The following is a 42,284-nucleotide window of genomic DNA, read 5'->3' as shown; positions in this document are numbered from 1 at the left end:
GGGGGCGGCCTTGCGGCCGCCGGCCGCTTCAGGCACGTTGTTCGACGAAGAAGCGGCGTTCATTGAATTCGCCTTGTTTGCCGGTGTTGAAGGAAGACACGGGGCGGTGATAGCCCATGACGCGGGTCCAGACTTCGCAGCGCACGCGCTGGCTGTCGTCCAGATGCGCGGCCTGCGGGGCGATGGCTTGCGGGGTGATCACGGTTTGCATGATGGCTCCTGGGGGAAAGGCCGGGCGGGGATCGCCCGGGGAAAAAACGCGGTGACCGGCGATGTCAGGCCGGCGCGCAGCAAGACGCCTGCTTGGCCAGCAGTTCGGCGTCGCACTTGGGGCAGAACTCGTGGTGCCCGGCCAGATAGCCGTGGTTCGGGCAGATCGAGAACGTCGGCGTGACGGTGATGTAGGGCAGGCGGAAGTTCGACAGCGCGCGCCGCACCAGCGCCTTGCAGGCGCTGGCCGACGACACGGCCTCGTTCATGTACAGGTGCAGCACGGTGCCGCCGGTGTACTTGCCCTGCAGCGCTTCCTGCAAGGCCAGCGCCTCGAACGGATCGTCGGTGTGGCCCACCGGCAACTGGCTGGAGTTGGTGTAGTAGGGCTGCGCCTCGGTGCCCGCCTGCAGGATGCCGGGATAGCGCTTGCGGTCCTCGCGAGCGAAGCGGTAAGTGGTGCCTTCGGCCGGCGTGGCCTCCAGGTTGTATAGATGGCCGGTCTCTTCCTGGAACTCGGTCATGCGCGCCCGCACCCGGTCCAGCAGCCGCACCGCCAGCGCGTGGCCGGCCGGCGTGGTGACGTCGTCGGCGTCGTCGCTGAAGTTGCGGATCATCTCGTTGATGCCGTTCACGCCCAGCGTGCTGAAGTGGTTGCGCAGCGTGCCGAGGTAGCGCCGCGTGTACGGGTACAGCCCCTGGTCGATGTAGCGCTGCACCACCTTGCGCTTGGTTTCCAGCACGTCGCGCCCGAGGCCCAGCAGGTGGTCCAGGCGCGCCATCAGCGCCGCCTCGTCGCCGCGGCAGGTATGGCCCAGGCGGGCGCAATTGATCGTCACCACGCCCACCGACCCGGTCTGCTCGGCCGAGCCGAACAGGCCGTTGCCGCGCTTGAGCAGCTCGCGCAGGTCCAGTTGCAGGCGGCAGCACATGGAGCGCACCATGTGCGGCTCCAGATCGGAATTGAGGAAGTTCTGGAAGTACGGCAGGCCGTAGCGCGCGGTCATCTCGAACAGGCGCTCGGTGTTGGGATGGTCCCAGTCGAAGTCGGGCGTGATGTTGTAGGTGGGAATCGGGAACGTGAACACGCGCCCCTTGGCGTCGCCGGCCATCATCACCTCGATGTAGGCGCGGTTGATCATGTCCATTTCGGCCTGCAGGTCGCCATAGGCGAACGGCATTTCCTCGCCGCCGACGTAGGGGATCTGCTCCTTCAGGTCGGCCGGGCAGGTCCAGTCGAAGGTCAGGTTGGTGAACGGCGTCTGCGTGCCCCAGCGGCTCGGCACGTTCAGGTTGTAGATCAGCTCCTGCATGCTTTGCTTGACCTCGGCGTAGGTCATCGCGTCGCGGCGGATGAAGGGCGCCATGTAGGTGTCGAACGAGCTGAAGGCCTGCGCGCCGGCCCATTCGTTCTGCAGCGTGCCCAGGAAGTTGACGATCTGGCCGATGGCCGCCGACATGTGGCGCGGCGGCGTGGCCTCGATCTTGCCGGGGATGCCGTTGAAGCCCTCGGTCAGCAGCTGGCGCAGCGACCAGCCGGCGCAATAGCCGCTGAGCATGTCCAGGTCGTGGATGTGGATGTCGCCGTCGCGGTGGGCCTGGCCGGCCTCGGGCGTGAAGACGTTGGACAGCCAGTAGTTGGCGGTGACCTTGCCGGCGACGTTCAGGATCAGCCCGCCCAGGCTGTAGCCCTGGTTGGCGTTGGCGTTGACGCGCCAGTCGCGCTGTTCCAGGTATTCCTCCATGGCGCTTTCCACGTCCACCAGGGTGTGGCGCAGCGCGCGCAGGCGGGCGTGCTGTTCGCGGTAGACGATGTAGGCGCGGGCGGTGCGCCAGTAGCCGGCCTTGACCAGCGTTTCCTCGACCTGGTTCTGGATGGTCTCCACGCCGGGGCAGACGTTGCCCTCGGCGGCCAGCGCCTCGATCACCGCGCCGGTCAGCGCCTGGGCCACGTCGGCGTCCAGTTCTCCGGTGCCGCGGCCGGCGGCGGCGATGGCCGCCGCGATCTTGGCGCGGTCGAATGCGACGACCCGGCCGTCGCGCTTGAGGATGTGTTGGAGTTGCATCGCTGACACCATATGTTGTGGGGTGGAAAAACTCTACCACCACCTATGGTGTCAAAGACCGGGTCGCCGAGGCGTTTGTCAGGCCGGCTTGATGCCGGTCAAACGGCCCCGGACGGGCCGGGGCGGGCGCAATGCGGCCCTAGAAGCCGAAGCCGACCCCGGCGATCGAGATGACCACCGCCAGCGCGGCGGTGCGCATCGCCGGGCGCGGCGACCACGACAGCATGCCGACCCACAGCAGGGCGCCGGCCGACAGCCAGCCGAGCCAGGCCACCACGCCCACGGTGTTGCCCCACAGGCCGACGCACGGCAGCAGCGCCAGCAGCAACAGCAGGATGCCGGCGGCGCGCAGCACGCGCGAATGGCCGGCGGACGGATCGCGGCCCCAGACCTGGTCATAGTGGCGCGGCATCGCCAGGCTCAGGCAGGCCATGCCGGAATAGGTCAGCAGCAGCGCCATGGCGATGCCGTATGCGTCGTTCAGATTCATGCCGTGGCTTCCTGGGGCGGGCGGGCGTTGCGCGGCGGCGGCGCCGACAACGGTTTCTTGCGCAATCGTAGCGCGGCCCAGCCGGCCGCCAGGCCGGTGGCGACGGCCGTCAGTTCGACGCCGGCGCTTTCCCAGTCGCCGCGCGCGATCTGCGCCAGCGGATGGTCGCCGATCGTCGCCAGCGACAGCAGCGGCAGCAGCAGGCACAGCGCCGACAGCGCGGCCAATTGCCCGATCCACGCGCGCCGGGGCGCGCACAGCCAGGCGTGGGCCAGCGTCAGCGCCCAGACGATGAAGAAAGCGCGCAGCTCCCAGCCGGCGCGCTGCGGCAGCGCCACCGGCAGCAGGCGGTTGGCCCACAGGTAGGCGACGCAGGCGATCGCCAGGCCGGCCAGCGCGACCACGTTCAGGCCTTCGATCAGGCGGTAGACGCGCGCGGTGGCGGCGCCGAACTCGTTGCCCATCTTGTTGCGGCGCTTGACCATGAACAGCACCGCGCCCGTGCCCATCATCGCGGCGCCGGCCAGGCCGCACAGGAAATACAGCCATTTCATGGCCAGGCCGCCGAACTTGACCATGTGCAGGTCGGCCATCACCTGGCGCGTGAGCGGCGCGGCGCCGCCTTCAACGCCGCCGGGCGCGCGCAGGCGCAGCAGTTCGCCGCTGGCGGCGGAGAATTCGGCCATGCCGGTGGTGGTGCTGATGAGGACCTGCTGGTCGGCGGCTTCGTTCCAGCCATAGACCGCGATCCGCATCGAGCCGTCTTCGGGGTTGTTGATGACGACGGCGCGGGCGGTCTGCCCGATCAGTTGTTCGGCGCGGGCCACCAGCGGTTCCAGCGGCGGCACCGCCAGCGCGGCGCCGGTCGGCGTCGGCCGGTCTTCGCGGGAGAGTTCGGCCAGGTACTGGCGCGCGGCCTCGGCGCCGCCGCCATAGGCCGCCGTGATCGGCGCGGGCATCAGCGTCAGCGCCGAGATCACGATGCCGGTGTAGGCGATCATGAACTGGAACGGCAGCGTCAGCACCGCCGTGGCGTTGTGCGCGTCCAGCCACGAGCGCTGGCCTTTTTTCGCGCGGAAGGTGAAGAAGTCCTTGAAGATGCGCTTGTGCGTCACCACGCCCGAGACCATCGCCACCAGCATCGCCATGGCCGCGAAGGCCACGATCCAGACGCCCAGCGGCTGGGCATGCAGGTTGTAGTGGAAGTCGACGAAGTGACTGCCGCCAAGCGTGGCGCGGCCGGCCGCGTGGGGCGCTTGCCCTGGCAGTTCCTGGCCGGTCTCGGGATCGAGTTCGGCGTCGGCGTATTCGCCGTTATGGTCCAACCAGTACGCCACCAGGCCGTTGTCGTGAAAGCGGTCCACCGGCCAGATCTCCCACATGCCGGCGCCGGGGTGATGCTGTGCCATGTACCGCACGGCCAGGTCGAGCCGGCGCGCGCGGTCCACCTTGACGGGCTCGCGCGCCGCCGCTTCGGCCTCGGCCGCGTGGTGCTCGGGCGTCATCCAATGGGTGATGGGTTCGGCGAATACCGCCAGGGTGCCGGTCAGGAAGACGGCGAACAGCAGCCAGGAAAACCACAGGCCGACCCAGGTGTGGAGCCAGGCCATGGACAGACGGAAAGTGGGTTTCAGAACGCGCCTCGTTATTTTTCGACGCGGCCGCGGACCGGCGTCCTTTATTGAGAATGGTTCTGATTCTAATCGAAATGGGGCCAGAGTAGGACGGAATCCCTACGCGCTGGCCCCGCGGCGCAACGCAGGGCGCCCGCCGGCCTCAATCCAGTTTGATGTTGGCGCGCCGGCCCACTTCGCCGAAGGTCTGCAACTCTTGCCGCATGCGCGCCGTGAAGGCCGCGCCGTCCAGATAGACCGGTTCCAGCGCCAGATCGGTGACGGCGCGCTGCACCTGCGGATCGGCCATGATCTCGGCCACCGCGCGGTTCAGCGTGTCCAGCACGGGCTGCGGCGTGCGGGCCGGCGCCACCAGGCCGTACCAGCCCACCATCGACACGCCGGGCAGGCCGCTTTCGATGAAGGTCGGCACGTCCGGCAGTTGCGGCACGCGGTGTTCGCCGGTGACGGCCAGCGCGCGCACCTTGCCGGCCTTGACCTGCGGCGCGGCCGACGACACCGTGTCCACGCCCAGCGCGATCTCGCCGCCGATCAGGGCAGTGATGAACTGCGCGCTGCCCTTGTAGGGCACCGGCGCCATTTTGGCGCCGGCGGCCTCGGCGAACATTTCGCCCACCAGGTGCGGCGCCGATCCCGGGCCGAAGGTGCCATACATCAGGCCGCCGCTGGCGGTCTTGTCGCGCGCCAGCTCGGCGGCCTGTTGCGCGGTCTTTGCCGGCACGCTGTTCTGCGCCAGCAGCACCACCGGCGCCAGCGCCACGATGGCGATGTGCTCGAAGCTGCGGCGCGGATCGTAGGGCAGGTCGCGCTTGAGCGCCGGCAGCACGGTGTAGGTGGTGCTGCCCGACAGCATCAGCGTGTAACCGTCGGGCTGCGCCTGCGCCACGGCGTTGGCGCCGATGACGGTCGAGGCGCCGGGCCGGTTCTCGACGATCACGGCCTGGCCCAGCTTGCCCGACAGCCGGTTGGCCAGCAGGCGGGCCACGGCGTCGGTGGCGCCGCCGGGCGTGAACGGCACCACCAGCTTGATGGCCTGTTCGGGATAGGCGGCGTGGGCGGCGGGCGCGCCCACGGCGGCTTGGAGGGCAAGGGCCGAAAGGCAGGCCAGCGCGGCGGCGCGGATTCTGGCGATCATGGTCGGGTCCGGTCAGGGTTGGGCAATGGTAACGGGGTTGCGGGCGGCCTGGCGCAGCGCGGCGCCCTGGTCGCCCAGGTCCCAGAACAGGCCGGCCATGATGGCCAGGCCTTCACGCGCCACGCTGCCCAGCAGATGTTCGTTGGGGGCGTGCTGGGCGCAGGCGGGGTAGGAATGCGGCACCCACAGCGTGGGCAGGCCGAGCAGGTCGGCGAAGATGTCGTTGGGCAGCGAGCCGCCCAGGTTGGGCAGCAGCGCCGGCCGCAGGCCCGTGCTGCGCTCGATCGAGGCGGCGGCCCAGCGCGCCCACGGGTTGTCGGGCGACAGCCGGGTGGCGCCGGCCTGCATGCCGACGCGCACCTGCACGTCGCCGAAGCCGGCCTCATCGAGGTGGGCGCGCACGTGGCGTTCCAGCGCCTTCCAGTCGGTGCCGACCACGAAGCGCAACTGGCACCAGGCCGAGGCGGCCGGCGGAATGGCGTTGACCGGCTTGGCCGGATCGCCGGCGCCGAAGGTCAGCACGTCCAGGCTGTTCCAGCCGAACACCTGCTCCGCGGGCGACAGCCCCGGTTCGCCCCAGTCGCTGTCGATCGCGGGATCGTCGGGACCGCCGCCGACCTCCAGGTCGGCCAGCGCCGCGGCCACCGCGGCCGGGATGGGGGGCGGGCGCAGGCCCGGCACCTGGATGCGGCCGCGCGCGTCCACCAGCGTGGCGATGGCGTGCGACAGGATGATGGCGGGGTTGGCCAGCAGGCCGCCCCAGTTGCCCGAGTGATAGCCGCGCTCGCGGGCGCGCAGCGACAGTTCGAAGTTGACCGCGCCGCGCGAGCCCATGAACAGGGTGGGGCGGGCGGCCGCCAGGCGCGGGCCGTCGCTGGCGATGAAGACGTCGGCGGCGAGAGTCTCGCGCTGCGCCTCGCAGAACGCCGCCAGGCCCGGCGAGCCGGCTTCCTCGCCGGTCTCGATCAGCCAGGTGGCGTTGAATCCCAGCCTGCCGTCGCGCGCCCGCAGGACTTCGCGCAGCGCCGCCAGGTTGATGGTGTGCTGGCCCTTGTTGTCGGCGGTGCCGCGGCCGTACCAGCGGTCGCCCTCGATCCGCAGGCGCCAGGGATCGCGGCCGGCGTCCCATTTGGCCGCGTTGCCGCGCACCACGTCGCCGTGGCCGTACAGCAGCACCGTCGGCAGCGCGGCGTCCTCGATGCGCCGCGCCACCAGGATCGGCAGGTCCACGCCCGCCGGGTTCGGATGCACCTGACAGGTGAAACCCAGCGCCCGCAGCTGCGGCGCCAGTTCGTCGTTCAGATAGGCGTGCTGGCTGGGCGCCTGGCCCGGCTCCTCGCTCTCGGTCGGGTAGGCCACGCGGCGGGCCAGCTCGGCCTGCAGGGTGCCGTCGTCGTAGGCGTTGGTGGCGTGAAGAATGGCTTGTTCGCGGATCACAGCGGTCTCGGAGGCGAAGAAGGCACAAAGTTATTACGCTTGTTCACATGCCACAATTAGATAATTCGCATTTGATCATTGCCATTTTGGCAATGGTTGGCGTGACCATTGCGAGACGGTCGGAATGACCTGGGGAGCGTGTCGTGATTTCGCTGGGTTTGAGGTATTTCCTGGAGGTGGCGCGCTGCGGCTCGATCGCCGGCGCGGCCGCCGCGCAGCACGTGGCGGCCTCGGCCGTCAGCCGCCAGATCGCCAAGCTGGAGGACGAGCTGGGCGTCGCGCTGTTCGAGCGCCAGGCGCGCGGCATGGCGCTGAGCGAGGCCGGGCGCCAGCTGGCGGCCTACGCCAGCGCCGCCGCGCTGGAGGCCGAGCGCATCGCCACCGGCATCCGCCAGCGCAGCGCGCTGGGCGACGTGACCGTGCGGCTGGCCTGTACCGAGGGCTTCGCGCACCGCTTCCTGCCGCAGTGCATGGCCGATTTCAAGCGCCAGCATCCCGAGGCGCGCTTCCATCTGCTGGTGGAGCGGCCGGAGGAGGTCAACCGGCTGATCCTGGAGGGCCTGTCGCAGCTGGCGCTGCGCTACACGGTGGCGCCCGACGAGCGTCTCAAGACCGAGCTGCTGTGCCGCGCGCCGGTCTACGCCATCATGTGCCGGCATCATCCGCTGGCCGCGCGCCGCAGCGTCGGCGTGCGCGATCTGGCGCAGGCGCCGCTGTCGCTGGGCGATCCGGGCACCACGGTGCGCGACCTGTTCGACACGGCCTGCGCCAATGCCGGCGTGCACATCGAGCCGGCCTATGTGTCCAACCATTCGGCGGCCTTCCTGCCGATGCTGCCGGGCAGCCAGATCGTGGCGTTGACCGGCTACCTGACGGTGATCGGCCTGCTCGACAGCGCCGGCCTGGTGGCGGTGCCGTTCAGCAATCCCGAAATGCGCCAGCGCAGCATCCAGGTCGTGACCTTGCGCGGCGCCCACCTGCCGCCGCTGGCGCGGGCCTTCCTGGCGCTGCTGGCCGAACGCCTGAGCGTGGCGCCGCGGGCCCCGGAAGTGGAACGGGGCGCGGGCTGAGGCGTCGGGCGCGGTGTGGACGGGCGGATCAGGCGCGGCGCGCGCGCCACCCGGCCACCTTCAGCCGCAGCCGCTCCAGCGCCAGGTCCACGATCGGCGTGGTGTACCGCGTCAGGAACTGGCTGATCATCAGCCCGCCGACGATGGTCACCCCCAGCGGCCGGCGCGGTTCCGAGCCTTCGCCCATGCCCAGCACCAGCGGCAGCGCGCGCCCAGCAGGCCGGCCGGGTGGGTCATGACGATGGGCCGCAGGCGCAGCATGGCGGCGCGATGGATGGCCTGTTCCGGCGTCAGGCCCTCGCGCCGTTCCTGGCCGAGCGCGAAGGGCGGCTAGCGCCAGCCGCGGGCGCGCCCAGGCCGGCCTCGGCCAGCCGCGTCTGGATCAATTCAAGCAGCGCCCGGGCCCGCGCGCTGACCGAGTGGCGGTGGCTGTAGACCCCGAGCAACTGCAGGGGCGCCGGTTGCAGGTCCAGCGGCACTTCGCACAGGCGGCCGGCGGCAAGGTCCTCCTGGCATGAGGCGGCCGCCAGGATCGCGAAGCCGATGCCCTGGCGCGCGCCCATCAGCGCCAGTTCGCCGCTGTTGACGCGGTAGCGGCTGCGCACCGGCACCTTGACGATGTCTCCGGCCGCGTCCACGAATTGCCAGGGCATGCCCTTGAGCGCGCTCAGGGTGGTGATGCAGGGCAGCGCCTTGAGCTGGCGCGCCTGGCGCGGCACGCCGACGCGGCTCAGCAGCGCGGGCGAGGCAACCACGATGCTGGGCAATATCGCCAGTTCGCGCGTGATGAGGCTGCTGTCGTCCTGGCGGCCGCGATGGAACACGATCGACAGATCGACATCCTCGCGCAACGCGTCGACGCCATCGAGGCGGGTGTCGCAGGCCAGGTCGATGCCGGGGTGACGATCGCAGAACTCCGCCAGGATCGGCGCCAGCAGCCGTGGCGCTTCGCCCGGCATGCACAGGTGCAGCGGCCCGCGCAGTTCCTGCCTGGCCGCGCCCAGTTCCTCTTCCGTGGCGGCCAGGCTGTCCAGCAACGGCTTGGCCCGCTGGTACAGCAGTTGGCCGGCTTCGGTCATGCGCAGATGGCGGGTGCTGCGTTCCAGCAGCCGCACGCCCAGCCGCCGCTCTAGTCCCGCGACATGGCGGCTGACGTTCGATGAGGGCATGGCCAGGCGCCGCGCCGCGCCCGCGAAACTCTGTTCATCCACCACCGCCGCGTAGACGCGAACGCTGTTCAGATCCAGGGCCTGACCCATGATTATCCCGTTTGCGATATGAAAGGAACCCATTTTTCCATACTAGTTCTCGCATCCGGCGGAATCTACGATGCGGATCCTGTGTGCGGCGTCGGGCCGGCACGCGGAATTTGAAGCAAGGATTCAGCATGGATATCGGAATACTGGGCGGCGGGATCGCCGGCCTGAGCGTGGCGCTCGCCCTGCACCGGTCGGGGCACAGGCCGCGGGTCTACGAACGCGGCGCCGCGCCGGCCACGATGGGGGCCGGCGTGACGCTTTGGCCCAATGCGGGGTTCGTGCTCGACCGGCTCGGCCTGCTGCCGGACATCGCGGCGTTGGGGGGAAAGCCGGTGGCGATGCGCCGTTACGACCCCGCGGGCAATGCCCTGGGGGGACTCGACATCACCGCGCTGGATCGCCTGATGGGTTATCCGACCCATGCGATCCTGCGCCGCGACCTGCTGGCCGTGCTGCTGGCGCACACGGCGCGCGCCGGCATCACGGTCGAGTACGGCCATCGCGCGGTGGCGATCGAGCCGGGCGACGATGGCCGCGCCACGGCGTGGTTTGGCAATGGCGCCGCCATCCGGCCGGACCTGCTCATCGGCGCGGATGGCCGCATGGAATCGGTGGCGCGCCGCTTCGTCACGGGTGACAACAAACCGGTCTACCAAGGGTTCGTGAACTGGATCGGCGTCGCGTCGGCGCCAGGCCTGGCCGATGACATCGCCATCCAGGACTATTGGGGCGTCGGCGAGCGTTTCGGCTGCGTCGCGGTGCGGCGGGATCTGGTCTATTGGGCGGGCGCCCAGGTCCGGCCGCTGTCCGCCGCCGGGGAGGGGGCGGATCCGCGCGCGGAGGTTGCCGACCTTTTCGCCGATTGGGCCGAACCGGTCGCGCGCCTCATCCAGGCGACGCCCGCCGACGCCGTGCGCCTGATCGCCGTGCATGACCTGGACACGCCGGCGGTCTGGCACCGGGACAATGTGCTGCTGGTGGGCGATGCCGCGCACGCGCCGTTGCCGACCTCGGGCCAGGGCGCGTGCCAGGCGCTGGAGGATGCCTGGCACCTGGGCCAATGCCTGGCGGCCGGGCCGCGCGACCTGGAGGCGGCGCTGGCCGCCTTCACCGCGATCCGCCAGCCCAAGACCGCCGGCTTGACCGAGCTGGCCCGCGTCCATGCGCGCGGCCTGTTCGAGCGCGATCCGGAGATCTGCCGCCTGCGCGACCAGCAGGCCAGGGCGGCCGACCCGGCGGCGGCGCTGCGGGGCTTGGCCAGCGCCTGGGGCGAAGGGCTGTGAACGGGGATAATACGGTTTTCCAGCCAGTTTCCGCCCCGGCGTGCGCCGGGCCGCTCATAGGGTTTCATTCATGCAAGAAAATACCTCCGCCGCCGCGCTGATCGACGCGCTGCGCACCGACCGCGCCGCGTTGCAGCTGTGGCAATCCGTGGCGCGCGAGTACCAGGGCAAGCATGCCGAGGTGCTGGCGCCGCTGGAGGTCACCGAGATCGAGCTCAAGGCCAGGCTGGTGTTCTGCTTCGACCATGCCGCCAGGCAGAAGGAGCTGACAAAGGCGGAACGCCAGCTGGTGTCCGAGATCGCCGCGCAATTGGGGCAGGAAACGCTGTTCTCGATCCTGCTGGATGGTACGCCGGCCGAATGCGACGTCGAGCGCCTGAAGGCGGTCTACCGCAAGCACAGCGATTCCGACATCGACGCCGAAGTGGCCGAGGAACGCGAGGCCGAAGCGGCCGAGAGGGCCGAGATGGCCGCCTCCGCGCAGGCCCAGGCAGAGGCGCCAGCCACCGCCGCGACGTTCGCGCCCGAGGCGCTGGCGCAGGCCGAGGCCTTGCTGGCGCTGGGGCCGGACGGGCTGGACGGCGTGGCCGAAGACAAGCTGGCGCTGGCCATTCCCGTGCTGCGGGAGCAACTGGTGGCCGTGAACCGCGAGCTGGCCGCGTTCGAACGCGACTTCAAGGCCGAATACCGCTTCGATCCGGAGCAGCCGATCGACCCGGCCGACCTGATGGAAGACCTGGACGCGGAAATCGCCGATGTGCAGGACTACATCGGCGAGCTGGAGTTCGAGCTGTCGCAGTTCGTCGACATGCAGCAGCTCAAGGCCTGGCTCAAGGCCATGAAGAAGCAGCTGGAAGCGACCCGCCGGCGCGAAGCGCGCGGCTGAGAAACGGGGCGGCCGCCCGCGCTTCAAGGCGCCCGGCGCGGCCCGGCGGGCACGATCTTCATCATCGGCGCCGCCGGCTTGGCGGCGGCGTCCGCGCGCGGACGGATCATCCACGGCCAGAAGCGCCACAGGTACAGGCCGAACCCCAGCGCCCAGGCGCTGGCCGACGCATGCAGCAAGCCCAGCGCGGCGCCGGTCGGCACCAGGGCGGCCAGGCGCAGCAGCGCCGCCAGGATCACCAGCGCATAGCTCAGCACCATGCCGCGGTCGGCGCGCAGCGGCCGGCCCAGGTGGCCCATCGCCGTGCGCGTGGCCATGCCGATGATCAGCACCGAGAAACCGGCCACGCCGATGACGTGCGCCGGCCAGGCCGGCCGCGCCACGTAGCCGGCCAGTTGCGCCGCGCCCGCCAGCAGGCCGAGGCCCAGGCCCAGATAACCCACGTACAGGACCCAAAGCAGCGGCACGCGGCGCGCGGCCCACGGCTTCCAGGCCAGCCACTGCGCCAGCGCCAGGATGCCGGTGACCGCGAGCAGCAGTGCGGCGGCACGCGGCGCCCCGGCCAGCAGGCCGGCAATCGCCAGCACGCCGGCGCCCAGCTGCCAATGGCCGCTGCGGGTGTGGGGTGGAATTTCCAGGCCGGCGACGGCCCGCTTGGCGAAGAACGGCAGCACGCGGCGCGCGATCAGCAGCGTCAGCACCGCCATCACCAAAAGGCCGGTGTTGAAGTAGCGCATCAGCGCCACGTAATCGCCGGCCAGCGCGGCGCGCAGATACAGCGCGTGGGCCGCGGCCAGCGCCAGCAGCAGCAATGGCACGCCGTAGTTGCGGCGATTGCGCGTGATCCAGACGGCGCGCGCCAGGGCAATGGCGGCCCACAGGAAGAACAGCAGGTCGGCCACGGCGGCCACGGTGAACGCCGTCATGCCGGGCGCCAGGTAGGCGCCGCGCGCTACCAGCCAGAGCGCGCACAGCGCCGCCAGCGGCGCGCCGCGCAGCGGGTTGCGGCCGGTCCAGTTGGCGCCGGCCGTCAGCAGGAAGCCGACCGCGATGGTGGCCACGAAGCCCCACAGCATCTCGTGCGCGTGCCAGGGCATGGCGGTCAGCACGCCGGCCAGCCGGGCCGGGGCGAACACCCATAGCAGCACCGACAGCAGCGCCCAGGCGCAGCCAGCCAGGTACAGCGGGCGAAAGCCCATTTCGGTGAAGGCGCGCCAATTCGGCCGCGCGGCGCCGTCGGCGGCGGGTTCTTCCAGGGTGAGCAGGGTGGACATGATGGCCTTTGACGGGTAGCCGGCGAAGTGATTTTGAATGTGTATTTGAAATACATATTAACGCCGAAGGAGGCTTTCGGCCCATCGCGCGGATTTGATCCCGCGCAAACGCGGCGGCTTTTCCGGGGTGACTAGTCACATCGGCGGCGCCGATATGGTCGGCCGGCGAATGGTGGCGGCAGGCGCGGATGCCTAGGCTTGGGGCTGTCGTATTCCGTGTGCAAAAAAGCGAGAACCACCATGGCATCAACCCACCCCTCGGCCAGCGCGCCCATGCGGGTCCTGGTATCCAGCACCTTCGCCTTCACCATCTGCTTCGCGGTATGGATGATCTTCGCGGTGCTGGGCATTCCCATCAAGACGCAGCTCGGTCTGTCCGAGACCGAATTCGGCCTGCTGGCCGCCATGCCGGTGCTGACCGGCTCCCTGGTGCGCGTGCCGCTGGGCATCTGGACCGACCGCTACGGCGGCCGGCCGGTGTTCTTCGTGCTGATGCTGCTGGCGGTGGTGCCGATCTGGCTGCTGTCCTACGCCACCGAGTATTGGCAGTTCCTGGTGCTGGCGCTGTTCGTGGGCCTGACCGGCGGCTCGTTCTCGGTCGGCACGCCCTACGTGGCGCGCTGGTTTCCGCGCAACAAGCAGGGCCTGGCCATGGGCGTGTTCGGCGCCGGCAATTCGGGCTCGGCCATCACCAAGTTCGTGGCGCCGGCGCTCATCGCCGCCGCCGGCGGCGCCTGGGTGATCGTGCCGCAGGTGTACGCGGTGGCCCTGCTGGTGACGGCGATCCTGTTCTGGCTGTTCTCGGCCTCGGATCCGTCGCACCGGGTGGCCGGCGGCGCCAGCCTGAAGGCGCAATTCGCGATGCTGAAGGACCCGCGCGTGTGGCGCTACTGCCAGTACTACTCGGTGGTGTTCGGCGGCTACGTGGCGCTGGCGCTCTGGATGACCAAGTACTACATCGGCGAATACGGTTTCGACATGAAGCTGGCGGCGCTGCTGGCCGCGTGCTTCTCGCTGCCGGGCGGCGTGCTGCGCGCCATGGGCGGCTGGATCTCGGACCGCTATGGCGCCTACAAGACCACCTGGTGGGTGATGTGGGTGTGCTGGGTGGCGTTCTTCATCCTGAGCTATCCGCAGACGCACTTCACCGTGCTGACCACCGGCGGCCCGCGCCAGTTCGACATCGCCCTGGGCCCGACCAGCTTCACCATCCTGCTGTTCATCGTCGGCATCGCCATGGCGATTGGCAAGGCCTCGGTCTTCAAGTTCATCTCGGATGAGTTCGGCCAGAACATCGGCGCGGTCTCGGGCATCGTCGGCCTGGCCGGCGGCCTGGGCGGCTTCATCCTGCCGATCCTGTTCGGCGTGCTGCTCGACCTGACCGGCGTGCGCTCCAGCGCCTTCATGCTGCTGTACGGCACGGTCTGCGTCTCGCTCATCTTCATGCATTTCAGTTTCCGGCCCGAAAGCGCCGCCACCGCGCGGCGCCAAGCCGCCTGATCCCGACCTCACCGGAGAACACCTATGTCTTCCCATGTCCTGGCGCGCTGGGAGCCGGAAAACCCCGGCTTCTGGAAACAGACCGGCGCCCGCATCGCCAACCGCAACCTGTGGATTTCCATTCCCGCGCTGATGCTGGCGTTCAGCATCTGGATGCTGTGGAGCGTGGTGGTGGTCAATCTCGACCGCGCCGGCTTCATGCTGTCCAAGAACCAGTTGTTCTGGCTGACCGCGCTGCCGGCGCTGTCGGGCGCCACGCTGCGCATCTTCTATTCGTTCCTGGTGCCGGTGTTCGGCGGCCGCAAGTGGACCGCGATCTCGACCGCCTCGCTGCTGATCCCGGCGCTGGGCATGGGCTTCGCGCTGCGCGACCCGACCACCTCGTTCCCGACGCTGCTGATCCTGGCGCTGCTGTGCGGCCTGGGGGGCGGCAACTTCAGCTCCAGCATGGCCAACATCAGCTTCTTCTTTCCCAAGGACAAGAAGGGCCTGGCCACGGGCCTGAACGCCGGCATCGGCAACCTGGGCGTGTCGCTGGTGCAGTTCGTGGTGCCGGTGGCGATCTCGATGGGCGTGTTCGGCACCCTCGGCGGCGAGCCGCAGACGATTACCGCCGGCGGTGTCCAGCGCAGCCTGTGGCTGCAGAACGCCGGCTTCATCTGGGTCATTCCCATCGCGCTGGCCTCGCTGGCGGCATGGTTCGGCATGAACGACATCGCCGACGCGCGCGCCTCGTTCGCCGACCAGGCGGTGATCTTCAAGCGCAAGCACAACTGGCTGATGTGCTGGCTGTACGTGGGCACCTTCGGCTCGTTCATCGGCTTTTCGGCGGGCTTTGCCATGCTGACCAAGACGCTGTTCCCGCAAGTCGACCCGACCACCTATGCCTTCCTGGGCCCGCTGGTCGGCTCGCTGACCCGTCCCGTGGGTGGCTGGGTCTCGGACAAGCTGGGCGGGGCGCGCGTCACGCTATTCACCTTCATCGGCATGATCGCCGCGGTGCTGGGCGTGGTGATGTTCCTGCCGCTGAACGGGCAGGGCGGCGACTTCAACGGCTTCCTGGCCATGTTCATCGTGCTGTTCGCGCTGACCGGCGTGGGCAACGGCTCGACCTTCCGCATGATCCCGGTGATCTTCCTGCGCGAACGCACCCAGGCCGCGCAAGGCAAGGGCGCGGCCGCGCAGAAGCAGGCGTTGACCGACGCGGCGCGCGAATCGGCCGCGGTGCTGGGCTTTTCCGGAGCCATCGGCGCGTATGGCGGCTTTTTCATCCCGCGCAGCTTCGGCACCTCGCTGGAGCTGACCGGCAGCGCCCAGGCGGCCCTGTATTGCTTCATCGGCTTCTACGCCACCTGCGTGCTGATCACCTGGTGGTACTACGCGCGCCGCAATGCGCCGGTGCCCTGCTGAGCGGGGCTGGCCGGGGTGACTAGTCACTCTGCCGCGCCCGCCCTGTGCCACCGGCGAATGGTCGGCGCGGCGGGCGACCACTAAAGTGATTTTGACAGCACGGATTGCAGTACGCGCCGGCGGGGCCGGCGCTCTTGGAGAAACGCAATGAGTCATTTTCTGGACCGGTTGAAGTTCATGTCGCGGGTGAAATCCACCTACGCGGACGGTCACGGGGCAGTGGTCAATGAAGACCGCAAGTGGGAAAACGCCTATCGCGCCCGCTGGCAGCACGACAAGGTGGTGCGCTCGACCCACGGGGTCAACTGCACCGGCTCGTGCTCGTGGAAGGTGTACGTCAAGAACGGCCTGATCACCTGGGAGACCCAGCAGACCGACTACCCGCGCACGCGGCCGGACCTGCCCAACCACGAGCCGCGCGGCTGTCCCCGTGGCGCGTCCTACAGCTGGTACGTCTATTCGGCGCAGCGCGTGAAGTACCCGATGATGCGCGGCCGCCTGATGGAAATGTGGCGCGAGGCGCGCAAGACCATGGACCCGATCGCGGCCTGGGAATGGATCAGCCAGGACCCGGCGCGCGCCAGGCGCTACAAGTCGGTGCGCGGGCTGGGCGGCTTCGTGCGCACGGACTGGGACACGGCCACCGAGATGATCGCCGCCGCCAACGCCTACACCATCAAGAAGTTCGGCCCCGACCGCCTGATCGGCTTTTCGCCGATTCCCGCCATGTCGATGGTCAGCTACGCCGCCGGCGCCCGCTACCTGAGCCTGCTGGGCGGCGCCTGCCTGAGCTTCTATGACTGGTATTGCGACCTGCCGCCGGCCAGCCCGCAGATCTGGGGCGAGCAGACCGACGTGCCGGAATCGGCCGACTGGTATAACTCGACCTACCTGATGGTGTGGGGCTCGAACGTGCCCCAGACCCGCACGCCGGACGCCCACTTCTACACCGAGGTCCGCTACAAGGGCACCAAGACGGTGGCGGTGTCCAGCGACTTCGGCGAAATGGTCAAGTTCGGCGACATCTGGCTGGCGCCCAAGCAGGGCACCGACGCCGCGCTGGCGATGGCCATGGGCCACGTCATCCTCAAGGAATTCCACCTGTCGGGCGCCTCGGCCTATTTCCGCGACTACGTGCGCCGCTACACCGACATGCCGATGCTGGTGCTGCTCAAGGAGCGCGACGGCTTTTATGCGCCCGACCACTTCCTGCGCGCCTCGCAGCTGGACGGCGCGCTGGGCGAGCAGAACAACCCCGACTGGAAGACGCTGGTGTTCGACGACACCAGCGGCGACCTGGTGGCGCCCAATGGCAGCATCGGCTTTCGCTGGGGCGAGGGCGCGGTCAACGGCGGCGAGAAGGTCGGCCGCTGGAACCTGGAAGCGCGCGACGGCGGCAGCGGCCGCGCCATCGAGCCGCGCCTGAGCCTGCTGGACGGCGCCGATGCCGTGGTCGGCGTGGGCTTCCCGTACTTCGGCGCCGAGCACGACGAAGTGCTGGTGCGCAACGTGCCGGTGCGCCGCATCCGCCTGGCCGACGGCAGCGAGGCCCTGGCGGCCACGGTGTACGACCTGCAGATGGCCAACTACGGCCTGGATCGCGGCCTGGGCGGCGGCAACGTGGCCGCGTCCTATGACGACGACGTGCCCTACACCCCGGCCTGGCAGGAAAAGCACACCGGCGTGCCGCGCGCGCAGGTGATCCAGGTGGCGCGCGAGTTCGCCCAGAACGCCCACGATACCGAAGGCAAGTCGATGGTCATCGTCGGCGCCGGGCTGAACCACTGGTACCACATGGACATGATCTACCGCGGCATCATCAACATGCTGATGATGTGCGGCTGCGTCGGCAAGAGCGGCGGCGGCTGGGCCCATTATGTGGGCCAGGAAAAGCTGCGCCCGCAGTTCGGCTGGGCGCCGCTGGCGTTCGCCTCCGACTGGGTGCGCCCGCCGCGCCAGATGAACGGCACCTCGTTCTTCTACGCCCATACCAGCCAGTGGCGCCATGAAAAGCTGAACGTGCAGGAAGTGCTGGGCCCGACCGCCGACCGCGGCCGCTATGGCGACCTCAGCATGATCGACCTGAACGCCCGCGCCGAGCGCATGGGCTGGCTGCCGTCGGCGCCGCAGCTGCGCACCAATCCGCTGGACCTGACCGCGCAGGCCGAAGCCGCCGGCAAGGACCCGGTGGCCCACGCCGTCGAGCAGCTCAAGTCCGGCGAACTGCGCATGTCCTGCGAAGACCCGGACGATCCCGCCAACTTCCCGCGCAACATGTTCGTGTGGCGTTCCAACATCCTGGGCTCCAGCGGCAAGGGCCACGAGTACTTCCTGAAGTACCTGCTGGGCACGCAGAACGCGGTGTTCGGCGACGAGGCCGACGCCATCAAGCCGGTCGAAGTCACCTACCAGGAAGACGCGGCCGAGGGCAAGCTCGACCTGCTGACGGTGCTGGACTTCCGCATGAGCACCACCTGCCTGTACGGCGACATCGTGCTGCCGACGGCCACCTGGTACGAGAAGGACGACCTCAACACGTCCGACATGCACCCCTTCATCCACCCGCTGAGCGAAGCCGTGCAGCCGCTCTGGGAAAGCAAGACCGACTGGGAGATCTACAAGCTGCTGGCCAGGAAGTTCAGCGAGATCGGCGGCCCCTACCTGGGCAAGCGCCGCGACCTGGTGCTGACGCCGCTGATGCACGACACCCCGGGGGAACTGGGGCAGGCCTTCGAACCCAAGGACTGGAAGCTGGGCGAATGCGACCTGGTGCCGGGCAAGACCGCGCCCAACATGACCGTGGTGGAGCGCGACTACAACGACATCTACCGCAAGTTCACCTCGGTCGGTCCGCTGCTGGACAAGCTGGGCAACGGCGGCAAGGGCATCAACTGGAACACCGAGCACGAAGTGGGCGAACTGGCCGGTATCAACGAGCGCGTGGCCGAAGCGGGCGTGAGCCAGGGCCGGCCGAGGCTGGACAGCGCCATCGACGCCGCCGAAATGATCCTGACCTTCGCGCCCGAGACCAATGGCCACGTGTCGGTCAAGGCCTGGGAAGCGCTGGGCAAGATCACCGGCCGCGACCACACCCACCTGGCGCTGGGCCGCGAGCACGACAAGATCCGCTTCCGCGACATCCAGGCGCAGCCGCGCAAGATCATCTCGGCGCCGACCTGGTCGGGCCTGGAAAGCGAAGAGGTCAGCTACAACGCCGGCTACACCAACGTGCACGAGCTGATCCCATGGCGCACCCTGACCGGCCGCCAGCAGTTCTACCAGGACCACCGCTGGATGCTGGACTTTGGCGAGGGCTCGTGCGTCTACAAGCCGGCGATCGACACCAAGACCGTGGCGCCGATGCTGGGCCGCTATCCCAATGGCGAGAAGGAGCTGGTGCTGAACTGGCTGACGCCGCACCAGAAGTGGGGCATCCACAGCACCTATTCCGACAACCTGCGCATGCTGACGCTGAGCCGCGGCGGTCCCCACGTGTGGATCTCCGAGGCCGAGGCCAGGCAGGCCGGGCTGGTCGACAACGACTGGGTCGAGGTGTTCAACGTCAACGGCACGCTGACCGCGCGGGTGGTGGTGAGCCAGCGCGTGCCGGTCGGCATGTGCCTGATGTACCACGCCCAGGAAAAGATCGTGAACGTGCCGGGCGCGGAGACCAGCGGCAAGCGCGGCGGCATCCACAACTCGGTGACGCGCACCGTGCTCAAGCCGACCCACATGATCGGCGGCTACGCCCAGCAGGCCTACGGCTTCAACTATTACGGCACCGTGGGCGCCAATCGCGACGAGTTCGTGGTGCTGCGCAAGATGAAGAAGGTGGACTGGCTGGAAGGCCCGCTGGTCGAGGATCCCACCGCCCAAACGCAACAGGAAGAGAAGCAATCATGAGGATACGCGCCCAAATCGGCATGGTGCTGAATCTGGACAAGTGCATCGGCTGCCACACTTGCTCGGTCACCTGCAAGAACGTCTGGACCAGCCGCGACGGCGTCGAGTACGCCTGGTTCAACAACGTCGAGACCAAGCCCGGCATCGGCTATCCCAAGGAATGGGAGAACCAGGAGAAATGGCAGGGCGGCTGGCGCCGCACGGCGGCGGGCAAGCTGGAACCGCGCCAGGGCGGCAAGCTGCGCATCCTGGCCAACCTGTTCGCCAACCCGAACCTGCCGCAGATCGATGACTACTACGAGCCGTTCACCTTCGACTACGAGCACCTGAAGAACGCGCCGCTGTCGCAGACGCCGCCGACGGCGCGCCCGGTGTCGGTGCTGACCGGCAAGAAGATGGACAAGATCGTCTGGGGCCCGAACTGGGAGGACGACCTGGGCGGCGAATTCGCCGCGCGCAGCCGCGACGCCCTGTTCGAGGGCGTGCAGAAGGAGATGTACTCGACCTTCGAGAACACCTTCATGATGTACCTGCCGCGCCTGTGCGAACACTGCCTGAACCCGGCCTGTGTCGCCAGCTGCCCGTCGGGCTCGATCTACAAGCGCGAGGACGATGGCATCGTGCTGGTCGACCAGGACAAGTGCCGCGGCTGGCGCATGTGCATCTCGGGCTGCCCGTACAAGAAGATCTACTACAACTGGCACAGCGGCAAGGCCGAGAAGTGCACCTTCTGCTATCCGCGCATCGAGGCCGGCCAGCCGACCGTGTGTTCGGAGACCTGCGTCGGCCGCATCCGCTACCTGGGCGTCATGCTGTACGACGCCGACCAGATCGAGCGCGCCGCCGCCGTCGGCAACGAGCAGGACCTGTACCAGTCGCAGCTGGACCTGTTCCTGGACCCGCATGCGCCCGAGGTGATCGCCGCCGCGCGCGAGCAGGGCATCCCGGAATCCTGGCTGGAAGCCGCGCGCCAGTCGCCGGTCTACAAGATGGCGGTGCAATGGCGCGTCGCCTTCCCGCTGCATCCGGAATACCGCACGCTGCCGATGGTCTGGTACATCCCGCCGCTGTCGCCGATCCAGACCGCGGCCGAGGCCGGCAAGATGCCGCAGCGCACGCTCGGCACCAGCGCCATGATCCCGGACGTGGCCAGCCTGCGCATCCCGGTGCGCTACCTGGCCAACCTGCTGACGGCGGGCAAGGAAGCCCCCGTGCTGCGGGCGCTCGAACGGATGCTGGCGATGCGCGCCTACAAGCGCGCCGAGACCGTGCATGGCGAGCGCGATACGGCCCTGCTGGAGCAGGTCGGCCTGTCGGAAGAAACCGTGCAGGACATGTACCGCATCATGGCGATTGCCGACTACGAGGACCGCTTCGTGGTGCCCGGCAGCCACAAGGAGATCGTCGAGGACAGCTTCAACGAGAAGGGCAGTTGCGGCTTCACCTTCGGCAACGGCTGCTCGGGCGGCGTCTCGGAAGGCACGCTGTTCGGCCGCAAGCCGCAGGGCAGCGAGATCTTCATCGACATGCCGAAGTCGCGCAAGAAGGCTGCGGCCTGAGACGGGAGAAAACCATGAGCCTTTATCGCCTGCTTTCCGCGCTGCTCTGCTACCCCGAACAGGAACTGCTGGACGCCCTGACCGAGGTCGAGGGCGCGCTGGCCGCCTATCCGGAAGCCGAGGAAACCCTGCAACCGCTGATCGGCCACCTCGCCAGCCAGGACCTGATTGCGCTGCAGGAGACCTACGTGGCCACCTTCGACCGCAACCGCGCCCATTCGCTGCACCTGTTCGAGCACGTGCACGGCGAAAGCCGCGACCGTGGCCAGGCCATGGTCGACCTGCTGGAGACCTACCGCCAGTACGGCTTCGAACCGATGGTATCGGAACTGCCGGACCACGTGCCGCTGTTCCTGGAGTTCCTGGGCGTGATCGACCCGGCCGTGGCGCAGGACCTGCTGGACGACGCCATCCACGTGCTGGCCGCCATCGGCGCGCGCCTGGCGCGCAACGAGAGCCCGTACGCCAGCGTCTTCGTCGTGCTGCGCGGGCTGTCGCGGGTCACGCCGCGCGAGCAGACCGCGCCGCCGGTGCGCGACATGGACGAAGCCATGGAGACCTTCGGCGCCGGCGCCGACGGCGTCGAACCGCTGCTGCGCCCGTTCGCGGGCGACGGCGCGCAGGCCGTGCGCTTCTATCCCCGGGCGCCGGTCACCCGCTAATTTCCAGGACACGCATCATGAATTCCCTGAACCAGTTCTTCTTCGGCATCTATCCCTACATCGCCCTGACGGTGTTCCTGCTGGGCAGCCTGGCGCGCTTCGAGCGCGAGCAGTACACCTGGAAGACCGACAGCTCGCAGCTGCTGCATCGCGGCCAGCTGCGGCTGGGCAACATCCTCTTTCACGTCGGCATCCTGGGGCTGTTCTTCGGCCACCTGGTCGGCCTGTTGACCCCGGTGGTGGTGTGGGACACGCTGGGCGTGTCGCACACGCTCAAGCAGACGGTGGCCATGGTGGCCGGCGGCGTCATGGGCGGGCTGTGCCTGATCGGCCTCTTGATCCTGATCCACCGCCGCCTGAGCGACCCGCGCATCCGCAAGGCCACCCGGCCCGGCGACAAGCTGTTGCTGGCGTGGATCCTGGCGACGCTGCTGCTGGGCCTGTCGACCATCGCGCTGTCGGCCGGCCACATGGACGGCGAGATGATGGTGCGGCTGATGCACTGGGCGCAGCACATCGTCACCTTCCGCAGTGGCGCCGCCGACTTCGTGGCCGAGGTGCCGCCGCTGTTCAAGGCGCACCTGTTCATGGGCCTGACGCTGTTCGTGATCTTCCCGTTCACGCGCCTGGTGCACGTCTGGAGCGGCTTCGCCTCGGTCGGCTACCTGGGCCGCGCCTGGCAACTGGTGCGTCCGCGATGACCCGAGGAGGCCGACATGCCTGTGACGATCAATGGCGTCGAACTGACCGACGCCGACATGGAACAAGAGCTGCCGCTGCACGCGGACGCGCCCAACCCGATGCGCGCCGCCACCACCGCGCTGGTGCTGCGCCGGGTGCTGCGGGACGAGGCGGCGCGGCAGGGATTGGACCTCGCTTCGGAAGACGACGCCATCGGCGTCCTGCTGGAACGCCACGCGCCGGCGCCCGAGGCCGACGAGGCGGCCTGCCGGCGCTATTACCAGGCCAATCCGCAGCGCTTCATCGTGGGCGAGCTGATCGAGGCCGACCACATCCTGTTCCAGGTCACCCCCGGGGTGAACCTGGACCTGCTGCGGGCCCACGCCGGCGCGGTGCTGGCCGACCTGCTGGCCGATCCGTCCGGTTTCGCCGAGGTCGCGCGGCGGCAGTCGAACTGCCCGTCGGCGGCGGTGGGCGGCAACCTGGGGCAGCTGGGGCGCGGCGACACCGTGCCCGAATTCGAAAAGGCCGTGTTCTCCCTGCCGGCCGGCGGCCTGCTGCCGCAGGTGCTGGAAACCCGTCACGGGCTCCACATCGTGCGGGTGACGCGGCGCATCGAAGGACGCCTGCTGCCGTTCGAGCAGGTGCGCGAATCGATCGCCTCGGCCCTGGCCGCGGCCAGCCGCGACACCGCCTGGCGCCAGTACGCCAGGCTGCTGGTGGAGCGCGCCGACGTGCGCGGCATCGACCTGGGCGGCGCCGAGGACGACCGGGTGTTCGGGAGCCCGTCATGACACCCGCGCCCGCCCTGGCGGCGGCCCCGGCGGCCTCGGTCGCCCCTGTGGCGCCGACCGCGCCGCAAGGGCTGATTGACGGCTTCGGCCGCCGTATCGACTACCTGCGAGTCTCGGTCACCGACCGCTGCGACCTGCGCTGCGGCTATTGCATGCCCAAGGGCTTCAAGGGCTTCGAGGAACCGTCCAACTGGCTGCGCCACGACGAGATGGCGCGACTGGCGGGCCTGTTCGCCGGCCTGGGCGTGCGCCGCGTGCGGCTGACGGGCGGCGAACCGCTGCTGCGCCGCGGCGTGGCCGACCTGGCGGCGGCGATTGCCGCGCTGCCGGGGGTGGACGACCTGTCGTTGTCGACCAACGGCACCCAACTGGCTCGGCATGCCGCCGCGTTGCGCGCGGCCGGCGTGGACCGTCTCAACATCAGCCTGGACACGCTGGACGCGGCCGCCTTCGGCCGCATCACCGGTCGCGATTGCCTCGACGCGGTGCTGGCCGGCCTGCGCGCCGCGCGCGACGCCGGTTTCGCGCCGATCAAGCTCAACAGCGTGGTGCACGCCGCCACGCCCGAGGCCGACGTGCGCCGGCTGCTGGACTACGCCGTGGCGCAGGGCTTCATCCTGCGCCTGATCGAACCGATGCCGGTGGGCGACTGCGGCCGCCGCTATGCCCATGCCGACCTGGGCGCGCTGGGCGCGCGGCTGGCGGCCGACGCCGGCCTGGTGCCGGCGCTGGCGGGGCAGGGCGCGGGCCCGGCGCGCTACTGGGGCACGGGCAGCGGCGCGCCGGCGCTGGGCGTCATCACCCCCATGTCGCGCCATTTCTGCGCCGCCTGCAACCGCGTGCGGCTGGGCGTGGACGGCACCCTGTACCTGTGCCTGGGCCAGGAAGACCAGGTGCCGCTGGGGCGGCTGCTGCGCGAGGGAGCCAGCGACGCCGACCTGGAACGGGCGATCCGCGCCGGCATCGCCGCCAAGCCGGAACGCCACGAATTCACCACCCGGCCCGAGCGCATCGTGCGCTTCATGTCGCAGACCGGAGGCTGACCCATGCGCGATCTAGAACGGCTGGTGGACGGTTTCCAGCGCTTCCAGCACCAATACTACGAAGCGGCGCCGTCGCTGTACCGCAACCTGCGCGACGGCCAGCACCCCAGCACGCTGCTGGTGGGCTGCTGCGATTCGCGGGTCGATCCGGCCATGCTGTTGGGCTGCGACCCGGGCGACATCTTCACCGTGCGCAACGTCGCCAACCTGGTGCCGCCGCCCGACCGCGACCAGGGCCACCACGGCGTGCTGGCCGCCATCCAGTTCGCGGTTGAGCAGTTGAAGGTCAGCCGCATCATCGTGCTGGGCCATGCCCAGTGCGGCGGCATCCGCGCGCTGATGGAGCGGCCGGCGCGCGGCGATGGCGAACCGGACTACCTGAATCGCTGGATGGATATCGCCGAACCGGCGCGCCAGCGCGTGTTGAGCGACATGCCGGCGGCATCGCTGGCGGAGCACCGGCGCGCCTGCGAGCAGGCGTCCATCCTGATCTCGCTGCGCAACCTGGAGGCGCTGCCGTGCGTGCAACGGCGCCTGCAGGCCGGCGACCTGACCCTGCACGGCTGGTACTTCGACCTGGTGGCGGGCGCTTTGCTGGCATACTCGGCCCGGGCGGACGCGTTCCTGCCCATCGTCTGTCCCTTGTTCACGGAGCCCGCATGACCCCCGTTTTCGGCATCGCCGGCCGCTCAGGCAGCGGCAAGACCACCCTGATCGAGGCCATGCTGCCGCTGCTGGGCGCGCGCGGCCTGAAGGTCAGCGTCATCAAGCACAGCCACCACGACTTCGAGGTGGAGCCGCCCGGCAAGGACAGCGCGCGCTTTCGCCAGGCCGGGGCGCAGGAGGTGATGGTGGCGTCGCCGTTCCGCTACGCCATCGTGCGCGAGCTGCGCGGCGCGCCCGAGCCGTCGCTGGCCGAGCAGGTGGCCCGCCTGGCGCCGGCCGACCTGGTGCTGGTGGAGGGCTTCAAGCAGGCCGCCATTCCCCGCATCGAGGTCTACCGCCCGGCGCTGGGCAAGCCGCCGCTGCATGCCGAGGACGGCGGTTTCCTGGCCATCGTCTCCGACGCGGCGCTGGATACCGGCTTGCCCTGCCTGCCGCTGAACGATCCGGCGGCGGTGGCCGATTTCATCGTCCGCGCGGTGGGGCGGGGCTGAACGGAACGACTACACTGGAGGCGGCTCATCGCGCCCCGTCCGTCCATGGCGGCAATGGGCCGACGCATCTGGCACCGTTCCCAGGCAAGCTTTTTTCATGACCCCGCCCGATCCTTCCTTCGACGCCCACGGCCTGCCGTCGCCGCGTCACCGGCTGTCCACCCGCATCGTCGCCAGTTCGCTGGTCGCGTTGATCGTGGTGCTGGGCATGATCGGCCTGACGCTGTGGCTGTCGTGGCAGCTGGAAGGGGCGGGCGCGGCCATCAACGACACCGGCAGCCTGCGCATGCGCGCCAACCGCGTGGCGGTCGAGCTGATGCGGCCCGAGGCCGGCCGCCAGGCGCGCACCGAGGAACAGGTGCGGCTGATGGACGACACCATCGCCCGCCTGGCGCGCGGCAACCCGGCGCGGCCGCTGTTCATTCCCAACGACCCGCTCATCCGCCGGCACTGGGCGGGCGTGGCCGACTACTGGCGCGACATCATGCGGCCGGCGGCGATGCGCGCCATCGCCCGCGACGACGCGGCCGAGTACCTGCGGACGCTGCCCGATTTCGTCGCCCGCGCCGACGAACTGGTGCGCATGATCGAACAGGACAACGCCGGCAAGACCACCTCGCTGCGCCTGTCGCAGGGCGTGCTGGCGGCCATCGCCAGCGCCGGCACCCTGGCCATGATCTACCTGCTGTACCTGTGGATCATCGCGCCGGTGCTGCGCCTGCGCGACGGCCTGCAGCGCATGGCCGCGCGTGAATTCAGCACCCGCCTGCCGGTCGAGAGCCAGGACGAATTCGGCGTGCTGGCGCGCGGCTTCAACCGCATGGCCGATGAGTTGCAGAGCCTGTATGCGGGGCTGGAGCAGCGCGTGGGCGAAAAGACCGCCCAGCTCGCGGCGCAGAACCGCGACATCGGCGCGCTGTACGACATGGCGGCATTCCTGAACCAGCCCAACGACATCGAGGCGATGTGCCAGGGGTTCCTGCGCCGCGTCATGCTGCAGTTCGACGCCGAGGGCGGCAGCATCCGCGCGCTCGACCCCGACAACGAAAAGCTCAACCTGGTGGTGTCGGTGGGGCTGTCCGAGGAGCTGGTGGAATCCGAGCACTGCATGCGGGTCGACGACTGCTACTGCGGCGTGGCCACCCGCCAGGCCGGGGTCATCGTGATCCAGGACCTGCGCCAGACGCCGTCGCAGACGGACCTGAACTGTCAGCGCGACGGGTTCGCCAGCGTGGCGGTGTTCCGCATCGTCACGCGCGACGAGGTGCTGGGCTCGTATTCCCTGCATTTCCGCCAGCCACGCAAGCTGGCCGCGTCCGAATCGCAGTTGCTGGAAACCCTGGGGCAGCACCTGGGCGTGGCGCTGGACAACCGCCGCCTGGGGGCCCAGGCGCGCCAGCTGGCGGTGGTGCAGGAGCGCGGCCTGGTGGCGCAGGGCCTGCACGATAGCCTGGCGCAAGGCCTGAACTTCCTCAACCTGCAATTGCAGCTGCTGGACGCCGCCGTCAAGCGCGGCGACCAGGCCGAGGTCGAGGAAATCCTGCCGCTGCTGCGCACCGGCGTGGACGAAAGCTACAAGGACGTGCGCGAACTGTTGACCAATTTCCGCGACAAGCTGGGCCAGGGCGACCTGAAGACGGCCATCGAGGACACGGTCGAGCGCTTCCGCCGCCAGACCGGCGTGCGCACCGAGCTGGCCTTCAGCCAGGGCGTGGGCGCGCCGCTGGCCCCGGAGCAGCAATTGCAGGTGCTGTTCATCCTGCAGGAAGCGTTGTCCAACGTGCGCAAGCATTCCGAGGCCGACCGGGTCGACGTGGTGGTGCGCAACGACCGCGACTTTAACCTGCTGATCGCCGACAACGGCCAGGGCTACGATCCGGACGAAGTGGCGCGGCGTGGCGAGGCTCACATCGGCCTGCACATCATGCGCGAACGCGCCGCCCGGATGCATGCCTTGATTACAATGAAGTCCCGGCCCGGCGGCGGCACGCGCATCGCGTTGACCCTGCCCGACGCCGAACGCCAGGCCGCCTGACCCATCAAGACCATGCCCATCCGTATCCTGCTCGTTGACGACCACACCCTGTTCCGCTCGGGGATGCGCCTGCTGTTGCAGCGCCAGCCCGATTTCGAGGTGGTGGCCGAGGCCGGCGACGGCGTCGAGGGCCTCAAGCGCGCCAAGGAGCTCAAGCCCGACGTGGTGCTGCTGGACCTGAACATGCCGGGCCTGTCGGGGCTGGAGACGCTGCAACTGCTGACGCAGGACCTGCCGTCCTGTGCGGTGATTATCCTGACGGTCTCGGAAGAGGCCGACGAACTCGGCCAGGCGCTGCGCGACGGCGCGCGCGGCTACCTGCTCAAGAACATCGACGCCGAGGCGCTCACCACCGCCATCCGCCGCGCCGCCGGCGGCGAGCCGGTCATCGCGGAAAGCATGACGGCCAAGCTGGTCGAGCAGTTCCGAGGCCAGGCCAGCCTGGCCGCGCAGGCGCCGGCGGGGCAGGCCGAGCGCCATCGCCTGACGGCGCGCGAACGCCAGATCGTGCAATGCCTGGCGCGTGGCGCCAGCAACAAGGTCATCGCGCGCGAACTCGACGTCAGCGAAAGCACGGTCAAGATCCATGTGCAGAACGTGCTGAAGAAGCTCAACCTGACCAGCCGCGTGCAGGTCGCGGTCTACGCCGTCGAACACGGGCTGCACGGCGACGACCCGGTCTGACGGCGCCGCGCCGGCTCGCGCTGGCCGCGCGGTTTGATCTGCGACAAGGCCACGGGCCGCGCCGGCCCCTAGACTGGCCGGCATGCAAATCCGAACCACTCCCCTGGAACTGGTGGCCCCGGCCGGCAGCCTGGCCGCGCTGAAGGCGGCGGTCGAGGCCGGCGCAGACACGGTCTACCTGGGCCTGAAGAACGCCACCAACGCCCGCAACTTCGCCGGGCTCAATTTCACCGAAAGCGACATCCGCGCCGGCGTCGAACTGGCGCACAGCCGCCAGCGCAAGGTGCTGTTCGCTATCAACACCTTCGTGCAGGCGGGCCGCGGCCAGGAATGGCGCGAGGCGGTCGACGCCGCGCATGGGCTGGGCGCGGACGCGGTCATCATGGCCGACGCCGGCCTGCTGGCCTACGCCCGCGACCGCTATCCCGACCTGCGCCTGCACCTGTCGGTGCAGGGTTCGGCCACGCACACCGACGCCATCGAACTGATGAAGGAACAGTTCGGCATCCAGCGGGTGGTGCTGCCGCGCGTGCTGACGCTGGCCGAGATCGCCCGCATCTGCGCCAACGTCAGCGTCGAGGTCGAGGTGTTCGGCTTCGGCAGCCTGTGCGTCATGGCCGAAGGGCGCTGCCTGCTGTCGTCGTACGCCACCGGTGCCTCGCCCAACAACAAGGGCGTCTGTTCGCCCGCCAGCGCGGTGCGCTGGGTCGAGCAGGACGGCCGCCTGGACGCGCGCCTGAACGGCATCCTGATCGACCGCTACGGCCCGGGCGAGGCCGCGGCTTATCCGACGCTGTGCAAGGGCCGCTTCGAGGTCGACGGCCACGCCGACCACGCGCTGGAGGAACCCACCAGCCTGAACGCCATCGGCCTGTTGCCCAAACTGGCCGAGATGGGCGTGGCCGCCATCAAGATCGAAGGGCGCCAGCGCAGCCCGGCCTACGTCACGCAGGTGGTGTCGACGCTGCGCGCCGCGCTCGACAGCGCCCAAGGCGATCCCAACCGTTATTCCCCCCGTCCCGAATGGAACGCCATGCTGGCGCGCCATGCCGAGGGTTCCCAAGTCACGCAAGGCGCATTCGAACGTCCATGGAAATGAATCCCAAGGCTTTCCGCATCTCGGTCGGGCCGCTGCTGTACTACTGGCCGCGCCAGCGCACGCTGGCGTTCTACGCGGAACTGGCCGACAGTCCGGCCGATATCCTCTACGTCGGCGAAACCGTCTGCAGCCGGCGCCATGAACTGCGCGCCGACGACTGGCTCGACCTGGCGCGCGACCTCGCGGCCGCCGGCAAGGAAGTGGTGCTGTCCGGCCGCACCCTGATCGAGACCGGCGCCGAGGCCTCGGCCCTGCGGCGCCTGTGCGAGCAGCAGGATTTCATGGTCGAGGCCGGCGAGACCGGCGCCATGCGCCACCTGGGCGGCCGGCCGTTCGTGGCCGGTCCGCACATGAACGCCTACCACGGCGGCACGCTGGAATGGCTGGCCGCGCGCGGCGCGACCCGCTTCGTCGCGCCGCTGGAAATGCACGCCAATGCGCTGGCGCGGCTGCTGGCCGAGCGGCCGGCCGGGTTGCAGGCCGAGATCATGGTGTGGGGCCGCATGGCGCTGGCGTTCTCGGCGCGCTGCTTCACCGCGCGCCACTTCCGGCTGAAAAAGGACGAGTGCGGCTTCCGCTGCATCGAGCATCCCGATGGCCTGGACATGCGCACGCGTGAATCGCGCGAGTTCCTGGCGATCAATGGCATCCAGGTGCAGTCGGCCGCCTGTCTCGACCTGCTGGACCAGGCCGCATACCTGGCCGACATGGGCGCCGACGTGCTGCGCGTCAGCCCGCAGTCGGCCGGCACGCTCGAAGCCATCGCGGCGCTGGACGCCGCGCGCGGCGGCCGCGCGCTGGAAGCGGTGCAGCCGCCGGCCGGCATCGGCCGTTGCAATGGCTATTTCCATGGCAAGTCGGGGATCGCCTGGCAGGAGGGGCTATGAGCGACAGCCGATTCGCCGTGCCGGGCCTGGTCGCGCGCCTGGGGCGGCGACTGCCCGCGCCGCTGGTTTCGCTGCACTTCGTCGCCGGGCTGGAGTTGGCGCGGCGTTTGAACTGGCTCAGCCCGCCGCCGGAACTGGAGGGCCGCAGCTTCGCCATCACCATCGAGGACCTGGGCCTGTGCAGCCGCTTCACCGTGCGCGGCGGCGTCTTTCGACCGATGTGGAATCGCCAGGCCTGCGAGCTGGCGCTGGGCGCGGGCGTGGCGGAACTGCTGGCGCTGATGCGCGGCGAGACTGACGCGGACACCTTGTTCTTCCAGCGGCGGCTGCGCATTTCCGGCGACACCGAACTGGGGTTGATCGTCAAGAACTGGCTGGACGCGGCGCCGCGTCCGGCCTGGCTGCGGCGGCTGGGCGCAGGCGTCCACTAGGCGTGGCCGCGAAGACCGCACGCGCGCGGGCGCGGGTCTCAGGACGCCGCCGGTCCTTCCATGCGCCGCGCCACCCGCGACAGCGCCAGGCTGGCGCCGAAGTACAGCAGCGCCACCGCCAGGTAGACCTCGACATGGTAGGGTCGCCAGTCGGTGCCCGCCACCACCGCCTTGGCCGCGCCCAGCACGTCGAATACGCCGATGATGCTGACCAGCGAGGTGTCCTTGACCGCGCCCACGAACACGCCCAGCGCGGCCGGCGCCGCGATGCGGCGGGCCTGCGGCCAGATCACCGTCCAGTAGGCCACTGCCGGGCGCATGCCGAGCGCGCGCGCCGCCATCATCTGGCCCGGCGGAATCGCCTGCAGCGCGCCGCGCAGCACTTCGGCCAGCAGGCAGGCGGTATGCAGCGTCAGCGCCGCCAGCGCCATGCCGAACTTGGACACGCCGCCGCCCAGCAGCAGCGGCAGCACGAAGGATGCGAACAGCAATTGCGTCACCAGCGGCACGCCGCGCACGGCCTCGATCAACGCCGCGGCGGCGAGCGACCCGCCCGGGCTGCCGCCGCGCCGTAGCAGCGCCAGGCCGAAGGCCAGCGGCAACGCGGCCAGCAACGCCGCGATCGCCAGGATCAACGTCACCAGCAGGCCGCCCCAGCGCAGCGGGCCGATGGCGCTGCCGCCCCACGGCCAGCCGCCCAGCGCGGCCGCCGTGACGGCGAGCCATCAGCGCGATCCACGCCAGGCGCGGGCGGGCCGCGAGCCGACCCACCCCCAGCGCGACCGCCACGCCGGCGAGCAGGGCGGCGCAGGCGACCAGCGCCTGCGCGCGGTCGGCCGGCGCCATGGCGCCGAACAGCAGCAACGGCAGGTTCTCGCCCACGGCGGCCCAGCAGGCGCCCGCGGCGGCGGCGCAGGTGGCCGGGCTGCCGCTCCAGACGGCGCGCAGCAGCGCCCAATCGAGCAACGCCCAGCCGGCGGCGGCCAGCAGCAAGATCGTCAGCGCCGCGCCCAGCCAGCCGCTGATGCCGCGTCCCTCGCGCGCCAGCAGGCGCAACGCGGGCCGCTCGCCCAGGCGGGCGCCGTGACTGTCGCCGGGGCCGTGGCGGGCGTGGCGCGCGTTCCAGGCCGACAGCGCGCCGCCCAGCGCCAGGGCCAGGCCCAGGTAGACGGCCACGGCCAGCGTGATGCCTTCCAGCGCCAGCCCGGTCTGGGTGATGGCGGTGTTGATCACGGCCATCAGCTCCTGGTAGCCGATGGCGATGGCCAGGGTGCTGTTCTTGACCAGCGCCAGGCACTGGTTGGCGTAGGGGGGCAGAGCCACGCGCGCGGCATAGGGCGCGACAACGTGGCGCAGCACGCCCCAGGGCGTCAGCGCCATGGCCTGGCCGGCTTCCACCAGGCCGACCGGCACCGCCCGCACGGCGGCGCGCACGATGTCGGCGATGTAGGCCGCATGGAACACCACCAGGCCGATCACCAGGGCGGCGAATTCGATGCTGGGCTGCCAGCCGCCTTGCAGGCCCAGGCCGCGCTTGACGGGCAGATCGATGGTGACGCCAGGCAACAACGCCCAGGCCAGCGCCGTCGCCGCCAGCGCGGCCCAGGGCGCGGCGCGGCCGAGGCGATGACGCAGGCGCCAGCCGAGCAGCACGGCGCCCGCCGCCGCCAGCGCGTACGGCAGCCAGCCATGCAGCGCCGGCAATGCCAGCCCGCGGTTCGACAGCAGCACGGACGGCAGCGGCGTCCACGCCTGGCGCGCGTCCGGCAGGCGCAGCAAGAGGCCATACCAGACGAACAATTGCAGCAGTACCGGGGTGTTGCGCAATGGCGCGATGACGAGCGCGGCAGTGCGCGATGCCAGCGGCTGCGACGACAGCCGCAGCAGGCCCAGGCCGACGCCCAGCAGGGTGGCGAGCGGAACCGCCACCAGCGCGACCGTCAGCGTGTTCGCCAGCCCGGCGGCGATCGACATCCAGTAGGGATCGTCGGGCGTCACCGGCAGCAGGCTTTCCGAAATGCGGAAGCCCGCCGGCTGGAACAGGAAGCCGAAGCCGCCGCGGATGCCGCGCGCCGCCTGCGTGGCCTCGATGTGCAGCAGCAGTACCGCCGCCAGGGCGGCAAGCCCCAGGGTCCAGGCGGCGGCTGGCCACCAGCGCCGCAGCGCGGCGTTCCAGGGCGAGGGGTGAAGGGCAATCATGTCTGTCCTGGGCTGCGCCGGAAGGCCCGGCGGCTTCTCAAAAGCGCGCAGGCGAGCCGTCGGCCCGCCTGGCGGCAGCGCGTGCGTGAAGGCTTATTGGAACGGCGGCGAATACAGCAGGCCGCCCTGGTTCCATTGCCGGTTCAGGCCGCGATCGAGCTTGAGCGGCGTGGCCGCGCCCAGGTTGCGGTCCCACACTTCGCCATAGTTGCCGACGGCCTTGATCACGTTGCGGGCCCAGCCTTCGTCCAGCCCGAAGCTCTTGCCGATGCCGGGGTCCAGACCCAATAGGCGGCGCACCTGGGCGTCGCTGCTTTGCGCCTGGCTGTCGACGTTCCTGGAGGTGATGCCCAGTTCCTCGGCGGCCACCAGCGCGTTGACGGTCCAGCGCACGATGGCGGTCCAGTTGGGATCGTCCTGGCGCACGAAGGGCCCGAGCGGCGACTTGTTGATGCGTTCGGGCAGGATGACGAAGTCGTCCGGATTGGCGGCGCGCGCGGCGCGGCTGGCGGCCAGCGTCGAGGCATCCGACAGGTAGACGTCGCAGCGCCCGGCGTAGAAGGCCTGTTCCAGCTCGACCAGGTTCTCGATCACCACCGGCCGATAGTTGAGCTTGTGCTTCTTGAAGTAATCGACCAGGTTCTGTTCGTTGACGGTGCCGGGCTGCACGCAGACCTGCGCGCCATCCAGTTCGGTGGCGCTTTTCACGCCCAGCTTCTTCGGCACCAGGAAGCCCTGGCCGTCGTAGAACACGATGCCGGCCGAGACGATGCCCAGGCCCGCGTCGCGGCCGGAGGTGATGGTGGTGTTGCGGTTGAGCACGTCGATCTCTCCGCCTTGCAGCGCGGGGAAGCGCTGCTGCGAGCTGAGCGGCACGAAGCGCGTTTTTTCCGGATCGCCCAGCACCGCCGCGGCCAGCGCGCGGCACAGGTCGGCGTCCAGGCCGGTCCAGCGGCCCTGCTTGTCGGCGATCGACAGGCCGGCCGAGCCCTGGCTCACGCCGCACACCAGTTCGCCGCGTTTTTTGATGGCGTCGACCGTGGCGCCCGCCGTGGCGGCGTTGGCCGTGGACATCGTCATATGCGCCAGCGCCGCCGCCACCCCGGCGGTCTTGAGTAAAGAGATCAACCGCATGCCGTTCCCGTATTCGAAGTATGCAAGAAAGGCATGAATTCTAGGGCTGCGCATCGCCATTGTGAGCGACTGTATCGTCATATGGTTATGAGAACTTAGCCTTATCCAAATTCGCGTCATATACCTAGAATCCGTCCATACCAAGTTGCAGGATTGAAGAAGGTTGCGCATGAGCTGGCAGGACGAATTCCGGGAATGGTTTCCCATCACTCGCGACAAGGCCTACGCCAACATCGCCTACACCAGCCCGCTCGCGCCCAAGGTGGCCGAGGGCGTGGCCGCCTTCTTCGACGGCATCACCCATGCCCGCAGCGACAAGCCGCAATGGCTGCGCGATGCCGGCGCGCTGCGCGCGCGGCTGGCGCGGCTGATCGGCGGCGACGCGCGCCGGCTGGCCTTCACCAAGAACACCACCGAGGGCCTGAATACCGTGGCGCAGGGCCTCTCCTGGCGGGAGGGCGACAACCTGGTGGTCGACGACCAGGAACATCCCACCAACGCCTTGCCCTGGCTCAACCTGCGCCGTCGCGGCGTGCAGGTGCGCGTGCCGCCGTCGCGCGCGCACCGCTATACGGTCGATGACCTGTGGCAGCACGTCGACGCGCGCACGCGGCTGATCGCGGTGTCGTGGGTGCAGTACGGCACGGGCCTGCGCACCGACATCGCCGAACTGGGCCGACGCTGCGCCGAGCGCGGCATCTGGCTGGTGGTCGATGGCATCCAGGGCGCGGGCCTGTTGCGCGCCGAGGTCGATGCCTGGGGCGTGGACGCGTTCGCCAGCGGCGCCCACAAGGGCTTCCTGGGACCGCTGGGCGTGGGCCTGCTGCACGTGTCGCCGCGGCTGCTCGATGCGCTCGATCCGCTGTACGTCGGCCCGTCGGAAGTCACCACGCTCGACAAGGCCGGCCTGCAATGGCGCGTGGGCGTGTCCGACGCGGGCGACGCCCGCCGCCTGGAAACCGGCAACCTCAACTATCCCGGCATCGCCGGCTGGGCCGCGGCGCTGGACCTGATCGAGTGGGCGCGGCCCGAGCGCATCGAGCCGTGGGTGCTGGAGCTATCCGCCGCATTGAGCGACGGTTTGCGCGCCCAGGGCCTGCAGGTGGTATCGCCGGCCGACGCGGCGCTGCGCAGCACCACCACCGCCGTGCGCGTGCCCGATCCCGCCGCGGCGCTGGCGCACCTGGCCCGCGAGGGCGTGGTGGCCAGCATTGTGGAGTATGGTTACCTGCGCCTGTCCGTGGGCGCCTATAACAATCACGGGGACATCGACCGCATCCTGCGCGCCGCGCGCGGGTTCGCCGCCTGATCCCATCACCGATAACGCATTTTCGAGGAGCACTACATCATGACCGAAGCGAAGAAGCCCGACTGGCGGCTGGAAACCATCGCCGTGCACGGCGGCTACAAGCCTGACCCGACCACGCGCGCCGTGGCCGTGCCGATCTACCAGACCGTGGCCTACGCCTTTGACGACACCCAGCATGGCGCCGACCTGTTCGACCTGAAGGTGGCGGGCAACATCTACACTCGCATCATGAACCCGACCACCGACGTGCTGGAGCAGCGCGTCGCGGCCCTGGAAGGCGGCATCGCCGCGCTGGCGCTGGCCTCGGGCCAGGCCGCCGTGACCTACGCGATCCTGACCATCGCCGAGGCGGGCGACAACATCGTCTCGTCCAGCACGCTGTACGGCGGCACCTACAACCTGTTCGCCCACACGCTGCCGCAGTACGGCATCACCACGCGCTTCGCCAACCCCAGCGACCTGGCGGCCTTCGAGGCGCAGATCGATGAGCGCACCAAGGCCATCTTCGCCGAATCGGTCGGCAACCCGCTGGGCAACATCACCGACATCGCCGCGCTGGCCGAGCTGGCCCACCGCCACGGCCTGCCGCTGATCGTCGATAACACCGTGCCGTCGCCGTACCTGCTGCGTCCGATCGAGCACGGCGCCGACATCGTGGTGCAGTCGCTGACCAAGTACCTGGGCGGCCACGGCACCAGCCTGGGCGGCGCCATCATCGACTCGGGCAAGTTCCCCTGGGCCGAGCACATGGCCCGCTTCAAGCGCCTGAACGAACCCGATGTCAGCTACCACGGCGTGGTCTACACCGAAGCCTTCGGCCCGGCTGCCTACATCGGCCGCGCCCGCGTGGTGCCGCTGCGCAACACCGGCGCGGCGATCTCGCCGTTCAATGCGTTCCAGATCCTGCAGGGCATCGAGACGCTGGCGCTGCGCGTGGACCGCATCGTCGAGAACGCGGTCAAGGTGGCCGGCTACCTGCGCGAGCATCCCAAGGTCGAGTGGGTCAACTACGCCGGCCTGCCGGACCACCCGGATCACGCCCTGGTGCGCAAGTACCTGGGCGGCAAGGCGCCCGGCCTGTTCACCTTCGGCGTGAAGGGCGGCCGCGAAGCCGGCGCGCGCTTCCAGGACGCGCTGCAGTTGTTCACACGCCTGGTCAACATCGGCGACGCCAAGTCGCTGGCCACGCACCCGGCGTCCACCACCCATCGCCAGCTCAATCCCGAAGAGCTGCAGAAGGCGGGCGTGCGCGAGGAAACCGTGCGCCTGTCGATCGGCATCGAGCACATCGACGATCTGCTGGCCGACCTGGACCAGGCGCTGGCAAAGGTGTGAGGGGCATGAGCATGATTTCCCGCAGGACCCTGTTGCAACTGGCCGCCGGGCTGCCCGCCCTGGCGGCGGCGCCGTCCATCGCGGCCCAGCCGGCCGCCGGCCGCGCCAAGACCTACGTGCTGGCCCACGGCTCCTGGCATGGCGGCTGGTGCTGGCGGCCGGTGGCCGAGCGGCTGCGCGCCGCCGGCCATCGCGTCCACGCGCCCAGCTTCACCGGCATGGGCGACCGCGCCCACCTGCTGCACAAGGGCATCACCATCGACACCTTCGTCCAGGACCTGGTGCAGGTGATTCAGAGCGAAGAACTGAACGACGTGATCCTGGTGGGCCACAGCTTCGGCGGCATCCCGATCTCGGGCGTGGCCGACCGCATTCCGGAGCGGCTGGCGCACCTGGTGTACTTCGACTCCATCGTGCTGCAAAGCGGCCAGGATGCGTTCTCGGTGTACCCCAAGGCCGACGCCGACGCGCGCATCGCGGCCGCCTCCAAGGCCACCAACGGCCTGGCCGTGCCCATTCCCGACCCGCTGCCGGCGGCCTGGGGCTTCAAGCCGGGCAGCGCCGACGAGGCCTGGGTCAAGCGCCGCCTGACGCCGCACCCGCTGGCCAGCTACACCACGCCGTTGACGCTCAAGCATCCCATCGGCAATGGCCGGCCGCGCACCTACATCCATTGCACCCAGCCCGAGCTGCCGGTGCTGGAGCAGTCGCGCCAGCTGGTGAAGTCGCAGCCGGGCTGGAACTGGGTCGACATCGCCGCCCCGCACGAAGCCCACATCACGCACCCGCAGGTGCTGGCCGACCTGCTGCTGGGCCTGTCCTGACGCGCGGGCAAGTGGGGGCCACGGCGCGCCCGATAGCGAGTGCGTAGGGTGCGCCGCGCCTCCGCGGGCCGCGGCCGGGACCGGCGTTCAGTTCAGGCGCCGCCGCGACGCCAGGCCGAGGGAGTCACGCCCTCGGTGCGCTGGAACACGCGGCTGAAGGCCGCCTGCGAGCGATAGCCGACCCGTTCGGCGGCGTCCACGATGGCCACGCCCTGCGCCAGCAGGCGCCGCGCCACGCGCATGCGCAGCAGTTGCAGCAGTTGCGCCGGCGTGGTGCCGCTTTGCAGCGTGAAGCGGCGGTGGAAGGTGGCCTTGGACATGTGCACGTGGCGCGCCATGTCGTCCATGCTCCAGCGCTCCGCCGGCCGCGCCAGGATCGCCTGCAGCAGACTCGCCATCGCCGGGTCGCGCGCCAGCACGAACAGGCCGTGGGCCTGGCGGTCGTGGATCGCCAGGTGGCGCAGCATGAAGAACACCAGCATGTCGGTGAGCCGTTCCAGCACCACGGTCGAGGCGCCGCCTTCACGCAGGGTTTCGCCCAGGATCAGGTCGAACACGCCACGCGCGCTGGCGTAGCGGGCATCGTCGGCGCGCAGCACCAGCAGGTCGGGCAGCGTATCGGCCAGCAGGTCGGCCAGGCCCGGGCGGAATTGGAAGAAGCCGCAGGCCAGGCCGGTGCCGTCGGGCTGGCGCGGCAGCAGCGGCTGCATCTCGCGGCACGCGGGCGCCGCCGCGTCGGCCGCGTCCAGCGGCGTCAGCGTGTGCGGCAGGTCGCGCAGGAAAAACACGCCGTCGCCCGCCGCCAGGGTCAGCGGCGCCTGGCCCGCTCCCAGGTCGACGCGGCAGCGGCCGTGCAGGATCAGGTGGAAGCTGGCGCGGGCTCGGCCGCTGGTGCTGGCCGACCAATTGCCGCAGTACTGGCCCAGGTGATACAAGCTGGACTGGACCTCCAGGCTCGACAACAGCAGGGCGTCGACGGCGGCTTGATCGGCGTTCGGGGCGGGCGAGGGCGGCATGGCGAAGTCGGCAAGGCGTGGGGCGGCCGCTCTGGTATGGCGGCATGACCGGATCAGTTTGGCGCGATCATACGCGGGGCGCCAGGCTGGTTATAAGCGCATAGCTGAAAGTCGATAAGATCGAGCATCAGCTTGCGATCCGCGTGCATTGTCGCGCGGGGCGGGGCGCCCGCACAATCGAGTTTTCGTTGATCCCATTCCGGAGACCTTCATGGCCCGTTTGCCCGTCCATACCGCGCAGAGCGCGCCCGAACCCACCCGCGCCGCCCTGGCCACCGCCGAGCAAGGCGCCGGCTACCTGTCCAACCTGCTGGGCGTGCTGGCCAATGCGCCGGTGGCGCTGGAGGCCTACCAGACGCTGTCGCAGATCAACGCCCGCGCAGGGCTGACGCTGCAGGAGCGCGAGGTGGTCCAACTGGTGGCCGGCACCCGCCATGGCTGCACCTTCTGCGTCGCCGGCCACACGGCGCTGGCGCGCAACAAGGCCAAGCTGTCGCCCGAGGTGGTCGACGCGCTGCGCGCCCAGGGCACGCTGCCAGACGAGCGCCTGCAGGCGCTGGCCGCCTTCACCGAAGCCGTGATCCGCACCCGTGGCCGCGTTAGTGATGCCGAACTACAGGCGCTGCGCGCGGCCGGCTACAGCGACGGCAACGCGCTGGAGGTGATCGTCGGCGTGGGACTGGCGACGATCTGCAATTTCGGCAACAACCTGGCGCAGACGCCGCTGAACGAACAGCTCGGCGCCTACGCCTGGAGCGGCGCGCAATGACGGCGCGGCAGCCGGATCCGCGACTGTCGCCCGGACTGACCGCCTGGCTCGACACCCACGCCGGCGCGCTGGATGACGGCAGCCACGACGCCGCCGAGGTCCTGCCGCAATTGGCCGCGGCGGGTGTATTCCGCCTGGGCGTGCCAGCCGCGCAGGGCGGCACGCCGGGCACCGACATCGGCGACGCCATCGAGGCCGTGTCGCAGGTGGCCGAGCATTCCGTGGCCGCGGCCTTCGTGGCCTGGGGCCAGCGGGTTTTCATCGAGTACCTGCTGCGCAGCCCCAATGCCGCCTTGTCGCAGGCCTGGCTGGCGCCCTTGCTGGCGGGCGAGGTGGCCGGCGCCACCGCGCTGTCGAACGCCATGAAGTTCCTCAGCGGCATCGAGTCGCTGCAGATCGAGGCGCGCCAGGAGGGCGCGCACTGGGTGCTGGATGGCCGCATGCCGTGGGTCACCAACCTGCGCAAGCAGGGCTTCCTGGTGGCCGCGGCCGTCTCGGCCCCCGACGGCACGCCGGCCGTGGTGGCCTTGCCGCATGACATCGCGGGCCTGACGCGCAGCGCCGACCTGGATCTGTTGGCGCTGCAGTCCAGCAACACCGCGGCGCTGGAGGTGCGCGGCGTGCGCATCGATCCGCAATGGCTGATCCATCCCGATGCGCGCCAGTACCTGCCGCGGGCACGGCCGGCCTTTGCCGGGCTGCAATGCGGCCTGTCCATCGGCCTGGCGCGGCGCGCCTTGCGCGCCGCCGGCGAGGCGGGTCAGGGCCAGGCGTCGCGCGGCATCCTCGGCGAACCCTTGCAGGCGCTGGCGCGCCAGCTCGACGAGGCGACCGCGCGCCTGGTCGACGGCGTGCGCAGCGAACGTTTCGTGGCCGAACCCTGGCTGCTGTTCGAAAGCCGCATCGCGCTGGCCGAGATCGCCAGCCAGGCGGTGCAGCTGGAATTGCAGGCCAGCGGCGGCGCGGCCTACCTGAAACCGGCCGGCGACGGCTTTGCGCGCCGCTGGCGCGAGGCGGCCTTCCTGCCCATCGTCACCCCCAGCCTGGTGCAGCTCAAGACCGAGCTGGCCAGGCGCCGCGCGCGGCTGGCCGCCGAGGGCGCCGCATGAGCGCGCCGCCGCGCCCCGTGTTGCAGGCCCGTGGCCTGGCGCTGCGCTACGCCGGCGCGCCGCAAGAGGTGTTCCGGGACGTTGACCTGGCGCTGGACCGCGGCGAGGTGGTGGCGGTGCTGGGCGCCAGCGGCGCCGGCAAGTCCAGCCTGTTGCGGGTGCTGGCGGGGTTGCAGCCGGCCAGCGCCGGCACGCTGCTGATGGAAGGCGCGCCGTTGACCGGCGTGCATCCGCGCGTGGCGGTGGCATTCCAGGATCCGAGCCTGCTGCCGTGGTTGTCGCTGGAACGCAATGTCGCGTTCGGCCTGGACTTCGCGCACCAGCCCGCGCTGGACGCGGCCGAGCGACGCCTGCGCATCGACCAGGCGATCGACGAAGTCGGCCTGTCGCACGCGCGGCACCTGCGGCCGGCGCAGTTGTCCGGCGGGATGGCGCAGCGCACCGCGCTGGCGCGTTGCCTGGCGCGGCAGCCGGCGGTGCTGCTGCTGGACGAGCCGTTCGGCGCGCTCGATGAAGTCACGCGCGGCGAGATGCAGGCGCTGCTGCGCAAGGTGGTGGCCGACTTCCATACCGCCGCCGTCCTCATCACCCACGATATCGACGAAGCGCTGCTGCTGGCCGACCGCATCGTGCTGCTGGGCGGCGCGCCCGGCGGCATCCTGGGCGTGTGGGCGGTGGACCTGCCGCAGCCGCGCGCCGACCTGTTGCCTGAAATGGGCGCGTTGCGCCTGGAAATCCTGACCCGCCTGCGCGATGCGCTGCGGGTCGCTCGCGGCCAAGCGGCCAAGGAGTCTATCGATGTGCCTTGAACACATGTCGCGTCGCGACTGGTTGAAACTGTCGGCCCTGCTGACGGTGGGCGGCGCCGCGCCGCTGCTGTCGGCCTTCAACGCGCGGGCGCAGAGCGAGCCGGACGCGCCGGTGCGCATCGGCTATCTGCCGATCACCGACGCGGCGCCATTGCTGGTGGCGCACAACAACGGCCTGTTCGACAAGGCCGGCGTCAAGGCCGAGAAGCCGACGCTGCTGCGCAGCTGGGCCCAGGTGATCGAGGCATTCATTTCAGGACAGGTCAACGTGGTGCACCTGCTGTCGCCCATGACGGTGTGGGCGCGCTTCGGCAGCCAGGTGCCCGCCAAGGTGGTGGCCTGGAACCACGTGGGCGGCTCGGGCCTGACGGTGGCGCCGGCCATCAACGACGTCAAGGAACTGGGCGGCAAGACCGTGGCGATCCCGTTCTGGTATTCGATCCACAACGTGATGCTGCAGTACCTGCTGCGCGAAAACGGCCTGGCGCCGGTGTCGCGCAAGGACGGCGCGCCGGCCGCCAACGAGGTCAACCTGGTGGTGATGGCGCCGGCCGACATGCCGCCGGCGCTGGCGCAGAACCGCATTGCCGGCTACATCGTGGCCGAGCCTTTCAACGCCGTGGCCGAAACGCTGGGCGTGGGCAAGGTGCTGCGCTTTACCGGCGACATCTGGCGCAACCACGCCTGCTGCGTGGTGTTCATGCACGAGCGCGACCTGCAGCAGCGGCCCGAGTGGTCGCAGAAGGTGGTCGACGCCATCGTCCAGGCGCAGCTATGGATCCGCGATAACCGCGAAGAGACCGCCAGGCTGCTGTCCAAGGAAGGCATCAACCGCTATACCCCGCACGGCTTGCCGGCCTTGAGCAAGGTGCTGGCGCCGCCGCCGTCCGACCGCGAGCAATACCTGGCCAGCGGCGCGATCCGCCATGCCGACTGGGACGAACGCCGCATCGACTTCCAGCCGTATCCGTTCCCCAGCTACACCGAGGAACTGGTGCGGCGCCTGCGCGATACGCTGATCGAGGCCGACCGCGGCTTCCTGGCCAACCTGGATCCGGCGCGCGCGGCCGCCGAACTGGTCGACGACCGCTACGTCAAGCGCGCCATCGAGGCCGCCGGCGGGTTGGGGCGCTTCGGCTTTCCCGATTCGTACAGCCGGGCCGAGATGGTGCGGGCGTGACGGCGCGCGAG

At 69.9% G+C, this 42,284-nt stretch carries 36 protein-coding genes and 2 pseudogenes; 25 read left to right on the top strand and 13 right to left on the bottom strand.

The features are described 5' to 3' along the window. Positions 1-28: 28 nt before the first annotated feature. The 6 genes from nrdD to AruCF_RS15360 all read right to left on the bottom strand — a co-directional run bounded on the left by nrdD (position 29) and on the right by AruCF_RS15360 (position 6,972). Complete coding sequence (gene nrdD, locus AruCF_RS15385; RefSeq protein ID WP_049074065.1) at positions 29-211, bottom strand: anaerobic ribonucleoside-triphosphate reductase; 183 nt, start codon at positions 209-211, stop codon at positions 29-31. A gap of 64 nt (positions 212-275) precedes the next feature. Next, on the bottom strand, positions 276-2,276 hold the full coding sequence (locus AruCF_RS15380) for a ribonucleoside triphosphate reductase (RefSeq protein ID WP_049074064.1): 2,001 nt from the start codon (positions 2,274-2,276) through the stop codon (positions 276-278). Between the two features lie 139 nt (positions 2,277-2,415). Next, a complete protein-coding gene (locus AruCF_RS15375) occupies positions 2,416-2,766 on the bottom strand; it encodes a DUF3325 domain-containing protein (protein ID WP_049074062.1) in 351 nt (116 codons plus the stop codon). Further along, on the bottom strand, positions 2,763-4,376 hold the full coding sequence (locus tag AruCF_RS15370; protein ID WP_080977439.1) for a PepSY-associated TM helix domain-containing protein: 1,614 nt from the start codon (positions 4,374-4,376) through the stop codon (positions 2,763-2,765). Before AruCF_RS15370 ends, AruCF_RS15375 begins: the two co-directional genes overlap by 4 nt. A 166-nt stretch (positions 4,377-4,542) precedes the next feature. Next, a complete protein-coding gene (locus AruCF_RS15365; protein WP_083036798.1) occupies positions 4,543-5,535 on the bottom strand; it encodes a Bug family tripartite tricarboxylate transporter substrate binding protein in 993 nt (330 codons plus the stop codon). Between the two features lie 12 nt (positions 5,536-5,547). After that, positions 5,548-6,972, bottom strand: a complete 1,425-nt coding sequence (locus tag AruCF_RS15360; RefSeq protein ID WP_049074055.1) for a M20 family metallopeptidase — start codon at positions 6,970-6,972, stop codon at positions 5,548-5,550. 143 nt (positions 6,973-7,115) lie between these two features. On the opposite strand from AruCF_RS15360, the gene AruCF_RS15355 reads away from it, so the two are divergent. Beyond that, positions 7,116-8,042 carry a LysR family transcriptional regulator gene (locus AruCF_RS15355; protein WP_049074054.1) on the top strand — a complete coding sequence of 309 codons (927 nt, stop codon included), beginning with the start codon at positions 7,116-7,118 and terminating at the stop codon, positions 8,040-8,042. 28 nt (positions 8,043-8,070) lie between these two features. Here AruCF_RS15355 and AruCF_RS15350 read toward each other — a convergent pair. Together AruCF_RS15350 and AruCF_RS15345 are read right to left on the bottom strand one after the other, a co-directional pair. Next, a pseudogene (locus AruCF_RS15350) lies at positions 8,071-8,366 on the bottom strand (efflux RND transporter permease subunit); the annotation flags it as partial. After that, positions 8,333-9,301 (bottom strand): LysR family transcriptional regulator, encoded by a 969-nt coding sequence (locus AruCF_RS15345; RefSeq protein ID WP_049074051.1) that lies wholly within the window; start codon positions 9,299-9,301, stop codon positions 8,333-8,335. The pseudogene AruCF_RS15350 and the gene AruCF_RS15345, both read right to left, overlap by 34 nt. 128 nt (positions 9,302-9,429) lie before the next feature. Between AruCF_RS15345 and AruCF_RS15340 the strand changes: the two genes are divergently transcribed. Together AruCF_RS15340 and AruCF_RS15335 are read left to right on the top strand one after the other, a co-directional pair. Beyond that, positions 9,430-10,584, top strand: coding sequence for an FAD-dependent oxidoreductase (locus tag AruCF_RS15340; RefSeq protein ID WP_049074049.1), 1,155 nt, complete (start codon positions 9,430-9,432; stop codon positions 10,582-10,584). 70 nt (positions 10,585-10,654) lie between these two features. After that, positions 10,655-11,470 (top strand): hypothetical protein, encoded by an 816-nt coding sequence (locus tag AruCF_RS15335; protein WP_049074046.1) that lies wholly within the window; start codon positions 10,655-10,657, stop codon positions 11,468-11,470. A 23-nt stretch (positions 11,471-11,493) separates the two neighbouring features. Here AruCF_RS15335 and AruCF_RS15330 read toward each other — a convergent pair whose 3' ends face one another. Further along, the gene (locus AruCF_RS15330; RefSeq protein ID WP_049074044.1) at positions 11,494-12,744 is read right to left on the bottom strand and encodes an NnrS family protein; all 1,251 of its coding nucleotides are present in this window, start codon (positions 12,742-12,744) and stop codon (positions 11,494-11,496) included. Between the two features lie 240 nt (positions 12,745-12,984). On the opposite strand from AruCF_RS15330, the gene AruCF_RS15325 reads away from it, so the two are divergent. The 15 genes from AruCF_RS15325 (at position 12,985) to ubiT (ending at position 30,589) form a co-directional block, all read left to right on the top strand. Next, positions 12,985-14,244 carry an MFS transporter gene (locus AruCF_RS15325; protein WP_049074042.1) on the top strand — a complete coding sequence of 420 codons (1,260 nt, stop codon included), beginning with the start codon at positions 12,985-12,987 and terminating at the stop codon, positions 14,242-14,244. 24 nt (positions 14,245-14,268) lie between these two features. Beyond that, positions 14,269-15,654, top strand: coding sequence for a NarK family nitrate/nitrite MFS transporter (locus AruCF_RS15320; protein WP_049074041.1), 1,386 nt, complete (start codon positions 14,269-14,271; stop codon positions 15,652-15,654). Positions 15,655-15,801: 147 nt separating this feature from the next. Continuing rightward, on the top strand, positions 15,802-19,557 hold the full coding sequence (locus tag AruCF_RS15315) for a nitrate reductase subunit alpha (protein WP_049074039.1): 3,756 nt from the start codon (positions 15,802-15,804) through the stop codon (positions 19,555-19,557). Beyond that, positions 19,554-21,116: a nitrate reductase subunit beta gene (gene narH, locus AruCF_RS15310; protein WP_049074037.1), complete on the top strand. Its 1,563-nt coding sequence runs from the start codon at positions 19,554-19,556 to the stop codon at positions 21,114-21,116. The genes AruCF_RS15315 and narH overlap by 4 nt, the downstream gene beginning before the upstream one ends. Before the next feature lie 14 nt (positions 21,117-21,130). Further along, complete coding sequence (gene narJ / locus AruCF_RS15305) at positions 21,131-21,778, top strand: nitrate reductase molybdenum cofactor assembly chaperone (RefSeq protein WP_049074036.1); 648 nt, start codon at positions 21,131-21,133, stop codon at positions 21,776-21,778. A gap of 17 nt (positions 21,779-21,795) precedes the next feature. Next, positions 21,796-22,479 carry a respiratory nitrate reductase subunit gamma gene (narI, locus tag AruCF_RS15300; protein ID WP_049074034.1) on the top strand — a complete coding sequence of 228 codons (684 nt, stop codon included), beginning with the start codon at positions 21,796-21,798 and terminating at the stop codon, positions 22,477-22,479. 15 nt (positions 22,480-22,494) lie between these two features. After that, positions 22,495-23,253, top strand: a complete 759-nt coding sequence (locus AruCF_RS15295) for a peptidylprolyl isomerase (protein WP_049074033.1) — start codon at positions 22,495-22,497, stop codon at positions 23,251-23,253. Then, positions 23,250-24,296, top strand: a complete 1,047-nt coding sequence (gene moaA / locus AruCF_RS15290; protein ID WP_235432662.1) for a GTP 3',8-cyclase MoaA — start codon at positions 23,250-23,252, stop codon at positions 24,294-24,296. The genes AruCF_RS15295 and moaA overlap by 4 nt, the downstream gene beginning before the upstream one ends. Positions 24,297-24,299: 3 nt before the next feature. Continuing rightward, entirely contained in the window at positions 24,300-24,959 is a 660-nt protein-coding gene (locus AruCF_RS15285; RefSeq protein ID WP_049074031.1) for a carbonic anhydrase, read from the top strand. Further along, entirely contained in the window at positions 24,956-25,453 is a 498-nt protein-coding gene (mobB, locus tag AruCF_RS15280; protein ID WP_049074029.1) for a molybdopterin-guanine dinucleotide biosynthesis protein B, read from the top strand. The genes AruCF_RS15285 and mobB overlap by 4 nt, the downstream gene beginning before the upstream one ends. A gap of 97 nt (positions 25,454-25,550) precedes the next feature. Beyond that, positions 25,551-27,488 carry a type IV pili methyl-accepting chemotaxis transducer N-terminal domain-containing protein gene (locus AruCF_RS15275; protein ID WP_049074028.1) on the top strand — a complete coding sequence of 646 codons (1,938 nt, stop codon included), beginning with the start codon at positions 25,551-25,553 and terminating at the stop codon, positions 27,486-27,488. A 12-nt stretch (positions 27,489-27,500) separates the two neighbouring features. Further along, positions 27,501-28,172 (top strand): response regulator, encoded by a 672-nt coding sequence (locus AruCF_RS15270; protein ID WP_049074026.1) that lies wholly within the window; start codon positions 27,501-27,503, stop codon positions 28,170-28,172. Between the two features lie 82 nt (positions 28,173-28,254). Continuing rightward, positions 28,255-29,271 carry a ubiquinone anaerobic biosynthesis protein UbiU gene (gene ubiU / locus AruCF_RS15265; RefSeq protein ID WP_049074024.1) on the top strand — a complete coding sequence of 339 codons (1,017 nt, stop codon included), beginning with the start codon at positions 28,255-28,257 and terminating at the stop codon, positions 29,269-29,271. After that, a complete protein-coding gene (locus AruCF_RS15260) occupies positions 29,268-30,158 on the top strand; it encodes a U32 family peptidase (protein ID WP_049074022.1) in 891 nt (296 codons plus the stop codon). Before ubiU ends, AruCF_RS15260 begins: the two co-directional genes overlap by 4 nt. After that, positions 30,155-30,589: a ubiquinone anaerobic biosynthesis accessory factor UbiT gene (gene ubiT, locus AruCF_RS15255; protein ID WP_049074020.1), complete on the top strand. Its 435-nt coding sequence runs from the start codon at positions 30,155-30,157 to the stop codon at positions 30,587-30,589. The genes AruCF_RS15260 and ubiT overlap by 4 nt, the downstream gene beginning before the upstream one ends. Positions 30,590-30,627: 38 nt before the next feature. On the opposite strand, the gene AruCF_RS29945 is transcribed toward ubiT, so the two are convergent. The 3 genes and pseudogenes from AruCF_RS29945 to AruCF_RS15245 form a co-directional block, all read right to left on the bottom strand. Then, positions 30,628-31,230, bottom strand: coding sequence for an amino acid ABC transporter permease (locus AruCF_RS29945; RefSeq protein WP_254431132.1), 603 nt, complete (start codon positions 31,228-31,230; stop codon positions 30,628-30,630). Positions 31,231-31,759: 529 nt separating this feature from the next. After that, positions 31,760-32,563, bottom strand: a pseudogene (locus AruCF_RS29940) (ABC transporter permease subunit); the annotation flags it as partial. A 318-nt stretch (positions 32,564-32,881) separates the two neighbouring features. Further along, positions 32,882-33,922: an amino acid ABC transporter substrate-binding protein gene (locus tag AruCF_RS15245; RefSeq protein WP_049074016.1), complete on the bottom strand. Its 1,041-nt coding sequence runs from the start codon at positions 33,920-33,922 to the stop codon at positions 32,882-32,884. 169 nt (positions 33,923-34,091) lie between these two features. Here AruCF_RS15245 and AruCF_RS15240 point away from each other — a divergent pair, with 169 nt between their 5' ends. Genes AruCF_RS15240 through AruCF_RS15230 form a run of 3 tightly spaced genes read left to right on the top strand, consistent with a single transcriptional unit; the run spans position 34,092 to position 37,390 of the window. After that, positions 34,092-35,231 carry an aminotransferase class V-fold PLP-dependent enzyme gene (locus AruCF_RS15240; RefSeq protein ID WP_049074014.1) on the top strand — a complete coding sequence of 380 codons (1,140 nt, stop codon included), beginning with the start codon at positions 34,092-34,094 and terminating at the stop codon, positions 35,229-35,231. A gap of 39 nt (positions 35,232-35,270) precedes the next feature. Next, positions 35,271-36,566 (top strand): O-acetylhomoserine aminocarboxypropyltransferase/cysteine synthase family protein, encoded by a 1,296-nt coding sequence (locus AruCF_RS15235; protein WP_049074013.1) that lies wholly within the window; start codon positions 35,271-35,273, stop codon positions 36,564-36,566. A gap of 5 nt (positions 36,567-36,571) precedes the next feature. Beyond that, entirely contained in the window at positions 36,572-37,390 is an 819-nt protein-coding gene (locus AruCF_RS15230) for an alpha/beta fold hydrolase (RefSeq protein ID WP_235432661.1), read from the top strand. 92 nt (positions 37,391-37,482) lie between these two features. On the opposite strand, the gene AruCF_RS15225 is transcribed toward AruCF_RS15230, so the two are convergent. Next, positions 37,483-38,406: an AraC family transcriptional regulator gene (locus tag AruCF_RS15225; protein ID WP_049074012.1), complete on the bottom strand. Its 924-nt coding sequence runs from the start codon at positions 38,404-38,406 to the stop codon at positions 37,483-37,485. A gap of 211 nt (positions 38,407-38,617) precedes the next feature. On the opposite strand from AruCF_RS15225, the gene AruCF_RS15220 reads away from it, so the two are divergent. The 4 genes from AruCF_RS15220 to AruCF_RS15205 are packed head-to-tail and all read left to right on the top strand — an operon-like array spanning position 38,618 to position 42,273. Further along, positions 38,618-39,175 (top strand): carboxymuconolactone decarboxylase family protein, encoded by a 558-nt coding sequence (locus AruCF_RS15220; RefSeq protein ID WP_049074010.1) that lies wholly within the window; start codon positions 38,618-38,620, stop codon positions 39,173-39,175. Continuing rightward, a complete protein-coding gene (locus AruCF_RS15215; protein WP_049074008.1) occupies positions 39,172-40,284 on the top strand; it encodes an acyl-CoA dehydrogenase family protein in 1,113 nt (370 codons plus the stop codon). The genes AruCF_RS15220 and AruCF_RS15215 overlap by 4 nt, the downstream gene beginning before the upstream one ends. Continuing rightward, positions 40,281-41,093, top strand: coding sequence for an ABC transporter ATP-binding protein (locus AruCF_RS15210; protein WP_049074007.1), 813 nt, complete (start codon positions 40,281-40,283; stop codon positions 41,091-41,093). The genes AruCF_RS15215 and AruCF_RS15210 overlap by 4 nt, the downstream gene beginning before the upstream one ends. After that, a complete protein-coding gene (locus AruCF_RS15205; protein ID WP_049074005.1) occupies positions 41,083-42,273 on the top strand; it encodes an ABC transporter substrate-binding protein in 1,191 nt (396 codons plus the stop codon). Before AruCF_RS15210 ends, AruCF_RS15205 begins: the two co-directional genes overlap by 11 nt. The last annotated feature ends 11 nt before the right edge of the window (positions 42,274-42,284 follow it).

The organism is Achromobacter ruhlandii (assembly GCF_002082135.1).
Taxonomy (GTDB): Bacteria; Pseudomonadota; Gammaproteobacteria; order Burkholderiales; family Burkholderiaceae_B; genus Achromobacter; species Achromobacter ruhlandii.
The sequence above is the reverse complement of the archived record's forward strand: the minus strand, read 5'-3'. Positions and strand labels throughout refer to the sequence as shown.

What these genes read in the sequence shown, in the direction of transcription:
- AruCF_RS15380 (WP_049074064.1), bottom strand. Translation starts at nt 2,276, where the DNA reads ATGCAACTCCAACACATCCTCAAGCGCGACGGCCGGGTCGTCGCATTC.
- nrdD (WP_049074065.1), bottom strand. Translation starts at nt 211, where the DNA reads ATGCAAACCGTGATCACCCCGCAAGCCATCGCCCCGCAGGCCGCGCAT.
- AruCF_RS15315 (WP_049074039.1), top strand. Translation starts at nt 15,802, where the DNA reads ATGAGTCATTTTCTGGACCGGTTGAAGTTCATGTCGCGGGTGAAATCC.
- AruCF_RS15325 (WP_049074042.1), top strand. Translation starts at nt 12,985, where the DNA reads ATGGCATCAACCCACCCCTCGGCCAGCGCGCCCATGCGGGTCCTGGTA.
- AruCF_RS15320 (WP_049074041.1), top strand. Translation starts at nt 14,269, where the DNA reads ATGTCTTCCCATGTCCTGGCGCGCTGGGAGCCGGAAAACCCCGGCTTC.
- AruCF_RS15275 (WP_049074028.1), top strand. Translation starts at nt 25,551, where the DNA reads ATGACCCCGCCCGATCCTTCCTTCGACGCCCACGGCCTGCCGTCGCCG.
- AruCF_RS15245 (WP_049074016.1), bottom strand. Translation starts at nt 33,922, where the DNA reads ATGCGGTTGATCTCTTTACTCAAGACCGCCGGGGTGGCGGCGGCGCTG.
- AruCF_RS15210 (WP_049074007.1), top strand. Translation starts at nt 40,281, where the DNA reads ATGAGCGCGCCGCCGCGCCCCGTGTTGCAGGCCCGTGGCCTGGCGCTG.
- AruCF_RS15230 (WP_235432661.1), top strand. Translation starts at nt 36,572, where the DNA reads ATGAGCATGATTTCCCGCAGGACCCTGTTGCAACTGGCCGCCGGGCTG.
- ubiT (WP_049074020.1), top strand. Translation starts at nt 30,155, where the DNA reads ATGAGCGACAGCCGATTCGCCGTGCCGGGCCTGGTCGCGCGCCTGGGG.
- AruCF_RS15260 (WP_049074022.1), top strand. Translation starts at nt 29,268, where the DNA reads ATGAATCCCAAGGCTTTCCGCATCTCGGTCGGGCCGCTGCTGTACTAC.
- AruCF_RS15340 (WP_049074049.1), top strand. Translation starts at nt 9,430, where the DNA reads ATGGATATCGGAATACTGGGCGGCGGGATCGCCGGCCTGAGCGTGGCG.
- AruCF_RS15285 (WP_049074031.1), top strand. Translation starts at nt 24,300, where the DNA reads ATGCGCGATCTAGAACGGCTGGTGGACGGTTTCCAGCGCTTCCAGCAC.
- AruCF_RS15215 (WP_049074008.1), top strand. Translation starts at nt 39,172, where the DNA reads ATGACGGCGCGGCAGCCGGATCCGCGACTGTCGCCCGGACTGACCGCC.
- narI (WP_049074034.1), top strand. Translation starts at nt 21,796, where the DNA reads ATGAATTCCCTGAACCAGTTCTTCTTCGGCATCTATCCCTACATCGCC.
- mobB (WP_049074029.1), top strand. Translation starts at nt 24,956, where the DNA reads ATGACCCCCGTTTTCGGCATCGCCGGCCGCTCAGGCAGCGGCAAGACC.
- narH (WP_049074037.1), top strand. Translation starts at nt 19,554, where the DNA reads ATGAGGATACGCGCCCAAATCGGCATGGTGCTGAATCTGGACAAGTGC.
- ubiU (WP_049074024.1), top strand. Translation starts at nt 28,255, where the DNA reads ATGCAAATCCGAACCACTCCCCTGGAACTGGTGGCCCCGGCCGGCAGC.
- AruCF_RS15335 (WP_049074046.1), top strand. Translation starts at nt 10,655, where the DNA reads ATGCAAGAAAATACCTCCGCCGCCGCGCTGATCGACGCGCTGCGCACC.
- AruCF_RS15235 (WP_049074013.1), top strand. Translation starts at nt 35,271, where the DNA reads ATGACCGAAGCGAAGAAGCCCGACTGGCGGCTGGAAACCATCGCCGTG.
- narJ (WP_049074036.1), top strand. Translation starts at nt 21,131, where the DNA reads ATGAGCCTTTATCGCCTGCTTTCCGCGCTGCTCTGCTACCCCGAACAG.
- AruCF_RS15220 (WP_049074010.1), top strand. Translation starts at nt 38,618, where the DNA reads ATGGCCCGTTTGCCCGTCCATACCGCGCAGAGCGCGCCCGAACCCACC.
- AruCF_RS15295 (WP_049074033.1), top strand. Translation starts at nt 22,495, where the DNA reads ATGCCTGTGACGATCAATGGCGTCGAACTGACCGACGCCGACATGGAA.
- AruCF_RS15345 (WP_049074051.1), bottom strand. Translation starts at nt 9,301, where the DNA reads ATGGGTCAGGCCCTGGATCTGAACAGCGTTCGCGTCTACGCGGCGGTG.
- AruCF_RS15270 (WP_049074026.1), top strand. Translation starts at nt 27,501, where the DNA reads ATGCCCATCCGTATCCTGCTCGTTGACGACCACACCCTGTTCCGCTCG.
- AruCF_RS15365 (WP_083036798.1), bottom strand. Translation starts at nt 5,535, where the DNA reads ATGATCGCCAGAATCCGCGCCGCCGCGCTGGCCTGCCTTTCGGCCCTT.
- AruCF_RS15330 (WP_049074044.1), bottom strand. Translation starts at nt 12,744, where the DNA reads ATGTCCACCCTGCTCACCCTGGAAGAACCCGCCGCCGACGGCGCCGCG.
- AruCF_RS15205 (WP_049074005.1), top strand. Translation starts at nt 41,083, where the DNA reads ATGTGCCTTGAACACATGTCGCGTCGCGACTGGTTGAAACTGTCGGCC.
- AruCF_RS15225 (WP_049074012.1), bottom strand. Translation starts at nt 38,406, where the DNA reads ATGCCGCCCTCGCCCGCCCCGAACGCCGATCAAGCCGCCGTCGACGCC.
- AruCF_RS15370 (WP_080977439.1), bottom strand. Translation starts at nt 4,376, where the DNA reads ATGGCCTGGCTCCACACCTGGGTCGGCCTGTGGTTTTCCTGGCTGCTG.
- AruCF_RS15375 (WP_049074062.1), bottom strand. Translation starts at nt 2,766, where the DNA reads ATGAATCTGAACGACGCATACGGCATCGCCATGGCGCTGCTGCTGACC.
- moaA (WP_235432662.1), top strand. Translation starts at nt 23,250, where the DNA reads ATGACACCCGCGCCCGCCCTGGCGGCGGCCCCGGCGGCCTCGGTCGCC.
- AruCF_RS15240 (WP_049074014.1), top strand. Translation starts at nt 34,092, where the DNA reads ATGAGCTGGCAGGACGAATTCCGGGAATGGTTTCCCATCACTCGCGAC.